The sequence below is a fragment of the Pantoea sp. Morm genome (assembly GCF_016643525.1).
In the GTDB taxonomy this organism is placed as follows: Bacteria; Pseudomonadota; Gammaproteobacteria; order Enterobacterales; family Enterobacteriaceae; genus Pantoea; species Pantoea dispersa.
Window position 1 is genome coordinate 57,672 of the sequence record NZ_VOQX01000002.1, and the last position, 55,996, is coordinate 113,667.

At 57.8% G+C, this 55,996-nt stretch carries 58 protein-coding genes (2 of these 58 only partly in view); 26 read left to right on the forward strand and 32 right to left on the reverse strand.

What is annotated here, in order from left to right:
• Window positions 1–1,602, forward strand: the 3' portion of a protein-coding gene (gene poxB / locus FT726_RS01060; protein WP_021508366.1) for a ubiquinone-dependent pyruvate dehydrogenase. 120 nt of this gene lie to the left of the window's left edge; the window shows 1,602 of its 1,722 coding nt (coding positions 121–1,722); its start codon lies beyond the left edge, outside the window; the stop codon is at window positions 1,600–1,602.
• Between the two features lie 69 nt (window positions 1,603–1,671).
• Complete coding sequence (gene ltaE, locus FT726_RS01065) at window positions 1,672–2,673, forward strand: low-specificity L-threonine aldolase (RefSeq protein WP_021508367.1); 1,002 nt, start codon at window positions 1,672–1,674, stop codon at window positions 2,671–2,673.
• Window positions 2,674–2,688: 15 nt separating this feature from the next.
• On the opposite strand, the gene FT726_RS01070 is transcribed toward ltaE, so the two are convergent.
• Together FT726_RS01070 and FT726_RS01075 are read right to left on the reverse strand one after the other, a co-directional pair.
• Entirely contained in the window at window positions 2,689–3,513 is an 825-nt protein-coding gene (locus tag FT726_RS01070) for an N-acetylmuramoyl-L-alanine amidase (protein ID WP_346302321.1), read from the reverse strand.
• Complete coding sequence (locus FT726_RS01075) at window positions 3,513–3,833, reverse strand: heavy metal-binding domain-containing protein (protein ID WP_058757780.1); 321 nt, start codon at window positions 3,831–3,833, stop codon at window positions 3,513–3,515. The genes FT726_RS01070 and FT726_RS01075 overlap by 1 nt, the downstream gene beginning before the upstream one ends.
• Before the next feature lie 108 nt (window positions 3,834–3,941).
• Here FT726_RS01075 and FT726_RS01080 point away from each other — a divergent pair, with 108 nt between their 5' ends.
• The 6 genes from FT726_RS01080 to FT726_RS01105 all read left to right on the forward strand — a co-directional run bounded on the left by FT726_RS01080 (window position 3,942) and on the right by FT726_RS01105 (window position 8,473).
• Complete coding sequence (locus tag FT726_RS01080) at window positions 3,942–4,481, forward strand: lipoprotein (RefSeq protein ID WP_288422728.1); 540 nt, start codon at window positions 3,942–3,944, stop codon at window positions 4,479–4,481.
• A 239-nt stretch (window positions 4,482–4,720) separates the two neighbouring features.
• Window positions 4,721–5,449: an arginine ABC transporter ATP-binding protein ArtP gene (gene artP, locus FT726_RS01085; protein ID WP_288422729.1), complete on the forward strand. Its 729-nt coding sequence runs from the start codon at window positions 4,721–4,723 to the stop codon at window positions 5,447–5,449.
• A gap of 15 nt (window positions 5,450–5,464) precedes the next feature.
• Window positions 5,465–6,196 carry an arginine ABC transporter substrate-binding protein gene (gene artJ, locus FT726_RS01090; RefSeq protein WP_021508372.1) on the forward strand — a complete coding sequence of 244 codons (732 nt, stop codon included), beginning with the start codon at window positions 5,465–5,467 and terminating at the stop codon, window positions 6,194–6,196.
• A gap of 6 nt (window positions 6,197–6,202) precedes the next feature.
• Window positions 6,203–6,916, forward strand: a complete 714-nt coding sequence (gene artQ / locus FT726_RS01095) for an arginine ABC transporter permease ArtQ (protein WP_346302322.1) — start codon at window positions 6,203–6,205, stop codon at window positions 6,914–6,916.
• Window positions 6,917–6,919: 3 nt separating this feature from the next.
• Window positions 6,920–7,588 (forward strand): arginine ABC transporter permease ArtM, encoded by a 669-nt coding sequence (gene artM, locus FT726_RS01100; RefSeq protein ID WP_021508374.1) that lies wholly within the window; start codon window positions 6,920–6,922, stop codon window positions 7,586–7,588.
• A 153-nt stretch (window positions 7,589–7,741) separates the two neighbouring features.
• Window positions 7,742–8,473, forward strand: a complete 732-nt coding sequence (locus FT726_RS01105) for an arginine ABC transporter substrate-binding protein (RefSeq protein ID WP_104092759.1) — start codon at window positions 7,742–7,744, stop codon at window positions 8,471–8,473.
• 63 nt (window positions 8,474–8,536) lie between these two features.
• Here the strand turns inward: FT726_RS01105 and rlmC are convergent, their stop codons facing one another.
• The 10 genes from rlmC to FT726_RS01155 form a co-directional block, all read right to left on the reverse strand.
• On the reverse strand, window positions 8,537–9,673 hold the full coding sequence (gene rlmC, locus FT726_RS01110) for a 23S rRNA (uracil(747)-C(5))-methyltransferase RlmC (protein WP_288422731.1): 1,137 nt from the start codon (window positions 9,671–9,673) through the stop codon (window positions 8,537–8,539).
• Window positions 9,674–9,721: 48 nt separating this feature from the next.
• Complete coding sequence (locus FT726_RS01115) at window positions 9,722–10,186, reverse strand: YbjO family protein (protein ID WP_346302323.1); 465 nt, start codon at window positions 10,184–10,186, stop codon at window positions 9,722–9,724.
• Window positions 10,187–10,252: 66 nt separating this feature from the next.
• Entirely contained in the window at window positions 10,253–11,098 is an 846-nt protein-coding gene (gene potI / locus FT726_RS01120; protein ID WP_058757786.1) for a putrescine ABC transporter permease PotI, read from the reverse strand.
• Window positions 11,095–12,051 (reverse strand): putrescine ABC transporter permease PotH, encoded by a 957-nt coding sequence (gene potH / locus FT726_RS01125; protein WP_021508379.1) that lies wholly within the window; start codon window positions 12,049–12,051, stop codon window positions 11,095–11,097. The genes potI and potH overlap by 4 nt, the downstream gene beginning before the upstream one ends.
• Before the next feature lie 9 nt (window positions 12,052–12,060).
• Complete coding sequence (gene potG, locus FT726_RS01130; RefSeq protein ID WP_021508380.1) at window positions 12,061–13,194, reverse strand: putrescine ABC transporter ATP-binding subunit PotG; 1,134 nt, start codon at window positions 13,192–13,194, stop codon at window positions 12,061–12,063.
• Between the two features lie 119 nt (window positions 13,195–13,313).
• Entirely contained in the window at window positions 13,314–14,423 is a 1,110-nt protein-coding gene (gene potF / locus FT726_RS01135) for a spermidine/putrescine ABC transporter substrate-binding protein PotF (protein WP_021508381.1), read from the reverse strand.
• 372 nt (window positions 14,424–14,795) lie between these two features.
• Window positions 14,796–15,275 (reverse strand): YbjN domain-containing protein, encoded by a 480-nt coding sequence (locus tag FT726_RS01140; RefSeq protein WP_021508382.1) that lies wholly within the window; start codon window positions 15,273–15,275, stop codon window positions 14,796–14,798.
• Between the two features lie 87 nt (window positions 15,276–15,362).
• Complete coding sequence (gene rimK, locus FT726_RS01145) at window positions 15,363–16,265, reverse strand: 30S ribosomal protein S6--L-glutamate ligase (RefSeq protein WP_021508383.1); 903 nt, start codon at window positions 16,263–16,265, stop codon at window positions 15,363–15,365.
• 17 nt (window positions 16,266–16,282) lie between these two features.
• On the reverse strand, window positions 16,283–17,005 hold the full coding sequence (gene nfsA / locus FT726_RS01150; RefSeq protein WP_058757789.1) for an oxygen-insensitive NADPH nitroreductase: 723 nt from the start codon (window positions 17,003–17,005) through the stop codon (window positions 16,283–16,285).
• Window positions 17,006–17,017: 12 nt separating this feature from the next.
• Entirely contained in the window at window positions 17,018–17,269 is a 252-nt protein-coding gene (locus FT726_RS01155; protein ID WP_059008991.1) for a DUF1418 family protein, read from the reverse strand.
• A 208-nt stretch (window positions 17,270–17,477) separates the two neighbouring features.
• Between FT726_RS01155 and FT726_RS01160 the strand changes: the two genes are divergently transcribed.
• On the forward strand, window positions 17,478–17,741 hold the full coding sequence (locus FT726_RS01160) for a GrxA family glutaredoxin (RefSeq protein ID WP_010618314.1): 264 nt from the start codon (window positions 17,478–17,480) through the stop codon (window positions 17,739–17,741).
• Between the two features lie 33 nt (window positions 17,742–17,774).
• On the opposite strand, the gene ybjM is transcribed toward FT726_RS01160, so the two are convergent.
• Complete coding sequence (gene ybjM / locus FT726_RS01165) at window positions 17,775–18,146, reverse strand: inner membrane protein YbjM (RefSeq protein WP_021508386.1); 372 nt, start codon at window positions 18,144–18,146, stop codon at window positions 17,775–17,777.
• 260 nt (window positions 18,147–18,406) lie between these two features.
• Between ybjM and FT726_RS01170 the strand changes: the two genes are divergently transcribed.
• The 3 genes from FT726_RS01170 to ybjG all read left to right on the forward strand — a co-directional run bounded on the left by FT726_RS01170 (window position 18,407) and on the right by ybjG (window position 21,644).
• On the forward strand, window positions 18,407–20,095 hold the full coding sequence (locus tag FT726_RS01170; RefSeq protein WP_021508387.1) for an aspartate:alanine antiporter: 1,689 nt from the start codon (window positions 18,407–18,409) through the stop codon (window positions 20,093–20,095).
• 201 nt (window positions 20,096–20,296) lie between these two features.
• Window positions 20,297–21,052, forward strand: a complete 756-nt coding sequence (locus tag FT726_RS01175; protein ID WP_288422732.1) for a phosphatase PAP2 family protein — start codon at window positions 20,297–20,299, stop codon at window positions 21,050–21,052.
• The gene (gene ybjG, locus FT726_RS01180) at window positions 21,039–21,644 is read left to right on the forward strand and encodes an undecaprenyl-diphosphate phosphatase (protein WP_021508389.1); all 606 of its coding nucleotides are present in this window, start codon (window positions 21,039–21,041) and stop codon (window positions 21,642–21,644) included. Before FT726_RS01175 ends, ybjG begins: the two co-directional genes overlap by 14 nt.
• Window positions 21,645–21,692: 48 nt before the next feature.
• Here the strand turns inward: ybjG and FT726_RS01185 are convergent, their stop codons facing one another.
• The gene (locus FT726_RS01185) at window positions 21,693–22,898 is read right to left on the reverse strand and encodes a serine hydrolase (RefSeq protein ID WP_346302324.1); all 1,206 of its coding nucleotides are present in this window, start codon (window positions 22,896–22,898) and stop codon (window positions 21,693–21,695) included.
• Window positions 22,899–23,172: 274 nt separating this feature from the next.
• On the opposite strand from FT726_RS01185, the gene FT726_RS01190 reads away from it, so the two are divergent.
• A complete protein-coding gene (locus FT726_RS01190; protein WP_021508391.1) occupies window positions 23,173–23,829 on the forward strand; it encodes an HAD family phosphatase in 657 nt (218 codons plus the stop codon).
• Here the strand turns inward: FT726_RS01190 and FT726_RS01195 are convergent, their stop codons facing one another.
• Both FT726_RS01195 and FT726_RS01200 read right to left on the reverse strand, forming a co-directional pair.
• Window positions 23,830–24,963 carry a PQQ-dependent sugar dehydrogenase gene (locus FT726_RS01195; RefSeq protein ID WP_288422734.1) on the reverse strand — a complete coding sequence of 378 codons (1,134 nt, stop codon included), beginning with the start codon at window positions 24,961–24,963 and terminating at the stop codon, window positions 23,830–23,832.
• Window positions 24,964–25,076: 113 nt separating this feature from the next.
• Window positions 25,077–25,712: a carbonic anhydrase gene (locus tag FT726_RS01200; RefSeq protein WP_021508393.1), complete on the reverse strand. Its 636-nt coding sequence runs from the start codon at window positions 25,710–25,712 to the stop codon at window positions 25,077–25,079.
• A gap of 307 nt (window positions 25,713–26,019) precedes the next feature.
• On the opposite strand from FT726_RS01200, the gene rimO reads away from it, so the two are divergent.
• Window positions 26,020–27,345 carry a 30S ribosomal protein S12 methylthiotransferase RimO gene (gene rimO, locus FT726_RS01205; protein ID WP_104187018.1) on the forward strand — a complete coding sequence of 442 codons (1,326 nt, stop codon included), beginning with the start codon at window positions 26,020–26,022 and terminating at the stop codon, window positions 27,343–27,345.
• Here rimO and FT726_RS01210 read toward each other — a convergent pair.
• Window positions 27,342–27,791, reverse strand: coding sequence for a DUF4385 domain-containing protein (locus tag FT726_RS01210; RefSeq protein ID WP_058775349.1), 450 nt, complete (start codon window positions 27,789–27,791; stop codon window positions 27,342–27,344). The genes rimO and FT726_RS01210 overlap by 4 nt on opposite strands.
• Window positions 27,792–27,907: 116 nt before the next feature.
• On the opposite strand from FT726_RS01210, the gene FT726_RS01215 reads away from it, so the two are divergent.
• Entirely contained in the window at window positions 27,908–29,575 is a 1,668-nt protein-coding gene (locus FT726_RS01215) for a methyl-accepting chemotaxis protein (protein WP_346302325.1), read from the forward strand.
• Between the two features lie 245 nt (window positions 29,576–29,820).
• On the opposite strand, the gene gsiD is transcribed toward FT726_RS01215, so the two are convergent.
• The 5 genes from gsiD to FT726_RS01240 form a co-directional block, all read right to left on the reverse strand.
• Window positions 29,821–30,726, reverse strand: a complete 906-nt coding sequence (gsiD, locus tag FT726_RS01220; RefSeq protein ID WP_058757796.1) for a glutathione ABC transporter permease GsiD — start codon at window positions 30,724–30,726, stop codon at window positions 29,821–29,823.
• 10 nt (window positions 30,727–30,736) lie between these two features.
• A complete protein-coding gene (gene gsiC, locus FT726_RS01225) occupies window positions 30,737–31,657 on the reverse strand; it encodes a glutathione ABC transporter permease GsiC (RefSeq protein WP_021508400.1) in 921 nt (306 codons plus the stop codon).
• 49 nt (window positions 31,658–31,706) lie between these two features.
• A complete protein-coding gene (gene gsiB / locus FT726_RS01230) occupies window positions 31,707–33,242 on the reverse strand; it encodes a glutathione ABC transporter substrate-binding protein GsiB (protein WP_058757797.1) in 1,536 nt (511 codons plus the stop codon).
• Window positions 33,243–33,306: 64 nt separating this feature from the next.
• Window positions 33,307–35,163, reverse strand: a complete 1,857-nt coding sequence (gene gsiA / locus FT726_RS01235) for a glutathione ABC transporter ATP-binding protein GsiA (protein WP_275025570.1) — start codon at window positions 35,161–35,163, stop codon at window positions 33,307–33,309.
• Window positions 35,164–35,172: 9 nt separating this feature from the next.
• Complete coding sequence (locus FT726_RS01240) at window positions 35,173–36,132, reverse strand: isoaspartyl peptidase/L-asparaginase family protein (protein ID WP_125308430.1); 960 nt, start codon at window positions 36,130–36,132, stop codon at window positions 35,173–35,175.
• Between the two features lie 283 nt (window positions 36,133–36,415).
• Between FT726_RS01240 and FT726_RS01245 the strand changes: the two genes are divergently transcribed.
• From FT726_RS01245 to moeB, 5 genes are all read left to right on the forward strand, one after another.
• Complete coding sequence (locus FT726_RS01245) at window positions 36,416–36,919, forward strand: RNase A-like domain-containing protein (RefSeq protein WP_288422737.1); 504 nt, start codon at window positions 36,416–36,418, stop codon at window positions 36,917–36,919.
• Complete coding sequence (locus FT726_RS01250; RefSeq protein WP_288422738.1) at window positions 36,910–37,065, forward strand: RNase A-like domain-containing protein; 156 nt, start codon at window positions 36,910–36,912, stop codon at window positions 37,063–37,065. Before FT726_RS01245 ends, FT726_RS01250 begins: the two co-directional genes overlap by 10 nt.
• Window positions 37,065–37,370, forward strand: a complete 306-nt coding sequence (locus FT726_RS01255; RefSeq protein ID WP_288423001.1) for a contact-dependent growth inhibition system immunity protein — start codon at window positions 37,065–37,067, stop codon at window positions 37,368–37,370. Before FT726_RS01250 ends, FT726_RS01255 begins: the two co-directional genes overlap by 1 nt.
• Window positions 37,371–37,539: 169 nt before the next feature.
• Window positions 37,540–38,775, forward strand: coding sequence for a molybdopterin molybdotransferase MoeA (gene moeA, locus FT726_RS01260; RefSeq protein WP_288422739.1), 1,236 nt, complete (start codon window positions 37,540–37,542; stop codon window positions 38,773–38,775).
• Window positions 38,775–39,536 (forward strand): molybdopterin-synthase adenylyltransferase MoeB, encoded by a 762-nt coding sequence (gene moeB, locus FT726_RS01265; RefSeq protein ID WP_346302326.1) that lies wholly within the window; start codon window positions 38,775–38,777, stop codon window positions 39,534–39,536. The genes moeA and moeB overlap by 1 nt, the downstream gene beginning before the upstream one ends.
• Before the next feature lie 100 nt (window positions 39,537–39,636).
• Here moeB and FT726_RS01270 read toward each other — a convergent pair whose 3' ends face one another.
• The 8 genes from FT726_RS01270 to mntR form a co-directional block, all read right to left on the reverse strand.
• Entirely contained in the window at window positions 39,637–41,229 is a 1,593-nt protein-coding gene (locus FT726_RS01270; RefSeq protein ID WP_031279866.1) for an ABC-F family ATPase, read from the reverse strand.
• A 258-nt stretch (window positions 41,230–41,487) separates the two neighbouring features.
• Window positions 41,488–41,889, reverse strand: a complete 402-nt coding sequence (locus FT726_RS01275) for an H-NS family nucleoid-associated regulatory protein (protein ID WP_021508409.1) — start codon at window positions 41,887–41,889, stop codon at window positions 41,488–41,490.
• 429 nt (window positions 41,890–42,318) lie between these two features.
• Window positions 42,319–43,797, reverse strand: coding sequence for a sugar porter family MFS transporter (locus FT726_RS01280; RefSeq protein ID WP_058769513.1), 1,479 nt, complete (start codon window positions 43,795–43,797; stop codon window positions 42,319–42,321).
• Between the two features lie 243 nt (window positions 43,798–44,040).
• Window positions 44,041–45,570: an efflux transporter outer membrane subunit gene (locus tag FT726_RS01285; RefSeq protein WP_021508411.1), complete on the reverse strand. Its 1,530-nt coding sequence runs from the start codon at window positions 45,568–45,570 to the stop codon at window positions 44,041–44,043.
• A gap of 1 nt (window position 45,571) precedes the next feature.
• Window positions 45,572–47,140: a DHA2 family efflux MFS transporter permease subunit gene (locus FT726_RS01290; protein ID WP_058775341.1), complete on the reverse strand. Its 1,569-nt coding sequence runs from the start codon at window positions 47,138–47,140 to the stop codon at window positions 45,572–45,574.
• Window positions 47,137–48,264, reverse strand: coding sequence for an HlyD family secretion protein (locus tag FT726_RS01295; protein WP_346302327.1), 1,128 nt, complete (start codon window positions 48,262–48,264; stop codon window positions 47,137–47,139). Before FT726_RS01295 ends, FT726_RS01290 begins: the two co-directional genes overlap by 4 nt.
• A 182-nt stretch (window positions 48,265–48,446) precedes the next feature.
• Complete coding sequence (locus FT726_RS01300; RefSeq protein WP_058757804.1) at window positions 48,447–49,556, reverse strand: SLC13 family permease; 1,110 nt, start codon at window positions 49,554–49,556, stop codon at window positions 48,447–48,449.
• 21 nt (window positions 49,557–49,577) lie between these two features.
• On the reverse strand, window positions 49,578–50,036 hold the full coding sequence (gene mntR, locus FT726_RS01305) for a manganese-binding transcriptional regulator MntR (RefSeq protein WP_288422743.1): 459 nt from the start codon (window positions 50,034–50,036) through the stop codon (window positions 49,578–49,580).
• A gap of 264 nt (window positions 50,037–50,300) precedes the next feature.
• On the opposite strand from mntR, the gene FT726_RS01310 reads away from it, so the two are divergent.
• Entirely contained in the window at window positions 50,301–50,495 is a 195-nt protein-coding gene (locus FT726_RS01310; RefSeq protein WP_021508417.1) for a hypothetical protein, read from the forward strand.
• A gap of 146 nt (window positions 50,496–50,641) precedes the next feature.
• Here the strand turns inward: FT726_RS01310 and ompX are convergent, their stop codons facing one another.
• Window positions 50,642–51,154: an outer membrane protein OmpX gene (gene ompX / locus FT726_RS01315; protein WP_031279869.1), complete on the reverse strand. Its 513-nt coding sequence runs from the start codon at window positions 51,152–51,154 to the stop codon at window positions 50,642–50,644.
• Between the two features lie 502 nt (window positions 51,155–51,656).
• On the opposite strand from ompX, the gene rhtA reads away from it, so the two are divergent.
• The 5 genes from rhtA (at window position 51,657) to glnQ (ending at window position 55,886) form a co-directional block, all read left to right on the forward strand.
• Entirely contained in the window at window positions 51,657–52,565 is a 909-nt protein-coding gene (gene rhtA, locus FT726_RS01320) for a threonine/homoserine exporter RhtA (RefSeq protein ID WP_031279870.1), read from the forward strand.
• 294 nt (window positions 52,566–52,859) lie between these two features.
• Window positions 52,860–53,363, forward strand: a complete 504-nt coding sequence (gene dps / locus FT726_RS01325; RefSeq protein ID WP_021508421.1) for a DNA starvation/stationary phase protection protein Dps — start codon at window positions 52,860–52,862, stop codon at window positions 53,361–53,363.
• A gap of 311 nt (window positions 53,364–53,674) precedes the next feature.
• Window positions 53,675–54,421 (forward strand): glutamine ABC transporter substrate-binding protein GlnH, encoded by a 747-nt coding sequence (gene glnH / locus FT726_RS01330; RefSeq protein ID WP_021508422.1) that lies wholly within the window; start codon window positions 53,675–53,677, stop codon window positions 54,419–54,421.
• A gap of 86 nt (window positions 54,422–54,507) precedes the next feature.
• Window positions 54,508–55,167, forward strand: a complete 660-nt coding sequence (glnP, locus tag FT726_RS01335) for a glutamine ABC transporter permease GlnP (RefSeq protein WP_021508423.1) — start codon at window positions 54,508–54,510, stop codon at window positions 55,165–55,167.
• Window positions 55,164–55,886, forward strand: coding sequence for a glutamine ABC transporter ATP-binding protein GlnQ (glnQ, locus tag FT726_RS01340; RefSeq protein ID WP_021508424.1), 723 nt, complete (start codon window positions 55,164–55,166; stop codon window positions 55,884–55,886). The genes glnP and glnQ overlap by 4 nt, the downstream gene beginning before the upstream one ends.
• A 66-nt stretch (window positions 55,887–55,952) precedes the next feature.
• On the opposite strand, the gene rlmF is transcribed toward glnQ, so the two are convergent.
• On the reverse strand, window positions 55,953–55,996 hold the final stretch of the coding sequence (gene rlmF, locus FT726_RS01345) for a 23S rRNA (adenine(1618)-N(6))-methyltransferase RlmF (RefSeq protein ID WP_288422744.1). The gene runs 883 nt beyond the window's last position; 44 of the gene's 927 nt are visible here — the last part of the coding sequence; its start codon lies beyond the right edge, outside the window; its stop codon occupies window positions 55,953–55,955.

The window sequence follows — 55,996 nt, forward strand, 5'->3', positions numbered from 1 at the left end:
ACCATTGAATGGATGCCAACGCGCCATGAAGAAGTGGCCGCTTTTGCCGCCGGGGCGGAAGCACAAATCAGCGGTGAGCTGGCGGTGTGCGCCGGCTCCTGCGGCCCCGGCAACCTGCATCTGATCAACGGCCTGTTTGACTGCCATCGCAACCATGTTCCGGTGCTGGCAATTGCCGCGCACATTCCTTCCAGTGAAATCGGCAGCGGCTATTTTCAGGAAACCCATCCGCAGGAGTTATTCCGCGAGTGCAGCCATTACTGCGAGCTGGTCTCCAATCCGGAACAGCTGCCGCAGGTGCTCGGCATTGCGATGCGTAAAGCCATCCTCAATCGCGGCGTGTCGGTGATTGTGTTGCCGGGTGACGTGGCGCTGCAGGCGGCGCCGGAGAACGCGCGCAGCGAATGGTATCCGCCGCAGCTGCCGCAGGTGGTGCCGTCGGTCAGTGAACTGACGCGCCTCGCAGAGACGCTCAATGAAGCGAAAAATATCACCCTGATGTGCGGCAGCGGTTGCGCCGGTGCCCATGCGGAAGTGGTAAAGCTGGCCGAAACGCTGAAAGCACCGGTGGTGCACGCCATGCGCGGCAAAGAACACCTTGAGTACGACAATCCGTACGACGTCGGCATGACCGGGCTGATCGGCTTCTCATCCGGCTATCACGCCATGATGAACGCCGACACGCTGGTACTGCTCGGCACCCAGTTCCCTTATCGCCCGTTCTACCCGGCGGACGCGCGCATTATTCAGATTGATATCAATCCGGCCAGCCTCGGCGCGCACAGTCACGTTGACATGGCGCTGGTGGGCGACATCAAAGCCACGCTGCAGGCGCTGCAGCCGCAGCTCACCAGCCACAGCGACCGTCATCACCTCGATCGCGCACTGGAGCACTACGCGGATGCGCGCAAAGGGCTGGACGATCTGGCGACCGCCAACGATAAGCAGGCGATTCACCCGCAGTATCTGGCCCAGCAGATCAGCCACTATGCGGCTGATGACGCCATCTTTACCTGTGATGTCGGCACGCCAACGGTGTGGGCAGCGCGCTATCTGAAAATGAACGGCAAGCGCCGTCTGCTCGGCTCGTTTAACCACGGTTCGATGGCCAACGCCATGCCGCAGGCGCTTGGCGCACAGGCCATTGATAAACAGCGTCAGGTGGTTGCGCTGTGCGGCGATGGCGGCTTCAGCATGCTGATGGGCGATTTCATCTCGCTGGCGCAGCTTAAGCTGCCGGTGAAGCTGGTGATCTTCAATAACAGCGTGCTGGGCTTTGTGGCAATGGAGATGAAAGCCGGTGGCTATCTCACCGACGGCACCGATCTGGAGAACCCGGACTTCGCCGCCATCGCCACCGCCTGCGGCATCAAAGGGATCCGCGTGGAAAAAGCCTCGGAGCTCGATGGCGCGCTGCAACAGGCGTTCGCCCATGACGGTCCGGTGCTGGTGGACGTGATCACCGCCAAGGAAGAACTGTCGATGCCACCGCAAATCAAAGCCGAGCAGGCTAAAGGTTTCAGCCTGTATATGCTGCGCGCGATCCTGAATGGCCGCGGTGATGAAATCGTCGAGCTGGCGAAAACCAACTGGCTGCGGTAAAACGAAGAGACTTGCCGGATTAATCATCATGCGGGCGCTTAGCCCGCTTTTTTATGTCAGGAGAACAACGTGATCGATTTACGCAGTGATACCGTGACCCGCCCGAGTGCCGCGATGCTGGATGCGATGATGGCGGCCGAAACCGGCGATGATGTCTATCGCGATGATCCCACCGTCAATGCGCTGGAGGCTGAAGCGGCGCGCCTGAGCGGTAAAGCGGCTGCGCTGTTCTTCCCTACCGGCACCCAGGCCAATCTGGTGGCGCTGCTGTGCCACTGCCAGCGCGGCGATGAGTACATCGTCGGCCAGCAGGCGCACAACTACAAATATGAGGCTGGCGGTGCCGCGGTGCTCGGCAGCATCCAGCCGCAGCCGATCCTCGCGGCTGCCGACGGCACGCTGCCGCTGCACGACGTGGCGGCCGCCATCAAGCCGGACGACATGCATTTTGCCCGCACCCGCCTGCTGAGCCTGGAAAATACCCATCACGGCAAAGTACTGCCGCTAAGCTACCTTGAACAGGCGTGGCAATTTACCCGCGAGCGCCAGCTGGCGCTGCACATTGACGGCGCGCGCATCTTTAATGCCGTGGTGGCGCAGGGTGTGCAGCTGATCGATATCGCCCGCTACTGCGATAGCCTGACCATCTGCCTGTCGAAAGGACTGGGCACGCCGGTTGGCTCCCTGCTGTGTGGTGATGAAGCTTATATCGAGCAGGCGCGGCGCTGGCGCAAAATGACCGGCGGCGGCATGCGCCAGGCCGGCATTCTGGCGGCTGCCGGTCTCTACGCGCTGCAGCACAACGTGGCGCGTCTGCAGGAGGATCATGACAACGCCGCGTGGCTCGGTGCGCAGCTCAGCGCTATTGGTGTGGAAGTGGTGAGCCAGCACACTAACATGCTGTTCGTGAAAGTGCCGGCGGAGCAGGTCGCACCGCTACAGCGCTGGATGCAGGCGGGCGACGTGCTGCTCAGCGTAGGACCGCAGACCCGCATCGTTACCCATCTGGATGTCAGCCGCCAGCAATTACAGCAGCTGGTGGCGCGCTGGCAGGCCTTTCTGCAGCCGTAACGCCGCAACGCGCGGCTACGGTGCCGCGCCGTATTTCGCCAGCAGCGCACGGGCGATGGCCAGCGTCTCGGCATCGGCTTCGCCACGGTAATCACGCGGGCGGAAATGCATCTGGAACGCCGCAATCAGTTTGCGCTGCATCTGCGGCGTTTGCTCAGCGGCAACGTCATAACCATAGCGCTGCAGCGCAGTCAGCAGCGCTGCGCACTCCACCGGCGCATCCGGCGGCTGGTTAGCCAGATAGCGCTGTACCGTGGCGGCATCCGGCCACGCTCCCAGCCCCTGCCGGGCCAGCTGTTGCCACGGAAACAGCGGACCGGGATCCTGCTTGCGCTGCGGCGCGATATCACTGTGCCCGACAATATTTTCCGGACTGATGCCGTAACGCTGGCTGATATCGCGCACCAGCGCGGTCAGGGCCGTGATTTGCGCGGCGGTGAACGGCTGCCACTGCCGGCCGGTCAGCGTGCGGCGATAGCCGTCATTGACGATTTCGATGCCAATTGAGGTGTCATTAATGCGCGTTGCACCGCGCCAGAAGCTCGGTCCGGCATGCCACGCCAGCTGGTTTTCAGGCACCAGCTGCCAGATCACCCCGGCGCCGTTTTTCTGCGGCGGCTGCTGCGGAATCAGATAGTGCGCGCTGACGTTGCGGTCCGTCAGGGTCGCCAGCGACGAGGGGAAGTCCTCCGCCGTGTAGTGGATTACCACCACTTTGATGCGCGGTCGGGCCCCCTGCGCCGGGTGCGCGCTATCGACCCAATAGCCGTTGCGCGCTTCCAGCGTCGACTGGCAGGCGCTGAGCAGCAGCGCCATCGCCAGCAGTAACACCGCTCGCATTAGCGCACGATCACCGCAGTACCGGTAACGCTCACCATCAGCATGCTGCTGTCTTTGCCCACGGTTTCGTAGTCAATATCAATGCCAACCACCGCATTGGCGCCCAGCGCTTTTGCCTGTTCTTCCAGCTCTTCGAAGGCGATCTGCCGCGCTTTACGCAGCTCTTTCTCATAGGCACCGGAGCGGCCGCCGACGATATCGCGGATGCCGGCAAAGAAGTCGCGGAAAATGTTGGCACCGAGAATCGCTTCGCCGGTCACAACGCCGCAATATTCAGTGATGCTGTGCCCTTCCAGGGTTGGCGTAGTCGAAAATTTCATCGTTCTCTCCTGTGGTGATTCATGAGGCGATAGCTCGTACGGCGTAAAAGCACGGCTATACTCTATGCTAAAAATGGCGCTTTGCCAGTGAACAATAAGGAAATCGAGATGAGAAACAAAGCCTTTGCGCTGCTTGTTCCCGCTGCATTGCTGCTGAGTGCCTGTACCACCGTTGAGCCGGTGATCAAGGACAACGGGCCGCGTACCGCACCCTGCGTTGACGGCGGTCCGGACAGCGTGGCGCAGCAGTTCTACGATTTACGTGTCAGCCAGCCAACTCAGGGATTGCCGGACAGCACCACGCTGGCAAAATATCGCCCATACCTGAGCGACAACCTGTATCAGAAACTGCTGCATGCCAGCAGCCAGAGCAACCTACCGGCAGCGTGGCGGCAGGGCGATCTGTTCTCCAGCCTGGCACAGGGACCCACCGCCGCTGACGTGGCCAGCGCCTCCAGCATTCCTAACCGCGACGCGCGTAACATCCCGCTGCGCGTGACGCTGAGCCGCGGTGATAAAAGCTGGCGCGATGAAGTGCTGATGATCCACGAAGGCACCTGCTGGGTGGTGGATGATGTGCGCTACGTCGGCGACTGGCCACACGCCGGTGGCGGCTCGCTCAGCCAGCTGCTGGAAGAGAAAAAATAGTCGCGCATTTTTTCCGCACTCAGCCGCAACCATTAGCGCGCCGCACCATTGCGGCGCCGCTAAGCTTCCGCGCAACAGCCGACGCTTACCCGTCAGCCCCTTTCCCCGCTGCCCTGCCCGATTTTGTGCTACGCTTTTGCTGTTTAATTGCTCTTTAATAAATTTTAACCCACCTCAATTGCATAACTATTCTGGTGACGTTAAGATTTGCGACACTAATTGCTATTCATTTTTTGCGCATGAGTATTCAACTAAACGCCATCAACTGTTTTTACGGCGCCCATCAGGCGCTGTTCGATATCAACCTGGCCTGCCCGCAGGGCGAAACGCTGGTGTTGCTCGGCCCGAGTGGCGCGGGTAAAAGTTCACTCCTGCGCGTGCTCAACCTGCTGGAGCTGCCGCGTTCCGGTAGCCTGCAGATTGCCGGCAACTACTTCGATTTCAGCCAGACGCCGTCCGACAACGCGATTCGCGAACTGCGCCAGAATGTCGGCATGGTGTTCCAGCAGTACAATCTGTGGCCGCACCTCAGCGTGATGCAGAACCTGATTGAAGCACCCTGTCGTGTGCTCGGACTCAGCAAAGATGCGGCACGCGCGCGCGCCGATAAACTACTGGAACGCCTGCGCCTGACGCCGTACGCCGATCGCTTTCCCCTGCACCTTTCCGGTGGCCAGCAGCAGCGCGTGGCAATTGCGCGCGCGCTGATGATGGAGCCGCAGGTGTTGCTGTTTGATGAACCGACCGCGGCGCTTGACCCGGAGATCACGGCGCAGATCGTCAGCATCATTCGTGAGCTGGCGCAGACGCAGATCACGCAGGTGATTGTCACCCACGAAGTTGAGGTGGCGCGCAAAACCGCCAGCCGCGTGGTATACATGGAGAACGGTCGCATCATTGAACAGGGCGATGCCAGCCACTTTACACAGCCGCAAACCGAGGCGTTTGCTCATTATCTTTCGCACTAAGTCAGGATGCTTCTAATGAAAAAAGTTGTACTTGCTGCACTGCTTGCCAGCCTGAGCCTGAGCGCTTCTGCCGCGCAAACCCTGCGTTTCGCGACCGAGGCGTCTTATCCGCCGTTTGAATTTGTCGACTCCGACAACAAAATCCAGGGCTTTGACGTCGATCTGGCCAATGCGCTGTGCAAAGAGATCGATGCGACCTGCACCTTTACCAACCAGGCCTTCGACAGCCTGATCCCCAGCCTGAAATTCCGCCGTTTTGACGCGGTGATGGCCGGCATGGATATCACGCCAGAGCGTGAAAAGCAGGTGCTGTTCACCAAACCTTACTACGACAACTCTGCGACCTTCATCGCGCAGAAAGGCAAGCTGGCGGACGTTGCGGCGCTGAAAGGCAAGCGTGTGGGCGTACAGAACGGCACCACGCACCAGAAATACCTCTCTGACAAGCACAGCGACATCACCATCGTGCCTTACGACAGCTACCAGAATGCGGTGCTCGACCTGAAGAATGGCCGTATTGATGCAGTGTTCGGGGATACCGCCGTGGTTAACGAGTGGCTGAAGCAGAACGCCAACCTCGCCGCGCTGGGTGAGAAAGTGACCGACAAAGCCTACTTCGGCACCGGCCTCGGCATCGCCGTGCGTCAGGGCAACAGCGAACTGCAGCAGAAGTTCAACGGCGCGCTGGATAAGATCAAAGCCGACGGCACCTACAAAACCATCTACAACAAATGGTTTCAGCAGTAATTTCTGATGAATGAAATGATTCCACTCACAAGCGCCGCCGGCATGACCGTCGGCCTTGCCGTTTGTGCCCTGATCGCCGGCCTCGCGCTGGCGATGATTTTTGCTGGCTGGGAATCGCTGCGCTGGAAACCGCTGGCGTGGATCGGTACCGGGCTGGTGACGCTGATTCGCGGCCTGCCGGAAATTCTGGTGGTGCTGTTTATCTATTTCGGTGCCTCGCAGCTGCTGCTGACGCTGTCGGACGGCTTCCAGCTCAATCTGGGCCTGTTCATCCTGCCGGTGCAGATGCAGATTGAGAACTTTGATGTCAGCCCGTTCCTGTGTGGCGTGATTGCGCTGGCGATGCTCTATTCGGCTTACGCCTCTCAGACGCTGCGCGGTGCGCTGAAAGCGGTGCCGTCCGGCCAGTGGGAATCAGGCCAGGCGCTGGGCATGAAAAAGTCAGCGATATTCTTCCGCCTGATTATGCCGCAGATGTGGCGCCATGCGCTGCCCGGACTCGGCAATCAGTGGCTGGTGCTGCTCAAGGATACGGCGCTGGTGTCGCTGATTAGCGTCAACGATCTCATGCTGCAGACCAAAAGCATTGCGACGCGCACCCAGGAGCCGTTTACCTGGTATCTGGTGGCCGCCGCGATCTATTTAGTGATTACGCTATTCAGTCAGGCGGTGCTGCGCCGTATTGAATCACGTACCACGCGTTTTGAGCGGGGGGCCTGACGCATGCTGGCGTATTTACCTGAGCTACTGAAAGGCCTGCATACCAGCCTGACGCTAACGGCCGCCTCGCTGGTCGCCGCGCTGCTGCTGGCGCTGCTGTGCACCATTGTGCTGGCGCTGAAGCTGCCGCTGCTCAACTGGCTGGTCAAAGGCTATATCACCCTGTTTACCGGCACGCCGCTGCTGGTGCAGATTTTCCTGATCTATTACGGTCCCGGCCAGTTCCCCAGCATTCAGAACGTGCCGTGGCTCTGGCATTTACTGTCGCAGCCGTGGCTGTGTGCCATGCTGGCGCTGTCGCTTAATAGCGCAGCCTACACCACACAGCTGTTCTACGGCGCGGTGCGCGCCATTCCGGCCGGACAGTGGCAGTCCTGCGCCGCGCTGGGCATGCGCCGCCGCGATACGCTGCGTATTCTGCTGCCGTACGCGTTTAAGCGCGCCCTCTCCTCTTACTCCAACGAAGTGGTGCTGGTGTTCAAGAGTACTTCGCTGGCCTATACCATTACGCTGATGGAAGTGATGGGCCATGGCCAACTGCTGTATGGCCGCACCTACGACGTCACCGTGTATGCTGCCGCCGGTCTGATTTATCTGGTGGTTAACGGCCTGCTGACGCTGCTGATGCGCCTGGTCGAGAAGCGCGCGCTGGCGTTTGAGCGCCGCAACTGATCGTCTGACGCGGTGCGAAGAAAAGCGCCGCGCCCTTTTTCGCTATATTTGATCCATCGAAATAAATTTTTAATCATATTTATTGCATACAAATGCATTAACTGGCATCGTGTAAATCGTTTCGCCTCTGGCATGGTTTACAGGAGCCTTATAATGAAAAAATGGATTGTTGCGGCAGTGATGGCAACGCTGGCAATGAATGCTTATGCGGCAGAGAAAATTCGCTTTGCTGCCTCAGCCACCTATCCCCCGTTCGAATCACTCGATCAGAATAACCAGATTGTCGGTTTTGATATCGACCTCGCTAAAGCGCTGTGTCAGCAGATGCAGGCCGAGTGCACTTTCACCAATAACGCCTTTGATAGCCTGATTCCTTCGCTGAAATTCCGTCGCTATGACGCGGTCATTTCCGGCATGGATATCACCGCCGAGCGCAGTAAGCAGGTCGATTTTACTCAGCCCTACTACGCCAATTCGGCGATTGTCATCGCCCACAAAGGTGAATATAGCGACTTTAGCCAGCTGAAAGGCAAACGCATCGGCGTGGAAAACGGCACCACCCATCAGAAATACCTGCTGGAGAAGCATCCGGAAGTAATTGCGGTGGCCTACGACAGCTACCAGAACGCGATCCTCGATCTGAAAAATGGCCGGCTCAACGGCGTATTTGGTGACAGCGCAGTCGTCAATCAGTGGCTGAAGGCCAATGCGGATTTGAGCGCGGTCGGCGAGCATATTACCGACAGCGACTACTTCGGCACCGGGCTCGGCATTGCGGTGCGCAAGGGCAACAGCGCGCTGCTGCAACAGCTGAACAGCGCGCTGGCGGCGCTGAAAGCCAACGGTCGCTGGCAGCAGATCAATCAGAAGTGGTTCCCGGAATAAGCATTATGGAGTTGCGTGGCGCCGGGCCTGCCAGGTTCTGCACGTCCTCAGCGCAGCCGGGCGCTACGCGATTCCACCCTTACGACGCAGTAACGTCAGCACCTCGAAATGTGCGGTGTGCGGGAACATATCGAACAGCTGAACGCGGCTGATGTCATAGTCGGCCAGGCGGGCAATGTCCTGCGCCATGCTGGCGGGATTGCAGCTGGAATACAGGATGTAGTCCGGCGCCATGCGGCTTAGCCAGGCGCACAGTTCTGCACCAATACCGCGACGTGGCGGATTGACCAGCACCAGCTGCGGCACGCTCGTATGCCCGGTGGCAAACTGCGTGGAATCCAGCGCGGCAAAACTCACCTGCTCTAACCCCAGCTGCTGCGCCGACTGCTGCGCGCAGGCGATGGCTTCCGCACTGATTTCGATGCCGGTCAGCTGCATCTGCGGCGTGGCGCAGTGCAGGCCAAAGCCGCCAACGCCACAGAACAGATCCCACATGCTGTGCACTGGCAGTTCCGCCACCCAGTCGCGTGCCGTTGCGTACAGCGCAGCCGCCACCTGCGGGTTAGTCTGGAAGAAACTTTGCGGACGGATATACAGCGGCACGTCGTTAAAGCGTTCCGGCAGCGCCTGCTCAGGCGTCAGCGCCATCTCCTCCTCGCCCTCCAGTATCGCCATGTGCACCGGCTGAATATTGGCGGAGATCACCTGCAGCTGCGGCAGCTGCTGTTGCAGCCACGGCAGCGCGGCGCGCAGCTGCGCCAGTTTGCTGTGCGAGCGCAGGACAAAACGCAGCATCATGCCGCCCTGGGTACTCTCCGTCAGCAGCAAAAACTTCAGCTCGCCGCGTTTGCGCGCCACGTTGTACGGCGTCAGACCGGCACGGGCGATAAAGGGTTTCAGCACGTCGAATACCGCCACGAAGCTGGCGGGATAGAGCGGACAGGCGCAGAGATCCACCGGCTCGCCGTCACGCGCCACCATGCCGAACAGCGGTTTTTCCACACTGCCGCTCACCACCATCTTGGCTTTATTGCGAAACCCCTGCTGCGCCGAGGTGAACGGCGGCCGCCAGTCGGCGACCGGCATGCCGTCCAGCAGCTGCGTCAGCTGTGTCTGCTTGTCGCTCAGCTGTTGCGGATAGGGTTTTTCCAGCCACTGACATGAGCGACAGCGACCGGCCTGATAAAGCGCGCAATGCATGGAAAGGCCTGTATTGAGAATCGGGAGCAAAAACGGGGGCCGATTGTATCACCGGCTGCGGAAAAATGCGCGACTGCTGGCCGGCACAAACAGCAGCAGCAGCACCAGCACATCCGGCAGTTTCTGCAGCAGCGTGTGGTGAATAATCTGCGCGTTGTTCTCGCCGGGAATGCTGAAAATCTCCGGATAGATCCAGCCCACGGACGCCATCAGCATGTACAGCAGCAACACGATCTGTGTGGCCACGTAGCCCCAGCGCCCGGCATTACTGCCGCGCATCAGGGTAAAGGCACAGCGCAGTTCAAACAGGAAAATCAGCTGGCTGGCGATAAAAATCAGCGTGGAGTCCCACGCCTGCGCGCTACGGTGCACGAAATTGGCGATTTCGTCATAGCCCAGCTCATTGGCCAGCATCAGCACGCTGATACAGCGCGTGGCGATAATGGCGCTGCCGGCAATGGTCACCGGCACGGGCGTGGAGGTTAACACCAGGTTTTTCAACGTTTCCGACATTGCGCGCGCTCCATAAGAAAAGGCTGACAGAGTCAGCCTTGCTTATATTGGCAAATGTTGCGTGACTCAGCCACGTTTTGCTTTCTGAATATCGCGCAATCGCTGTTTTTCTTCGTGCGCCATAAAGCGCCAGGCGATAAAGCCGACCAGCCCAACCACAAACAGAATCAGCGAGGCCAGCGCGTTGATCTCCGGATTGACGCCGCGCCGCACCGTGGCAAAGATCGCCATCGGCAGCGTGGTAGCGCCCGGCCCGGTGACGAAGCTGGCGATCACCAGGTCGTCCAGCGACAGAGTAAACGCCAGCAGCCAGCCGGTAATGATCGCCGGGGCAATCATCGGCACGGTAATCACGAAGAACACCTTCAGCGGCGTAGCGCCGAGGTCCATCGCCGCTTCTTCAATTGATCGATCCAGCTCGCGCAGCCGCGAGTTGATCACCACCGCCACGTAGGCGGTACAGAACGTGACGTGCGCCAGCCAGATGGTCAGCATGCCGCGATCGCCCGGCCAGCCAAAGGTGTTGCCCATCGCCACGAACAGCAGCAGCAACGACAGACCGGTGATCACGTCGGGCATCACCAGCGGCGCGGTGAGCATGAAAGCAAAGCCGCTGTGGCCGCGAAAACGCCCGAAGCGCACGATAATCACCGCCGCCATGGTGCCGAGCACCACTGCCATGGTGGCCGACAGCGCCGCGATGGTCAGGCTCAGGCCAACCGCATCCAGCATCGCATCATCCTGGAACAGCACGCGATACCAGTGAAACGAGAAGCTCTCCCATACCGTCACCAGCTGCGAGCTGTTGAAGGAGTAAACCACCAGCAGCAGCATCGGCGCGTACAGGAACAGGAAGCACAGCGCCAGAATCGCGGTGCGCCACGGAGAGCGGATTACCGGTAGCTGATTCATCCCTTCTCCCCCATTTCACGGTTTTGATGTTTGTGGAACCAGACGATCGGCAGAATCAGGATTAGCAGGATGATCACCGCCAGCGCCGAGGCCACCGGCCAGTCGCGGTTGTTGAAGAACTCCTGCCACAAAATGCGCCCAATCATGATGCTGTCCGGTCCGCCGAGCAGTTCCGGGATCACGTACTCGCCCACCGCCGGAATAAATACCAGCATTGAGCCAGCAATAATGCCGCCTTTGGTCAGCGGCACGATGACGCTGAAGAAGGTTTTCAGCGGCCGCGCGCCGAGGTCCAGCGACGCTTCCACCAGCGAATAATCAATGCGCGTCAGCGCGGTGTAGATCGGCAGCACCATAAATGGCAGGTAGCAGTAAACGATACCGATATACACCGCCGTGTTGGTATACAGGATGATCAGCGGATGATCGATCACGCCAAGCCACATCAGGAAGCGGTTGAGGATCCCGTTGTTGTTCAGCAGTCCCATCCACGCATAGACGCGCACCAGGAACGAGGTCCACGACGGCAGGATCACCAGCAGCAGCAGGATGGTGCGCATGGAGGGCTTGCTGTGCGCCACCGCCCACGCCAGCGGATAACCGATCAGCAGACAGATCACCGTTGAGATCGCCGCCACCTTCAGCGAGGTGAGATACGCTTCGGCGTACAGCGGGTCGTCGGTCAGCGTCAGGTAGTTGCCCAGATTGAGCACCAGGTTGAGCTGGTCGTCCGCCCAGGTCACCAAATCGGTGTACGGCGGAATGGCGCGCGCAATATCGGCGAAACTGATCTTCAGCACGATGAGGAACGGCAGCATAAACAGCAGGATTAGCCACAGATAAGGCAGCGCGATCACCAGCTTGCGACCGTGCTGCATTTTCATGCGCGTGCCCCAGCGCTGCAGCGGTGTGCCCGCCACCTCCGGCTCGCTGCGTTGAGAAATCTGGCTCATAGCGCCTCCTTAAACCGTCAGGACCACACAGCTGTCGGCATCCCAGCACAGGCGCACTTCATCGCCCCAGGTGGGCGCGCCTTTCCGGTAGCGATGCGCATTCTGCAGCTGGGCGCTGATCATCTGACCGCTGCGCAGCCGTACGTGGTAAATCGACAGATCGCCGAGATAAGCGATGTGCACCACTTCGCCGACGGCAAAGTTGCAGCCGTCGGCCGGCACCTCGTCGCACAGCATGACTTTTTCCGGCCGCAGCGCCACGTGCACCGGCACGTTGTCGACAATCGACACATCGGTCTGCACCTTGAGCGGATGCATCAGCCCCGGACTGTCGATCACCACGCCCTCGTCGCGGCGTTCGCGCAGCAGGCCATCAAACACATTCACCGAGCCGATGAATTCGGCGCTGTAGCGGCTGGTCGGGTGCTCGTAAATCTCTTCCGGCTCGCCGATCTGCACAAATTTACCGCGGTTCATGATGGCGATGCGGCCCGCCATGGTCATGGCTTCTTCCTGATCGTGGGTCACCATCACGCAGGTAGCGCCTACACGCTCCAGAATATCCACCACTTCGTGCTGCATGCGGTCACGCAGTTTTTTATCCAGCGCGCCCATCGGTTCGTCGAGCAGCAGCAGCTTGGGACGTTTCGCCAGGCTACGCGCCAGCGCCACGCGCTGACGCTGGCCGCCAGAAAGCTGGTGCGGCTTACGTTTGGCGTACTCTTCCATATGCACCAGCGCCAGCATCTCTGCCACCCGGCTGCTGATTTCGCCTTTCGGCAGTTTGTCCTGCTTCAGGCCAAAAGCGATGTTCTGTTCCACCGTCATGTGCGGAAACAGCGCGTACGACTGGAACATCATGTTAATGGGCCGCTGATACGGCGGCACATGGGACAGATCCTGACCATCCAGCACAATCTGACCGCTGCTGGGAATTTCAAAGCCGGCCAGCATCCGCAGCAGCGTGGACTTGCCACAGCCGGAAGCGCCCAGCAGTGCGAAAATTTCGCCTTTGTAAATGGTCAGGCTGACATCATCCACGGCGTGCTGGCCGTCAAACGATTTCGTCAGGTTGCGGATTTCCAGCAGCGGCGTTAACGCCTTAGCCGTTTTATTTTGGGGGCGGGGAATCGCGTCGTTCACTCACATGTCTCCGGCGCTAAGCGGGATAGCGCGGCACAGCCAGCCGCTAAATGACACAACAGAGGCCAGCACCGCGCCTCTGTTGTCGTTTACCGATAAGGGAATTCGTTCAGAACGAATTACTTACCACTTTTTACTTTAGTCCATGCACGGGTACGCGCACGATCCAGTTTCGGATCCTGGACCTTGAGCACAAACAGTTTGGCCATCGCTTCCGGCGTCGGGAAGATACCCGGATTGTTGCGCACATCCGCATTGATCAGCGGCAGCGACGCTTTGTTGCCGTTGGCGTAGTTCATCTTGTTGGAGACGTCGGCAATCACTTTCGGATCCATGATGTAGTTCAGCCACTGATAAGCCGCATCCAGATTTTTCGCGTCTTTTGGAATGGCCATCATGTCGAAGAATGCCAGCGCGCCCTCTTTCGGTACGCTGTAACCGAGATGGACACCGTTGTTGGCTTTCACCGCGCGATCTTTCGCCTGCAGAATATCGCCAGACCAGCCGATGGCAACGCAAATGTTGCCGTTGGCGAGGTCATTGATGTACTGCGAAGAGTGGAAGTAGCGGATATTCGGCCGCAGCTTCAGCAGCAGGTCGGTCGCCGCACCGGTGTAATCTTTCGCGTCAGAGCTGTTCGGATCTTTGCCGAGGTAGTTCAGCACGGTGGCAAAAATCTCTTCTGGCGCATCGAGGAACGAAACGCCGCAGCTCTTCAGTTTTTCCAGGTTTTCCGGCTTCAGCACCAGATCCCAGCTGTTCACCGGCGCATCGGCGCCCAGTGCCGCTTTGACTTTATCGATGTTATAGCCAATACCGGTGGTGCCCCACAGGTAAGGAATGGCGTATTTGTTACCCGGATCGTGCTGGGCCACTTTCGCCATCAGATCGGGATCGAGATTTTTATAGTTAGGCAGCTTGCTCTTATCCAGCTCCTGGAACACACCAGACTGCAGCTGACGTGCGAGGAAGCTCGACGACGGTACCACCACGTCATAGCCGGTACTGCCAGCCATCAGTTTGCCTTCCAGCACTTCGTTGGAGTCAAACACGTCGTAGACCACTTTGATGCCGGTCTGCTTTTCAAAATTGGGCACGGTGTCGGCCGAAATATAATCGGACCAGTTATAAACGTGCAGCGTTTTATCCTCTGCCTGAGCGCCCACGGCCGCAGCCATCAGCACACCTGCAACCACACCTGGCAACCATTTTTTTGACTGGTTGATCATGTTTTTCTTCCTCCTGAGCGGGTCATCACAACGCTGCATACACGCGATCCGGTCGTTGCGTTGTCTGTTAAATTACAGCCACACAATGAATCAATATTCAGCGGGAGTTTAATAGCAAAAACCTATAGCTGCGCCGTAGTTGCACGTATCAGACAGCCCCGCAAGAATAGCCCCCCTGATTCCTGCGTGCCAGATCCCAGCTTAAAAAACGCCTTTTTGCGATAAGTTATGCATGTTTCTGCTATGCACTCTGGCACTAGCGGCATAAAGCACGACTAATATCTGGCAATAAAGGGCAAAATGCAGAATAAAAAGTGGTGGGCCTGAAATGAAAACTGCCGCAAAAAGCGGCAGTTAGCAGGAGGGAAAAAATCAGTGCAGCATGCTGTGGCTGCTGACACTCGGCGGACGCTCCTCGTCTTCGCCCATCATCAGCAGATGATTGGCGAACGCTTCCATGATCACCATCGAAATCCCCTCTTCGCTCTGCTTCATGAAGTGGGTGAACTGACCAAAGGTGATGCCGGCGCTTACGCTGATTGACTGGCAGACAATCAGCTTCGGCAGGTTGTCATCCTGTATATCGATAAAGGCTTTCACCGTGAGCGAACTGGCATTGATTTGCGACAGTTCACCAACCAGCGGGATCAGCGCGGTGGGCTTTACTTCTGCCAGCGCCGAGAAGAGGATAACGTTATCCACCAGGTCGATTTTCGCGTCAAACACCCCGTCAAAATTCTGCATATGCGGCAGATGCAAAGCCTGACAGGCGTCGCATTCGAACCAGGTGATATTTTGTTGATCCAGCCAGCGACGCAGCATGTCGATGTCAGGAACGACCAGTGAATCCATCGTTGTATCCTGTGGGGTGAATAAATAAGCGCCTTAGCTTACGGAAAAATAGTCGCAGATGCCACGAAAACCGCGCAAAAGCGCGGTTCAGCCCCCGGTTTTCGGACGATAACCGGGACAGGCGTGCTGCTCTATCCAGCGGATCATCATGGCGGCAATGTCTAAACCGGTGCTGCCTTCGATGCCCTCCAGCCCTGGAGAAGCATTGACCTCCATCACCAGCGGACCCCGGTTGGCGCGCAGAATATCCACGCCCGCCACGGCTAATCCCAGCGTCGTGGCCGCTTTGACCGCGATCTCGCGCTCCTGATCGGTAATGGTGACGGCGCGGGCGCTGCCGCCGCGGTGCAAATTAGAGCGGAAATCGCCCTCTTTCGCTTCCCGCTCAATCGCCGCCACCACTTCGTCGCCAATCACCAGGCAGCGGATGTCGCGCCCGCGCGCCTCTTTAATGAACTCCTGCACCAGAATATGCGCATTGAGACCGCGAAACGCATCGATCACGCTCTCTGCCGCCTGGCGGGTTTCCGCCAGCACCACGCCGATCCCCTGCGTCCCCTCCACCAGTTTCACCACCAGCGGCGCGCCGCCGACCATGGCGATAACATCCTGCGTATCATCCGGCGACGAGGCAAAGCCGGTAACCGGCATGTCGATGCCCTCGCGCGCCAGCAACTGCAGCGAGCGCAGCTTGTCGCGTGCACGGGTAATGGCCACCGACTCGTTGAGCGGATAGCTGCCGAGCATCTCAAACTGGCGCAGCACCGCCGTACCGTAAAAGGTGGTGGCGGTGCCAATGCGCGGGATCACCGCGTCAAAATGGCCGAGCGCCTCACCGCGATAGTGCACCGCCGGCGAGTCGGAGTTGATATTCATGTAGCAGGAGAGCGGATCGATCATCTGCACCTGATGGCCACGCGCTTCCGCGGCTTCACGCAGGCGTTTACAGGAATAGAGCGCGCCGTCACGGGTGAGAATGGCCATCTTCATTGCAGCAGTCCCTGTACTTAGCGCGTTGCCCAGCCCTGCTGATGCAGGTAGTCCAGCATGAACGGTCGCGTTTCTTTAATGATCAAACGCTGAATCAGTTCGCTCCAGGTTTCCGAGCGCTGATTGCTGTCGCGCTGCTGATAGTAAGCGGTGATCTGCTGGTCATATTGCGCCAGCACTGCTTTATCCAGCGGCTGGTAGCGGTTTTCATGCACCAGCATCGCCTGCGGCATGCGCGGCTTGACGTCCGGTGACGCGTCGGGATGGCCGATGCAGAAGCCAAACAGCGGCAGCACAAACTTCGGCAGCCCCAGCAGCTCCGTCACCTGCGCGATGCTGTTGCGAATGCCGCCAATAAACACGCCGCCTAAACCGAGCGATTCCGCAGCGACCATGGCGTTCTGCGCCATCAGCGCGGTATCGACACAACCCAGCAGCAGCTGTTCGGCTCGGCCCAGCTGAGCCTCAGGGCAGATTTGCTGGTGGCGGTTGAAGTCGGCGCAGAACACCCAAAACTCCGCTGCGGCGCTGACCCATGGCTGGCCGCCTGTGAGCTGCACCAGCTGCTCGCGCAGGGCGCGGTCGGTGATACGCACAATGGAGGAACATTGTAAAAAACTGGAGGTCGAGGCCGCCTGCGCCGCAGCGATAATCGCGCTGCGCTGGGCGTCATCAATCCCCTGCTCAGTAAAGGCGCGAATGGAACGGTGGCTGCAAAGCAAATCAATAGTCGGCGTCATAATCCTCTCCGGTTACTTCTTTTTGTCGGTGTGATTGAACAACTGCGGTGCCATCGCCTTTGCGGTGCGCCACATCATCAGCCACGCTGCCGGCAGCATCAGCGCAATGCCGAGGAAAAACAGCAGCGTTGCCAGCGGTTTTTTCGCCATGAATGCCGGCGCCGCCAGCCAGTCGTTGACCAGCAGCAGCGCGCCAATCACTGCCAGCACGCCCAGCGCTTCCAGCAGTAGCACGGGTTTAGGCAACGTCGCCAGATTACGCATGGTTCAGGGCTCCTCAGTGTTCATCTGTTTCTGCTGCAGGTGATACCCGAATACTGTAGTACGGCATTGTGACCGGGTATAGACAGCGCGCATTAGAGTAACAGGCAATTTCTGCTTTTCTTAAGCAGGATGGGCGGGCATGATGTGACGCATTATTCACGCTGTGATGTGAGACAAGTCACAAAACAGCAGCGGAAGGAGAGAAGCAATGATTGCAGTGATTTTTGGCCGTTCCAGCTGCCCTTACTGCGTACGAGCAAAAGAGTTAGCCACGAAGTTAACCAGCGAGCGCGACGATTTTAATTATCAGTACGTCGATATCCAGGCGACCGGCATCACTAAAGCCGACCTGGAAGCGCGTGCCGGCAAACCGGTTTCTACCGTGCCGCAGATCTTCCTCGACGACCAGCACATCGGTGGTTACACCGAATTTGCGGCGTGGACCAAAGAAAACCTCGGCATCGAAGCCTGACCTGACGGGCCTGCGGGCCCGCCTTCGCTTCACTCAACTGGTGCGCATCGCCAGCATAATGCGCAACAGGCGCACCAGCAGCGCACCGCACCCCGCCCAGAATAGAGCACTCAGGCTCCACGCCGTCACCAGCAGCAAGCTGTGCGTCATCGGCATCACCAGCCACACCCACATCATGCCCAGCAGCGTCCCGCCCAGCGCGATCCACAGGGTGCCGATCAGCGGACTGTCCGGCTGCAGCAGCGCCATCACGATGCCCGGCAGCAGAAACAGCAGCAGTTCCGGCTGTCCACGCACCGCCTGCGTCGCGGCGGCGGACCAAAAATGATGTGCAAAAATAAACACCAGCGTATAAAGCATCACGCCCAGAACCGATGCTGGCCAGCGATTATTGCGCTGCAACATACCTCTCCTCAACTTTGACGTTAACAATTTTGAAACTTTTAACTGCCCTGATGCGCTTACGTGGAAATAAAAAGAAACAGCTGAAGGCAGAAGGAATGAAAACTGCTGATAGCTGAGGGTGTTAATTATGATTAGAATGGCGCCGCTTTATGTGGGTCACAGATTAAGAACATTCGGTGACCGGGCCGTGCGCTGCCGTCACAAGATAGCGAAAAAATCCCCTCCCATCAACCCGTTACAGGTAAATAAGAAGTTAAACCGTGAATATTAACGTCGCAGAATTGTTAAGCGGAAATGACGTTCTGTTATTATTTGTCGTATTAGCCCTCGGCCTGTGCCTGGGTAAATTACGCCTTGGCTCCGTACAACTCGGTAATTCTATTGGTGTGCTGGTGGTTTCGCTGATTCTGGGTCAGCAACACTTCGCGATAAATACTGACGCCTTAAGTCTGGGCTTTATGCTGTTTATTTTTTGTGTCGGGGTGGAAGCCGGTCCCAACTTTTTCTCCATCTTTTTCCGCGACGGTAAGAACTATTTCTTTCTGGCAATCGTCATGGTGGTCAGCGCTCTGCTGATTGCGCTGACGCTCGGCAAACTGTTTGGCTGGGATATCGGCCTCACCGCCGGCATGCTGGCCGGCTCGATGACCTCAACGCCGGTGCTGGTGGGCGCAGGCGATACGCTGCGGCAAAGCATCAGCGACACGCAGCTGCTGGGTCGCATGCAGGATAACCTCAGCCTGGGTTACGCCCTCACCTATCTGATTGGGCTGGTCAGCCTGATTTTCGGCGCACGCTACCTGCCGCGCCTGCAGCATCAGGATTTGCCGACCTGCGCCCAGCAAATCGCGCGCGAGCGCGGTCTGGATGCGGACAGCCAGCGTAAAGTGTTCCTGCCGGTAATTCGTGCTTATCGCGTTGGTCCGGAGCTGGTTGAGTGGAGCGGCGGCAAAAACCTGCGCGAGCTGGGGATTCACCGTCAGACCGGCTGCTACATTGAGCGCCTGCGGCGTAACGGCATTCTCGCCAGCCCGGACGGTGATGCCGTGCTGCAGCTCGGCGACGAGATTTCCCTGGTGGGCTATCCGGATGCGCATGCGCGTCTCGACGCCAGTTTCCGTAATGGTAAAGAGGTGTTCGATCGCGATCTGCTCGACATGCGCATCGTCACCGAAGAGATCGTGGTGAAAAACCACAACGCGGTGAATAAACGCCTGAGCCATTTAAAACTGACCGATCACGGCTGCTTCCTTAACCGGGTAATTCGCAGCCAGATTGAGATGCCGATCGACGACAGCATTATGCTTAACAAAGGTGATGTGCTGCAGGTGAGCGGCGAAGCGCGCCGGGTGAAAAGCCTGGCCGATCGCATCGGCTTCATTGCTATTCACAGCCAGATGACCGATCTGCTGGCGTTCTGCGCCTTCTTTATCATCGGCCTGATGATCGGCATGATCACCTTCCAGTTCAGTAACTTCAGCTTTGGCCTGGGCAACGCCGCCGGGCTGCTGTTTGCCGGCATCATGCTCGGCTTCCTGCGCGCCAACCACCCGACGTTCGGCTACATCCCGCAGGGCGCACTGACCATGGTGAAAGAGTTTGGCCTGATGGTGTTTATGGCCGGGGTTGGTCTGAGCGCCGGCAGCGGGCTGCAGCACGGTCTCGGCAGTGCGGGCGCGCTGATGCTGCTGAGCGGCCTGCTGGTGAGTCTGTTACCGGTGGTGATTTGCTATCTGTTCGGCGCTTATGTGCTGCGCATGAACCGCGCGCTGCTGTTTGGTGCCATCATGGGCGCGCGCACCTGCGCACCGGCCATGGAGATCATCAGCGATACCGCGCGCAGCAGCATTCCGGCGCTCGGCTATGCCGGCACCTACGCCATTGCCAACGTCTTGCTGACGCTGGCGGGGACGCTGATCGTCATCATCTGGCCGCTTTTGCCTGTTTAAAAATATTTTTACACGCGTCAGAACTAATCGGACGCGATGCAGTCTGAATAAGTGCCACTGCTTTTCTTTGAAATCCCCAAATTGAGGAGCCCGTTAGCCTTCTGCTAGCGGGTTTTTTTATGCCTGCCGCGCGCGCCCTTAAGGTTTCCCTAAGCGTGATTTGCCACCCTGTGACTCTGGTTTCGCTATTTGCAAATATTCATGCAACTTTCATCAAAGTTAAACACTCCAACAACCCGCAGTGAGATTCGGAGCGCGGCTATTTATTCTCTGTCCGCGCGCTTCTACGCTATCAACCTTATTTTGCTGGCAATTCTGGCGCTGGCGTTTCTGTGGTGGTCGCGCCACGAAAGCCTCGACATCGCCATCAGCCAGCGCTGGTTTGATCCGCTCACCCGGCGTTTTCCGTGGCAGCACAACCGCTGGCTGGATCTGATTAACCATCGGCTGATGAAGGATGTGATTATCACTGGCGCGGTACTGCTGTTACTGCGCGGCCTGCAACAGCGTGACGCCCGGCGCGTGCTGGTGGCCCTGCTGTTTGGCATGGGGCCGCTGGTGGTGGGCATGCTGAAGGCGCACAGCGCGCACTCCTGTCCGTGGGATCTGACGCTGTTCGGCGGCAATGCCGCGAGCTTTCCGCTGCTGGCGGCGGTACCGGCCAACAGTGGCCCCGGCCAGTGCTTTCCGGGCGGCCATGCTTCCAGCGGCTTTGCGCTGATGGCGCTGTTTTTTTTGTGGTGGCCGGAGCGTCCACGCCGCGCGCTGCTGGCGCTGGCAGTAGGAATCGCCTGTGGCCTGCTAATGGGCTATGGCCAGGTGATGCGTGGTGCGCACTTTTTCTCCCACAATTTGTGGGCGGGCTGGTGGGTGTGGCTCAGCCAGCTGCTGATTTTTGCCGCAATTTCTTTTTGGATAAACAAGACGAGGACGAGGAAACGTGATGGAAGCTCTTAACCACACCCTCTTTTTATGGATTAACGCCACGCCGGATTCACCCGCGTGGCTGCTCAGCCTGGCGACCTTTATCGCCAAAGATGTGATTGCTATTGTACCGTTGCTGATTGTCGCCCTGTGGCTGTGGGGACCGCGCGATCAGCTGCAGTCGCAGCGCGCGCTGGTGCTGAAAACCGGCATGGCGCTGATTTATGCGCTGAGCATCTCCTGGTGCGTGGGCCAGCTGCTGCCACACCCGCGCCCGTTCGCCATTGGCTTCGGTCATCAGTTCCTGTCACACGCCGCTGATGACTCCTATCCCAGCGATCACGGCACCACGATTTTTACCTTCGCGCTGGCGTTTATTTTCTGGCACCGTCTGTGGTCCGGGGTGGTTTTGCTGGCGATTGGCAGCGCCATTGCCTGGTCACGCGTGTATCTCGGCGTGCACTGGCCGCTGGATATGCTGGGCGGTTTTCTGGTGGGGTTGCTTGGCTGTCTGGCTTCGCATCTGGCGTGGCAGCTGTACGGTCAGCGCATGCTGGCGCTGACGCATCAACTCTACCGCGCCCTGTTCGCGATGCCGATTAAAAAAGGCTGGGTGCGCGGATAAACTGCGCCGGCAGGCGGGTTAGCCACGGGCTGACCCGCCGCCCTGAGATTAACTGAACCACTTACCGAACCAGCCGTTGAATTTCATCATAATGAAATCCCAGATACGGCCAATAAAGCCGGCTTCCGGTACATCCTCCATCGCCACCAGCGGACGCTGTTCAATGGTTTTGCCATCCAGCTGGAAATCGATAGTACCCACTACCTGATTCTTTTTCAGCGGCGCTTCCAGCTGCGGTGTGTTGAGGGTAAAGCTGGCCTTGAGATTTTTCATCTGCCCTTTCGGGATAGTGATCGCCGCATCCTTCGCCACGCCGAGGCTGACCTGGCTGTTTTCGCCAAACCACACGCGCTGCTGGGCAAACGGTTTATCCGCTTTAATCGGCGTAACGGTTTCATAGAAACGGAAGCCCCACGTCAGCAGCTTCTCACTCTCGCGGAAGCGGATTGCATCGGTCTGCGCGCCCAGTACCACCGAAATCAGACGCATATCGCCGTCCACCGCTGAAGCCACCAGATTGTTGCCCGCCCCCGAGGTATGCCCGGTTTTGATGCCGTCAACCTTGAGGTTGCTGCTCCACAGCAGCCGGTTGCGGTTCATCTGTTTGATATTATTAAAGGTAAATTCTTTTTCGCTGTTCAGCGCATACTCTTCCGGCACATCACCAATCAGGCGCTGGCCGATGATCGCCATGTCGCGTGCGGTGCTGTACTGGCCTTCGGCGTCCAGACCGTGCACCGTCATGAAGTGGGTGTTTTGCAGGCCAAAGGCTTTAACGTAATTGTTCATCAGGCCAATAAAGGCATCCTGACTGCCGGCGACATAGTCCGCCAGCGCAATACAGGCATCATTCCCCGACTGGATCACCACGCCCTTATTCAGTTCCGAGACCGGGATGCGATCGCCCGGCTTGAGGAACATCAGCGACGACCCGCGCAGTTTCGGATTGCCGGTGGCCCAGGCATCCTGGCCGATGGTCACCATGTCGTTACTGGTGATTTTGCCGGATTTCAGCGCCTGGCCGACCACGTAGCTGGTCATCATTTTGGTCAGACTGGCGGGATCAAGACGCTGGTCGGCATTGGACTCTGCCAGCACTTTGCCGCTGCTGTAGTCCATCAGAATCCACGCTTTGGCCTCAATCTGCGGTGGCGGAGGTGCCTGCTCGGCCTGAGTGGTGACGGGAACGAAAAGCAATAATAATGAACTGGCCGCCAGTGGCCGCCAGAATGAAGTCAGGGATGTTTTTCTCATGAGCGTGACCCAATTGTCCTTGTAAAATCACGGATTTGTGCAGATAAGACATGTCTTACCAAACGCTAACGGTTCACGCCGGTGAAAAAAACCGCCAAACCGTAAAGTTTTTTAGAGTTTGTTAGAGTAACCCTGGCATTAAGGCCGCTGCGCTGCCAGTGCGCGGGCGTCAGGGCAGAGGAAAAATTGCGAGAAATTCCGAATTTTCGCAGAACAGTTAAGCCAGTCACAAAATTCCGCTAACCTGATGCCAGTCAGCCCGAGGAGAATCATGATGGACTTAGCCGTTTTCGATCTGGATGAAACCCTGATTTGTGAAGACAGCACCAGCCTCTGGCTGCGCTGGCTGGTTTCGCAGGGGTTTGCACCGGAAGAGATCATTCGTCAGGAGCAGGCGCTGATGGCGCAATACCACGCCGGCAGCCTGTCGATTGAAGAGTACATGCGCACTACGCTCTCACCGCTCACCGGCATGGCGACGCTCACCGTCGCAGGCTGGGTGCGGCGCTTTATTCATCGCGATATCCTGCCGCGCGTCTTTCCCGCCGCGCGCGAACGCATTCAGTGGCATCAGCAGCGTGGCGACACGGTAATGATTATTACCGCCAGCGGCGATCACCTCGCCGTGCCGATTGCGGAACGGCTGGGCGTACACGGCGCGCTGGCGATTGGCGTGGAAGTGGTCGATGAACGCTACAGCGGTGAAATTTACGGCACCGCCACTTACCGTGAAGGCAAAGTTTCACGACTCAGCGACTGGCGAGCGCTGCAGCAGGATCGACGCTTTGAGCGCACCTGGGCGTACAGCGATTCGATGAACGATCTGCCGCTGCTGTCGCATGCCGATCATGCATGGGTGATTAACCCGGACGCGCTGCTGCAGCAGGAAGCGCAGCAGCGCGGCTGGCAGGTGTGTAACTGGGTGCGCTGATTAACCGCGCGCGGCGCTGGCGGCCTCCGCCAGCCCGACTTTCAGCAGCTTGCCATTGGCCTCATCGGTCAGCACATACAGATAACCATCCGGCCCCTGACGGACATCGCGGATGCGTTCGCCACGGTCGCTCAGCAGCCGCTGCGCCTCTTCGACCTTCTCGCCGTTAACGCGCAGACGGATCAGAGATTTATCTTTCAGCGCACCGATAAACAGCGAGTTTTTCCACTGGGGAAAGCGCGCGCTATTGTAAAACGCCATGCCGCTGATAGCCGGCGATTGCTGCCAGTAAAACAGCGGCTGCTCAGTGCCGGCAACGGCGCTGCCCTGCGCTTCCGGCACTTTCTGCCCGCTGTAATCAATGCCGTATGTCGCCAGCGGCCAGCCATAATTTTTGCCCTTCGCCGCCAGATTCACCTCATCGCCGCCGCGCGGGCCGTGTTCACTCTCCCACATCTGCTGCGTCCATGGATTGAGCGCCAGCCCCTGCGGGTTGCGTACGCCGTAAGACCAGATCTCCGCGCGTGCGCCCTGACGATGGTTAAACGGATTATCCGCCGGCACCTTGCCGTCCTGCGTCAGACGGACAATCTTGCCCGACAGTTTGTCCAGCTGCTGCGCGCTGCGGCTGGCAAAGTTATCGCCGAACGCGATGTACAGATAACCCTGGCGATCAAACGCCAGCCGCGTGCCGATGTTGGCACCGCCGGAGAGTTTCGGCGTTTGCTCCAGCACCACCTTAAAATCCTGCAGCTGACGGAGATCTGCGCTGAGCGTGCCGTAACCCACTACGCCGCCCGCGCGGCCGGTGTCATCGGCGGTGGTATAACTGAGCCACACCCGACGGCTTTGCGCGAAGTCCGGCGCCAGCACCACATCCAGCAGACCGCCCTGGCGGTTGGCCCACACGTCGGGTACGCCACTAATCGGCTGCGATAGCCCCCGGCCCGGCTGCCAGCTGCGCAGCTGTCCGGAACGTTCGGTAATCAGCAGGGTTTGCTGGTCGGGCAGAAACGCCACCGACCACGGATGATCGAGCTTGTCCTGTAACACCTGCACCTGGACATCAGCCGCCAGCGCGGTAAAGGAACCGCTGAGCGCGCCAGCCAGCAGCGCAACACGCCATAAACGCATAGGATTCTCCTTTTCACAGTCTGCCGTTAAGGGTAGTCAGCCGGTAAGAAAGGATGTGCAGGATTTACAAAACATTAAGCCCGGCGCAGTAGCCGGGCGGATAGCAGGCAGGATTATTCGAAGCAGGTTTCCGGGTTTTCCGACAGTGAAATGAAGGATTCACCGCCTTTGGTCAGGGCAATAATGCCGCCGCTTTCAATATCATAAACCCAGCCGTGCAGGCGCAGCTTACCTTTGCGCAGCGCGACCGAAACGGAAGGATGCGTTTTGATATTGTTGAGCTGGGCAATCACGTTCTCTTTCACCATTTCGTTGAGGCGTTTCTCAACCGATTCGTAGTTGCGCTCTTCCACCACCGCTTTTGCCGCATTGGCGTAGTGCAGCCAGTGGTCAACCGCCGGCATGCTCTCGAGATCGGCGTTGGACGCAATCGCGTTCATCGCACCGCAGTTGGAGTGACCACAAATGATAATTTCGGTTACGCCCAGCGCGACCACCGCATACTCGATGGTTGCTGACACGCCACCCGGCTCCGGACCAAACGGTGGGACGATATTACCGGCGTTACGGATCACAAACAGCTGGCCCGGCTCCGACTGTGTCACCAGTTCTGGCACCAGACGGCTATCCGAACAGGAGATGAATAAAGCTTTAGGATTCTGGTTGGACGCCAGACTCTTGAAAAGATCCTTCCTTTCAGGAAACACATTCTGTTGAAAATTCAGAAAACCTTTGACGATCTCTTGCATTTGTCTGCTCTCACATTATCCACTTCAGCCCCGGCAGAGAAAAACTCACCGCTGGCGCGCTTTAAAATTCTGTAATGTCGATAATAACTTACAATTATCAACCCGATATTTAAGCAAAATCGACCCGCTTGCACAACCCGGATGTCCGCCACCCAGTGGCTATTGAGCGTGGGTTACCCTCAGCAAGCATAGCGTTAACATCAATTTTTGCCGCCAATCAGATTCTCACGCAGCCTATACATTTTCCCCGTCAACCTCTGTACAATCGCGCTCCTGTCCACCTTAATTATGATGAATTTTTATCCTTATGAGCCATGTCAAAAATCCGCCGCGTGTAGGCTTCGTCTCTCTCGGCTGCCCAAAAAACCTCGTCGACTCTGAACGCATCCTGACGGAGCTGCGGACAGAAGGCTACGACGTGGTGCCACGCTACGATGATGCGGAGATCGTCATCGTTAACACCTGTGGATTTATTGACAGTGCCGTACAGGAATCACTGGAAGCGATTGGTGAAGCGCTGAACGAGAACGGCAAAGTGATCGTCACCGGCTGCCTCGGCGCCAAAGTGGATCAGATTCGCGAAGTGCATCCGAAAGTACTGGAGATCACCGGCCCGCACAGCTACGAGCAGGTCCTGTCGCACGTGCACACTTACGTGCCAAAACCCGAGCACAACCCGTTCCTCAGCCTGGTGCCGGAACAGGGCGTGAAGCTGACGCCGCGCCACTACGCTTACCTGAAAATTTCCGAAGGCTGTAACCATCGCTGCACTTTCTGCATCATTCCGTCAATGCGTGGCGATCTGGACAGCCGTCCGATTGGCGCGGTACTTGATGAAGCTAAACGTCTGGTGGAAGCCGGCGTAAAAGAGCTGCTGGTGATCTCGCAGGACACCTCCGCGTACGGCGTCGATGTTAAACACCGCACCGGTTTCTGGAACGGTTCGCCGGTGAAAACCAGCATGGTCAGCCTGTGTGAGCAGCTGGCGAAACTCGGCGTCTGGGTGCGTCTGCACTACGTTTATCCGTATCCGCACGTGGATGATGTGATCCCGCTGATGGCCGAAGGCAAAATCCTGCCTTACCTCGATATTCCACTGCAGCACGCCAGTCCGCGTATCCTGAAGCTGATGAAGCGTCCGGGCGCGGTTGAGCGCACGCTGGAGCGCATCAAACGCTGGCGTGAAATCTGTCCGGAGCTGACGCTGCGTTCCACCTTCATCGTGGGTTTCCCGGGCGAAACCGAAGAAGATTTCCAGATGCTGCTCGACTTCCTGCGTGAAGCGCGCCTCGATCGCGTTGGCTGCTTCCAGTACAGCCCGGTTGAAGGCGCCACGGCTAACCAGCTGCCGGATCAGGTTCCGGACGACGTCAAGCAGGCGCGTTTTGACCGCTTCATGCAGCTGCAGCAGCAGATCTCCGCAGAGCGTCTGCAGGAGAAAATCGGTCGCGAGATTCTGGTGATCATCGATGAAGTGGATGAAGAAGGCGCGGTCGGCCGTAGCATGGCCGACGCCCCGGAAATCGACGGTGCGGTGTACCTGAATGGCGATCGCCAGGTGAAGGTCGGCGAGGTGGTGCGGGTCAAAGTCGAACACGCCGACGAATACGACCTGTGGGGCTCGCGCGTTTAACCGTACTTTTGCTGGTGCGCTTTTTTGCGCGCCAGATAATCGTTATCGGCGCGCAGCCGGTCCCAGCACGCTTTGAACACGGCCGCCGCAGCGGCCTTTTCTTTTTCTACCGTACGCGGCAGCTCTTTGCCGTCGGCATCGTATTTCCGTCCGCCCTGATGATTGCTGTAGCGGCGCGCGCGGGTGTAGCCCATCTGAATAAATTTGCGCGCCATATCCATACCGACAAAATCATCCTGCGCGCGATACGCCTCGAACAGCTGCATGATTTTTTCTGATGACTGCTGCGCCAGCTCGACGGTGCGAAAGCGCCAGTGCGGCAGAATTTCGCTTTTATAAGGTTCCACCATCAGCACCCCCTGCTCGCCGCGCCCGACCTGATACAGCTCCGGATGCTGACGGAAGTCGAGCTGTTTAAAATCCTGCTGGTAATTGAAGGGTTTCATCCCCTGGCCTCCTGTCCGTAACCATTACTGCGGTGAATTATTTCGCTGCCGCACTTTAGTGATGCTTTTTTCCACCGATAACATAACTACCGGCTCATTTGCTAAGAGATGCTCACATGTTCAACAAGATGAAAATTGTGACCGCCATTGTGGTTATTCTGGTGGTATTCACAGCCATGCAGGCCATATCCGGCTCGCTCTTTTTCTCCTCGCTGCGCGCGGGACAACATAATTTCACCGCCAGCAATCAGTTGTCTCATCAGCAGCGCGAGCTGGGCGACGGCTGGCAAACGCTGGTGAAAACCCGCGTCACCATCAACCGCGTGGCGATCCGTATTCTGAAAAATCAGACCGACGAGCAGTCGCTGGCGGCGATCAACAAGCTGCTACTGGCAGCCGGTGCCTCGCTGGAAGCGGCGCAGCAGCACTTCAATCAGTATAGAAGCTATCCGCGCATCGACGGCCAGAGTGCGTCGACCGCCGATCTGATCGACAATAAATTCAAAGCGTTTGCCGCGCTGCTGCAGCAGTCCGCCGTGTTTCTGAAAGCCAATAACTACGCGGCCTACGGCAACCTCGATGCGCAGCAGGCGCAGGATGAACTGGAACAGGCTTATCAGCAGTGGCGCGATGAAAACATGCAGCTGATTAATCAGCGCAGCCTGCAAAATGACAGCAACTATCAGCAGGTGCTGATCATGATTGCCGTCATCGCGCTGGTGGTGGTGCTGATGGTGGCGGCGGTATGGACGCTGGTACGCCGCGTGCTGCTGGCACCGATGCAGCAGGTGCAGCAGCAGATCGAGCGCTTTGCCGAAGGCGATTTGTCAGCCAGCCTGCAGGTGGCAGGCCGCAGTGAAATGGCGGCCATTGCCGCCAGCCTGAATCATATGCAGCAGGCGCTGCTTGGTACCATTAATAACGTGCGCGACAGCGCGGATGCCATTTTTGGCAGCGCCAGTGCCATCGCCAACGGTAATAACGATCTCTCGGCGCGCACCGAACAGCAGGCTGCCTCACTGGAAGAGACCGCCGCCAGCATGGAACAGCTGACCGCGACCGTGAAGCAGAATGCTGACAACGCGCGTCAGGCCACGAAGCTGGCGAAAACCGCGTCGGACACCGCCGATAAAGGCGGTAACGTGGTGGAAGGCGTGGTGAAAACCATGCGTGACATTGCGGACAGCTCGAAGAAAATCGCCGACATTACCAGCGTCATTGACGGTATCGCTTTCCAGACCAACATTCTGGCGCTTAACGCCGCGGTAGAAGCGGCGCGTGCCGGTGAGCAGGGGCGCGGCTTTGCGGTGGTAGCGGGCGAAGTGCGCAACCTGGCCCAGCGCAGCGCGCAGGCGGCGAAAGAGATCAAACTGCTGATTGAAAACTCCGTGCAGCGCGTGGATCTCGGTTCGCAGCAGGTCAGCAGCGCTGGCGATACCATGCAGGAGATTGTCAGCGCGGTGACGCGCGTCACCGACATTATGGGTGAGATTGCCTCGGCTTCCGATGAGCAAAGCCGCGGTATCGACCAGATTGGCCAGGCGGTAAATGAGATGGATCGCGTGACGCAGCAGAACGCCACGCTGGTGCAGGAATCGGCCAGCGCCTCGGCATCGCTGGAGCAGCAGGCCAGCCGATTGTCATCGGCGGTGGCGCGTTTCAACACCGGCGCACGCCCGGCCGCTGCGGTAACCGAGCGGGTGGTGAAACCGGTGCTGCCCGCCCCGACCCGCGCCCTGCCCGCGGCGGTGAGCCACGGTAACGACAACTGGGAAACGTTTTGATGCGCTGAGGCGTAAAAGGATACCGGTGCGCATGAATGCGCACCCTACAACAAGCAATGCCGCTGGACATTAATGTGCGAGCGGTAAAAAACGCGCAATGCCCTCATATCTCAATGTGCAGCCGACAATATGTTGCGCAATGACCTTGTAGGGTCGCCATTCATGGTGACCCAAATACTGCACTGACAAATATTTCCCCTGAATAGCGGCACCGTGGCTCCGGTTCATGCCTGCCAGCTCGAAAATCAGCTCTTCAGTTTCGGGTCCAGCGCATCGCGCAGGCCGTCGCCCAGCAGATTGAACGCCAGCACGGTGAGAAAAATCGCCAGGCTGGGGAAGATCGCCACGTGCGGTGCAATCACCATATCGGCGCGCGCTTCGTTGAGCATCGCGCCCCACTCCGGCGTCGGCGGCTGCGCGCCCAGGCCGAGAAAGGACAGGCTGGCAGCGGTGATGATCGAGGTGCCGATACGCATGGTGAAATAGACCACAATCGACGACACCGTACCGGGCAAAATGTGACGCATGATAATGGTCCAGTCGGAGGCACCAATACTGCGCGCCGACTCGATATAGGTCTGATGTTTCAGCACCAGCGTATTGCCACGCACCAGACGGGCAAATGCCGGAATACTGAAAATCGCCACCGCCACAATCACGTTGCTCATGCCGCTGCCCATTATCGCCACCACCGCGATCGCCAGCAGGATGCCGGGAAACGCAAACAACACGTCGCAGATGCGCATGGTGATACGATCCCACCAGCCTTCATAATAGCCCGCCAGCAGCCCCAGCACGGTGCCGATCACCGTGCCAATCGCCACCGAGAAGAAGCCGGCGATCAGCGAAATGCGCGTCCCGACCAGCACCCGGCTGAAGATATCGCGTCCAAGTGAATCGACGCCAAACAGATGCATCCACGACGGACCTTCGTTGAGCCGGTCGTAGTCAAAATAGTTTTCGGCATCAAACGGGGCGATCCACGGGGCGATAAACGCCACCACAATCAGCAGCAACACAAACGCGCCCGCCAGCAGCGCCACATGCTGACGGCGAAAGCGCCGCCAGAATTCACGCCACGGCGTGCGAACCCGGTTTTCCGTCATCAGCGGCAGGGATTTCAATGCCGCCTCGCGTCGCCAGTTCTTCAATTGCGACTCCTTACCTGTAGCGAATAGCCGGGTTGATCGCCGCGTAAAGCATATCGACGATCAGGTTAATCAGAATGAACTCCAGCGAGAACAGCAGCACCTCGGCCTGAATCACCGGGTAATCGCGCATCTCCACCGAATCCACCAGCAGACGACCCAGTCCGGGCCAGTTAAACACCACTTCCACCACAATCGAGCCGCCGAGCAGAAAGCCGAACTGCAGCCCCATCATGGTGACCACCGGAATCATGGCATTGCGCAGCCCGTGTTTGACCACCACCAGCGATTCGCGCACCCCTTTGGCACGCGCGGTGCGCATATAATCTTCCTGCATCACCTCAACGAACGAAGCGCGGGTAAAGCGCGCCATCACCGCGGCCACGGCGGCACCGAGCGTAATTGACGGCAGAATGTAGTGCTGCCAGCTGTCGGCGCCCACCGTTGGCAACCAGCCGAGCTCGACCGAAAAGACCTGCATCAGCAGCATGCCCAGCGCAAACGCCGGAAAGGAGATGCCGGAAACCGCCAGCGTCATGCCGATGCGGTCCGGCCAGCGATTGCGCCATACCGCCGAAACGATGCCGATCGCCATGCCAAACACCACCGCCCACACCATGCTGCTCAGCGTCAGCCACAGAGTAGGAAAAAAGCGCGCGGCAATTTCGGCAGAGACCGGCCGCTTTGACACCATCGACTGACCAAAATCACCCTGCAAAGCATTGAGGATAAAGTGCCAGAACTGCTGAATCAGCGGCTGATCGAGTCCCAGCTCCTGACGCACCAGCGCCACCACTGAGGCATCCGCTTCCGGTCCGGCAATCAGGCGCGCCGGGTCGCCCGGCAGCAGATGTACGAACAGGAACACCAGCACTGCGACAATCAGCAGCGTGGGAATCAGCCCGAGCAGGCGTTTAAGAAAATAGTTGAGCATGCGAAATCCCGCGCAGCATCGGCCAGCCCCGTAAGGCTGGCCGCGTCTGTTACTTCAGATCCGCCTCATCAAAATTGAATGAGGTATCGGGCATGACGTAAAAACCGGTCAGGTTTTTATTGTTCGCAGACAGCAGCTGCTCCACCACCAGCGGAATCCACGGGTGATCGTTCCAGATGCGGTCCTGCGCATCTTTATACAGTCTGGCTTTCTGGTCGCGATCGGTGGTCTTCAGCGCATCCGCCAGGTCTTTATCCACCTGCGGGTTGCTATAGAACGCGGTGTTGAAGATCGCCGGTGGCCACGAGCTGGTAGCGAACAGCGGCGTCAGCGCCCAGTCGGCTTCGCCGGTGGAGGCTGACCAGCCGGTGTAAAACATGCGCACCCCGCTCTCTTTCTGCCCTTTACTCTCTACTTCCGCCGCGCGCTGGCCGGCATCCATCGCCGTGACTTTTACCTTCACGCCTACCTGCGCCAGTTGCTGCTGGGTAAACTGCAGCACTTTCTGCGCGGTGCTGTGGTTATGCGATGACCACAGCGTGGTTTCGAAACCGTTCGGGTAGCCCGCTTCCTTCAGCAACTCGCGCGCTTTGGCCGGATCGTATTTGATGGCCGGATAGCTCTGGGCAAAATCAATGCGCGGCGGCACGATGCCGGTGGCTGGCGTGGCGTAACCGGCAAAGGCCACTTTCGCCAGCGCCTGGCGATTGATGGCGTACTCCAGCGCTTCGCGCACTTTCGGGTTATCGAACGGCTTTTGTGTCACGTTGAGGCTGATGTAACGCTGCATGATCGATGGTGTGGTCACCACATCCAGCTTGCTATTGCCCTGCAACAGTTTGGCCTGCTCTAACGGCACCGGGAAGGCAAAGCTGGCCTCACCGGTTTGCAGCATGGCCGCGCGGGTGTTGTTATCCACCACCGGACGCCAGGTAATGCTGTCGAGTTTTGGATAGCCCGGCTTCCAGTAGCCCGACCACTTTTTCACTTTGACAAAGTCGGTCTGGTTCCAGGTGTCAAAGGTATAAGGTCCGGTGCCTACCGGATGGAAACCGATGTCCTTGCCATATTTTTTCAGCGCGGTTGGCGAGATCATCACCGCAGCAGGGTGCGCCAGATTGTTGATAAACGCTGAGAACGGCTGCTTCAGGGTAATTTTCACCGTGGACGGATCGACCACTTCGGTGGTGGCGATATATTTAAACAGGTTATAGCGCTTGAGATGGTTGTCCGGATTGCTGGCGCGGTCGAGGTTGACCTTCACCGCTTCGGCATTGAAATCCGTGCCATCCTGGAATTTCACGCCCGGACGCAGTTTGATGGTGTAAGTCAGCCCATCGCTGCTGGCCTGATAGCTTTCGGCCAGTACGTTGACCAGCTTCATGTCTTTATCGAAGCCGAACAGGCCCTGATAGAAAGACTTGGCCACCGCCTGCGACAGCGTGTCGTTGGCGTCGTACGGATCCAGCGTGGTGAAGGTCGACGCCACGGCAATCACCGCATCTTTGGCCGCCCAGGCGGGCAGCGCCAGCGCCGAACTCAACAACCCGGCAGTGATAACCCCTTTTCGCATGATATGGTGCATCGTTATCGTTCTCCTGTAGTCCCTGTCTTGCGCGCCCTGCACAGAGGGCGCGGTTGGTTGCTGCTCAGGCGCCGCTAATGGCATGGCGGGCGACAAAATGGCCCGGCGCCACTTCCAGTAACGGTGCCACTTCCGGCTCATCACCCAGCGGGCGAATCGGGCTGGGGATCTCATCGACCATCAGCGCCCGCTCGCGGTGCCGATGCGCCGGATCGGCCACCGGCACCGCGGCCATCAGTTTTTTGGTATAAGGATGGCGCGGCTGTTCGAATACCGCCTGACGCGGTCCCATCTCCACAATCTGTCCGAGATACATCACCGCAACGCGATGGCTGATGCGCTCCACCACCGCCATGTCGTGCGAAATAAACAGGAAGGCGATGCCAAATTCACGCTGTAAATCCAGCATCAGATTGATGATCTGCGCCTGGATCGACACATCCAGCGCGGAGACGGATTCGTCGGCGATCACCACTTTAGGATTGAGTGCCAGCGCGCGTGCGATGCAGATACGCTGGCGCTGACCGCCAGAAAACTCGTGCGGGTAGCGCTGCGCGTGTTCGGGTAGCAGACCGACGCGTTCCAGCAGCCAGGCGACGCGTTTCTCTGCCTGCGTGCGCCCCATGCTGCGATGCACCAGCAGCGGCTCCATAATTGAAAAGCCGACGGTAAGGCGCGGATCGAGCGACGCATACGGATCCTGAAAGATAAACTGAATATCGCGGCGCAGCGTGGCCAGCGCCCTGCCCTGCAGTGCATCAATGCGCTGGCCGTCAAAGGTGATGCTGCCGCCCTGGCTGGCGACCAGCCGCAGCAGCGAGCGTCCGGTGGTGGATTTGCCGCAGCCGGACTCGCCCACCAGCGCGAGGGTTTCGCCTGCATAAAGATCGAAACTGACTTTTTCCACCGCGTGGACGCGGCGCTTCACCCGATTGAGCAGCCCGCCACGAATATCAAAGCGCGTCACCAGATCGCGCACCTGTAAAATCGGCGGACGATCGTGACGCACGGTATCCTGCGGCGTGCTGGCCTCTTCGCGGCCGTTGGTATGCAGCAGCGGAAACTTCGCCGGCAGCGGCTGGCCGCTCATCGCCCCGAGCTTTGGCACGGCCGCCAGCAGCGCGCGGGTATACGGCTGCTGCGGCGCGTCGAACAACTGCTGCACCGGCGCGCGCTCAACCACATCGCCGCGATACATCACCTGCACGCGATCGGCCATCTCCGCCACCACGCCCATATCATGGGTAATAAAGATGACGCCCATCTGCATCTCTTTTTGCAGCACACGAATCAGCTGCAGAATCTGCGCCTGGATGGTGACGTCCAGCGCGGTGGTCGGCTCATCGGCAATCAGCAGCGCCGGCTTGCACGACAGCGCCATGGCGATCATCACGCGCTGGCGCATACCGCCGGAGAGCTGATGCGGATAGCGCGACAGCACATTGTGCGCTTCCGGAATGCGCACCAGATCCAGCATGCGTCGCGCTTCGGCCTGCGCCTGCTGGTGACTTTTACCCTGATGCAAACGAATAGATTCGGCGATCTGTTCACCGACGGTGAACACCGGGTTGAGCGACGTCATCGGCTCCTGAAAGATCATCGCCATGTCCGCACCGCGCACCCGGCGCATCTGGCTGGCGGACGCCCGCATCACATCCAGCACCTCGCCGTTGCGCCGCCGCAGCAGAATTTCACCGCTGACCGCGCCGCCGGCCTGTGCAATCAGACGCATCAGCGCCAGCGACGTCACCGATTTACCCGAGCCCGATTCGCCCACCAGCGCCAGCGTTTCTCCGCGATGCAGATCGAGTGAAAGCTGCCGCACGGCGTCCGTCACGCGCCCTTCATGCTCAAAGCGCACGCAGAGATCGCGTACCGCCAGCACCTGCTGCGGCGCAAACTGCTGCTGTAGATCCGTCATGCCTGCTCCTTAGCTGTCGCGGTAAATCGCCACCTCAACCTCGCCGCCCACATAAGCGAATCCGCGGTACATGCCTTCGCTGTTAAACGGCAGCGCCACGTTGCCGTGGGCATCAACGGCAATCAGCCCGCCGCTACCCTCCAGCTCCTGCACTTTGTCATGAATCACGCTGGCGGTGGCCTGTTGTAGCGAACGACCGCCATATTCCATCTGCGCTGAGACATCGTAAGCCGCCAGCGTACGAATAAACACTTCGCCGGTACCGGTACAGGAGACCGCCACGGTGGCGTTGTTGGCATAGCAGCCGGCGCCCGCCAGCGGTGAATCGCCGACGCGGCCCGCCTGCTTGTTGGTCATGCCGCCGGTGGAGGTGGCAGCCGCCAGATTACCCTGCAAATCGAGCGCCACCGCGCCCACGGTACCAAATTTGCGATCCGGGTCCAGCGGATCGCTCCCCTGCACCGCGCCATCATGATCCAGCAGCATTTGTTCGCTGCCCAGCGCGCGCTGCAGTTGCTCCCAGCGTTCTGGCGTCGAGAAGAAATCAGGCTCGACCGGCGTCAGCCCCTGTTGCGCGGCAAAGGCTTCCGCCCCACTGCCAATGAAGAGCACGTGCGGACTGGCTTCCAGCACTTTACGCGCGGCAAGAATCGGATTGCGGATCCGGCTGACGCCAGCGACGGCGCCGATATCCAGCGTACGGCCATCCATCAGGCTGGCATCCAGTTCATGGGTGCCCTGATGGGTGAACACGGCCCCTCTGCCGGCATTGAACAGCGGACACTCTTCCAGCAGCCGCACCGCTTCGGTCACGGCATCCAGCGCGCTACCGCCGCTGGCCAGAATCTGCTGGCCGGCGCTGACAATCGCGGCCAGTTGCTGACGATAGTGCTGCTCTTTTTCGGCGCTCATTGCCGCACGCGTAATCGCGCCGGCGCCGCCGTGAATTGCGATAACTGCTTTAGCCATAACCGTTACCCTGTCAAGGAATCAGAGCCAAAAACACTGATTTAGAATGGTTTTCATCTTTTTTTGGCAATTTTCGACTATAGGAAGCCCCTCCCTGCTTGTAAAGCAGAAAGTGTATCAGCGGTCATAACCTTTTAATGTGGATTATGCTTTTTTGTGAATTAAGGGAGAGAACGCACCAGCTTTAATATTATGGCTGGCGCGCTTACGTCTGGCACCGGCAAGGCAGTGAATAACCTATTTCCCCTTACTTTCTGTGTGTCTTCAGTGCCGGTTAAAAATCGTGCTGACCAAAGCTGGCTGCGTCTTTGTCGGCACTCACAGTCTCGACACGCTTCAGGCCAGCCTGCGCCAGGTATGGACTGGCAAACAGGTCGCTACCGACACGTTTAATTCGGCCGTGGCACTCGCAGAATCGCTCGGCGCTGACCGTCAGACCGCCATGAATGTCGGCCTGACGGTAGATATCGCCATTCCAATGGCATTTGCCTTTGCAGCCGGAGCAGAGCGCGTCATCGCGGTGCGTGCCGGGCGGGTCAAAATCGCCGAGCATGAGTCGCTTTCAGGGCGAACACCCGGTGGGCACACGATTGAGCGACATATCGGCAAAACGCCGGATGAGCTGCGGGAGAGGCTTCGTAATCGGCCTCGTCTCGATGAAGCCAGTAGCTTTAAGTCTCTGAGCGAGGCGGAAGCACTGATCAGTAAGGTGCTGGCAGATAACAAGCATCAAATTCAGATGTGGGTGAAAATATCCCTCCAGGCTTGCAAGCCCGCATGCGCCTGAGTCGGCGTTTTTCACATCCGGTTGGTATAGTCGTGAGTAAAGGGCGTGAAGAGGTTGAGACCTGCTACGCCGTTCGCGTCATACTGGATTTTAAGCCCTACAACGGCAAACCTTACTTTATCATTACCGCTTTCCCGGAGTTATGATGGACCGTATCAGTATCAATGAACTGGATAATTTTATTGGCATCTGGTTTGGGCAGGATTATGACCTGTTTGAACCGGGTGATGAGATCGAGCCCAAAATCGAGGCGTATATCAGAGAAGCGCATAAAGGAAACCTGCACGCCATGCTGGCAGACATCGAGCTGTTTCTGGCAGAGTGCGATGACGTCGAATCTGATTTCCGCGACCGCTATAAAAGAGAGTTTGTTCCGGCCAACTGGGATACCACTGCGGGCGCGTTTCTGTCACTGGTGCATAAGAAAGTATCTGCCGCACTCACATCATAACGTCAGCACGGTTGTTAACATGACTCTCACTTTCAGTCTGAACAAAGCATGTTCGCCGGCGGATTCGTCACCGCGCACTAATTTCCATTCCCTTTAATCTCGCATGTGACTCAGCCGACAACAGCCACCATAATAGGCAGCATTCGCCTTTAACCCGACAGAGATGGACATGGAACCTTTTACCGCCGGACTGATTTCCCTTGAAGACGCGCAGCAGAAAATGCTGCAGCAGCTGCAACCGATTAGCGATTGCCTGAGCGTCGCGCTGGCCGATGCCGCCGGGCGCATTACCGCGAAGCCGGTGATTTCGCCGCTGGACGTGCCGCCGTTCGATAACTCTGCGATGGACGGCTACGCGCTGCGCCTGAGCGACCTGTCCGCTGACCGCGTGCTGCCGGTAGCGGGCAAAGCGTTTGCCGGCGCCCCGTTTAATGGCGAGTGGCCAGTCGGCAGCGTGATTCGCATTATGACCGGCGCACCCGTCCCCGCCGGCTGCGACGCCGTGGTAATGCAGGAGCAAACCGAATCGCGTGACGGCGGCATTGTTATCACCGCGCCAGTGCGTGCCGGGCAAAATATTCGCCGCATCGGGGAGGATATTCAGGCCGGTAAGCAGGTACTGGATGCCGGCGTGCGGCTCGGTGCCGCGGAGCTGCCGCTGCTGGCGTCGCTGGGTATTGTGGAGGTCAGCGTGCTGCGTAAGCTGCGCGTGGCCATTTTCTCCACCGGTGACGAACTGCAGGCGGTCGGCCAGCCGCTGGCCGAGGGCCAGATTTATGACACCAACCGCTTCACCGTGGCGCTGATGCTGCGCAAACTTGGCTGCGAGGTGATCGACCTCGGCGTGATCGCTGACGATCCTGCGAAGCTGCGCCAGGCCTTCAGCGAAGCCGATCGCCAGGCCGATGTGGTGATCAGCACCGGCGGCGTGTCAGTGGGCGAGGCGGATTTCACCAAAGCGATGCTCGAAGAGCTGGGCGCGATTACCTTCTGGAAACTGGCGATCAAACCCGGCAAGCCGTTTGCCTTTGGCCGTCTGGCCAACAGCTGGTTCTGCGGGTTGCCTGGCAATCCGGTGTCGGCGGCCGTGACCTTCTATCAGCTGGTGCAGCCGCTGCTGGCCACGCTGACCGGCCAGACCACGCGCATCATGCCGCTGCGCCAGCGCGCGCGCGCAACGCAGCGTCTGAAGAAAGCGCCGGGCCGACTCGATTTTCAGCGCGGCATCCTCAGTCGCGGCGATGATGGCGTACTGGAAGTGCGCAGCACCGGTGCGCAGGGCTCGCACGTGTTCAGTTCCTTTGCGCTGGCCGACTGCTTTATTGTGCTGGAGCGCGATCGCGGTGACGTTGAGCCAGGCGAATGGGTTGATGTCGAGGCCTTCAACAGCCTGCTGGAGGGCTAATGCACACAGAGCTGAGCGATGAAGAGATGCTGCGCTACAACCGGCAGATTGTGCTGCGCGGCTTCGATTTCGACGGCCAGGAACGGCTAAAAGCCTCACGGGTGCTTATCGTTGGCCTGGGCGGACTGGGCTGTGCTGCCGCGCCCTATCTTGCCGCCGCCGGCGTCGGCCATCTGACGCTGCTGGATTTCGATCGCGTCAGCCTGAGTAATCTGCAGCGCCAGATTCTGCACAGCGATGCGCGCATCGGCATGGCTAAAGTCGCCTCGGCCCGTCAGCAGCTGGCGGCGCTCAATCCGCACTGCACGCTGGAGGCGATCGATGCGCAGCTGGATGAAGCCGCGCTCGGCGAACTGATTGCGCGTCACGATGCGGTGCTGGACTGCAGCGACAATGTCACCACGCGCGAACAGGTGAACCGCGGATGTTTTCAGCATCGGGTGCCGCTGATCTCCGGCGCCGCCATTCGTATGGAAGGCCAGCTCAGCGTATTTACCTGGCAGCCCGGCGAGCCCTGCTATCGCTGCATCAGCCGCCTGTTCGGCGAGCAGACGCTGAGCTGTGTCGAAGCCGGCGTGATGGCTCCGCTGGTCGGCGTGGTGGGTGCGATGCAGGCGATGGAAACGCTGAAGGTGCTGAGCGCCTTTGGCCAGCCGGCCAGCACGCGACTGCTGATGTACGATGCGATGAGCGCCGAGTTTCGCAGCCTGAAAGTGGCGCAGGATGCGCAATGTGAAGTGTGTGGCAAGCGTGAGGAATAACGCCGGGGCGTGACATAAGCGTCAGGTATTGCTGAGCGGCGCAAATTATCAGGCGATAAATTGCGCCGCTGATGATGGCGGCTGCTAAACGGCTACGCCATTAGACGATGCCCTGGCTGCGCAGGTAATCTTCGTAGTTGCCGGTGAAGTCAACGATGCGATCGCCTTTCATCTCGATCACGCGCGTCGCCAGCGAGCTGACGAACTCACGGTCGTGCGAGACGAAAATCAGCGTGCCTTCGTACATCTCCAGCGCCATGTTCAGTGACTCGATCGACTCCATATCCAGGTGGTTGGTCGGTTCGTCCATCACCAGGATGTTTGGCTTCTGCATCATCAGCTTGCCAAACAGCATGCGGCCCTTCTCACCACCGGACAGCACTTTCGCTGGCTTCTTAATGTCGTCGTGGCTGAACAGCAGACGACCCAGAATACTGCGCACCGCCTGCTCGTCGTCACCTTCCTGCTTCCACTGACTCATCCAGTCGAACACGCTCAGGTCGTCAGCAAAATCTTCGGCGTGATCCTGCGCGTAATAACCAATGCGCGCATTCTCCGACCATTTCACCGTGCCGCTATCCGGCTGCAGTTCACCGACCAGCGTTTTCAGCAGCGTGGATTTACCAATACCGTTGGCGCCGAGGATGGCCAGTTTCTCACCCACTTCCAGCAGCAGGTTAAGATTTTTAAACAGCGGACCGTTATCAAATCCTTTGGTCAGCGCTTCCACTTCCAGCGCATTACGGAACAGCTTTTTATCCTGCTCGAAACGAATATACGGGTTCTGACGGCTGGAGGCTTTTACCTCATCCAGTTTGATTTTATCAATCTGCTTCGCGCGCGAAGTGGCCTGACGCGATTTTGAGGCGTTGGCGCTAAAGCGGCTAACGAAGGATTGCAGATCGGCAATTTGCGCTTTCTTCTTGGCGTTATCCGCTAATAAACGCTCGCGCGCCTGGGTCGCCGCCGTCATATATTCGTCATAATTGCCGGGATAAACGCGCAGCTCACCGTAATCCAGATCCGCCATATGCGTACACACCATATTCAGGAAGTGACGGTCATGCGAAATGATGATCATGGTACTGTCACGTTCGTTCAGCACCTGCTCCAGCCAGCGAATGGTGTCAATATCCAGGTTGTTGGTCGGTTCGTCGAGTAACAAAATATCCGGGTTAGCAAATAATGCCTGCGCCAGCAGCACACGCAATTTCCAGCCTGGGGCAATTTCACTCATCGGACCGTAATGCTGCTCCACCGGAATGCCCACGCCGAGTAATAATTCTCCGGCGCGTGATTCGGCACTGTAACCGTCCATTTCACCGTAGGCGACCTCAAGGTCGGCGACTTTATAGCCTTCCTCTTCGCTCATTTCCGGCAATGCATATATGCGATCGCGCTCCTGCTTCACCGCCCACAATTCCTGGTGACCCATAATCACGGTATCCAGCACGCTATATTGCTCGAAAGCAAACTGATCCTGGCGAAGCTTACCGATGCGCTCATTGGGGTCGAGGGAAACATTTCCGTTAGTCGGAACCAGGTCGCCGCCCAGTATTTTCATGAAGGTCGATTTACCGCTGCCGTTCGCACCGATTAAACCGTAACGATTACCGCCGCCAAATTTAACGGAGATATTCTCAAACAGTGGCTTACTGCCGAACTGCATAGTGATATTGCTGGAAACTAACACGGCATTGACCTTTGTTACGCAGTGGAGGAAAAAACAGCGGGCATTATGCCAGAAGCGGCCTGGATGAGCCACCTCTGCACCCGGATACGCAGAGGCAAGGCGGAGAACACCTTGTTGCCAGAGGTAAAATAATTGCGACCGTGCCGGACAGGTTATCCACGGCGCGGGAAGTGAACCGCCGCCCGTGCCCGGAGCGAGGCCAATAAAAAAGCCGGAGACGCTGACGCCTCCGGCTCCCGCTTACAAGGATTGTGCAGATTATTTGATCAGGAAGCTGTCGAGGCTTTTACCTGCATCCAGCGCTTTTTTAATCGCAGCTGGGGTACGGCCCTGACCGGTCCATGATTTCTCTTCACCGTTTTCGTCGGTGTAAGAATATTTCGCCGGACGCGGCGCACGCTTGGCGCGTTTTTTACCGGTTTCCAGTGCACCCAGTAATTCGTTCGGGTCGATACCGTCTGCCAGCAGCATTTCACGATATTTAGACAGCTTCTCTTCTTTTTCGCGGTTCTGCGCTTCTTCCGCTTCAACTTCGTCGCGGCGCTCAGTCACCACGACGGTTAATTTTTCCAGAATTTCTTCCAGATCGCTCAGTGGCAGTTCACGAGCCTGTGCACGTAATGTGCGAATGTTGTTCAGAACTTTAAATGCGTCACTCATCACAATGTCCTTGCTTAAGGGGGTTAAATAAACTGTAGTGGCAAGATTACCCAATTCAAATAAAAAAATAAATTAATTTTGCAGACCGGATTAATCCGAATGGATTAGCATATTCCTGGCAGGCGCGTTTAAACCCAATGTGCGGCGTGAATTAACGGTGAATTAACATCAGCGGTTCAGTACCACCGGCTGGAACTGGAATCGATTTCATTGCTTATTCACGCGTAGGAAACAAGCGTTTAGCGCTTATTGTGCGCTGAGGCAGAAGTCAGCATAAAGGTAAAAAAACATTAATAGTGTAAGTAAAATCCGTTTTTAACGCGGATGGCATTAGCGTCACAGATGCGAGCAATATCTCATTTTGCCATTAAATAAATAAAAAAAGGCCGGTTGTTCACCGGCCATCATGCAAAAATCGTATGTCTGTGGTTATCCGCTTTTCTTCACTGCCGGTCGCAATACCTGGGGTGCCGGCGCATCAGACAGCCGGTCGTGCAAATAATGTTCAATCTGCTCCAGCGAACGATGGCGTGTTTCCGGTACCCAGCGAATAACAAAAATCGCGCCGCCTATGCCAATCAGCGCGAAAATAAAGAACGCGCCGGATAAGCCAACCGACGCCAGCAGCACCGGGAACAGCAGAGAAATAAGAAAATTAGCGATCCACAACGCAAATACCGCGCCGCCCATAAAAATACCGCGTAACCGTGTGGGAAAAATTTCTGACAGCAGCAGCCAGGTAACCGGCGATAACGCGCCCTGCTGGAAACTCAGAAACATCAGCATACCCAGCAGCACCATATAACTGCGCAAGATATCCGGCTGACCGTTAACTGTTTCCGGCATCAGGTAACTGACGGTGCCAATAAACACCAGACAGGCGGTACAACCAAACTGACCTATCATCGTCATGGTGCGGCGACCGATGCGCCCCAGCAGCCAGATCCCCACAAAGGTCATTAATACCGAGACCGCGCCATTGGCAATGGTGGCAAACAGCGCAGCGTCATTGCTCATCCCCACCGCTTTCAGCATGGTCGGCGCGTAGTACATGATGGTATTCACGCCGGTCAGTTGCTGGATGGCGGCAATACCGATACCGATCAGGAACAGTTTGATCAGCCATGGCTGGCGCAGTTCCCGCAGACGCGGACGCTGCTGTTGCTCGTCCGACAGCGTCTCTTCGATCTCCATCATCTCCCACTCAACATCTTCGCGCGCGCGGGTGCGTTCCAGAACCTTGCGCGCCTCAGCGAGACGGCCTTTCATGGCATACCAGCGCGGCGTGTCCGGCATAAACATCATCCCGAACCACAGCAGCACCGCCGGCAGCGTGGCGACCGCCAGCATCCAGCGCCAGGTCGTGTCGCCCCCCCAGGCCGCGTTGAAGCCGGCGTTCGACATATAGGCCAGCATCTGGCCGGAAACGATCATCAGCTCCTGCATGGTCACCAGCTGACCCCGTTTGTTGGCCGGTGCCATTTCGGCGATATACACCGGTACGGTGGCGGACGCACCGCCCACGGCCACGCCAAGGACCAGGCGGAAGAAAATCATCCAGCTGACATCAGGTGCCAGTGCGGTACCCAGCGCGCCGAGTGCAAAAATAATCGCCAGTACCAGAATAATTTTTCTCCGCCCGACCGCGGCGGCAAAGTGACCGGAAGCCAGTGCGCCAAACGCCGCGCCGAACAGCAGACTGCTGGTCACCAGCCCGGTGGTAAATGGGGTGAGATGCAGATCGTCGCCCATGAATAACAGTGCGCCGGAGATCACGCCGGTATCGTAGCCAAACAGCAAACCACCGAGGGTGGCAATCAGCGCAATGACTTTCACAAAAGGCTCGGTGCGCGTGCTACTGTTTGGCCCTGATGCCGGATTGGGCGTCATCCAGGTTTCGCGGGACATAACCAACTCCTTTCCTGAGATAAGAAGCCTTAAAATAGATTATTTCCACCACAATGAATAAATATGAAATTTAAATTTTGCGCCACGGGTCATTATCTTTGCCTTTAATTGAGATAATGATCACACAACCTGATTCAGGGCGCAGAGAAGTCAGTGCAAATTTTGCACAACAAACAGAAGGGAGAATATTTATTTCAAGGAAGGCGCTGACCGCACGCCGTGAATGCGGTCAGCGATGGCAGATTAATTGACTGCGGTGGCCGGACCAAAGACGTCATAGTCCGGCAGCGTCACCTGCTGATACGGCTCCCAGCCGCCGCCCAGCGCTTTATACAGCGCTACCAGGTCCAGTGCGCTTTGCATGCGCGCCTGGGTGGATTGCGCCTGCGACTGCGCCAGCTGGCGCTGGGCATCCAGCACCTCAAGGAAGGTGGAGATGCCCTGTTTGTAACTGTCACTGGCGAGGTCAAAGGCGCGCTGCAGTGCGCCGGTAGTCTCATCCAGCGCGGTAACCTGTTGCTGATCGGCGCGGTAGCTGACCAGCGCATTTTCCACATCCTGCAGCGCCGTCAGTACCGTCTGGCGATAATCGAGCGCCGCGCTCGCCTGCTGCGCGCGCGCCAGTTTCACGCTGGAAACCAGACGTCCGCCCTGAAAAATCGGGATCGACAGCGCCGGGCCGACGCTGAAGAAGTGGCTGCTCCAGTCGTCAAGGTAGCTGGCATCGGTGTTGCGCACCCCCAGCTGCCCGGTGAGCGACAGGCTGGGGAACAGGTTCGCGACCGATACGCCGATATTGGCGGTCTGTGCATGCAGATTCGCTTCAGCCTGGCGGATATCCGGACGACGACGCGCCAGCGTCGATGGAATGCCCACCGCCACCAGCTTCGGCAACGCCGGCAGCGCTTTGCTGCTCATCAGTTCGTTATCCAGTGCGCCCGGCGTTTTGCCCAGCAGCACTGCCAGGCCGTTCATCGCCTGACGCTCCTGGGCCTGATACTGCGGCAGCTGCGCGTTAAGGGAGGCCAGCTGCGCACGGGCATTCTCAACATCGGTGAGCGGCGCCAGACCGTTACGCTGCTGGCTCTGCGTCAGCTCCCAGGTTTGCTGCGCCACGTTGATTTGCTGTTGCAGCGTTGCCAGCACCGCCTGCGCGCCGCGCAGCTGCAGATACGCGCGCGCGACCTCGGCTTCCAGCGACACCAGCGCATCGTTACGCTGCTCAATCGCCGCCTGCTGCTGCGCGTCCGCCATCTCCATCTGGCGTCGTACTTTGCCCCATAAATCCAGTTCCCAGCTGGCGTCAAAGCTGCCCTGATACAGCGTGACCGAATGGGTCAGACCGTTGAGCTGATCTGCCACGTCATCATCCACCTGATCGTACACCCCGTTGGATTTCAGCATGCCTTTCAGGCCGAGCTGCTGACGCGTCACTTTGGCGGAGCCGTTAAGCGACGGGAACAGCCCGCCACGTGCCTGCGCCAGCTGTTCGCGCGCACCGGCGATGCGCAGCACCGACTGTTGCAGCGTCAGGTTGCCGGCGATGGCGCGCTCAATCAGGCTATCGAGCTGAGGGTCGTTAAAGCTTTTCCACCACGAAGGATTGGTCGCGGACGCCAGCGGTTTTGAGGCTTCCTGAGAGGGCAAATCACGGTAGCTACCGGGCGTGTGCGCCTGCGGCGGCTGATAATCGGGCCCGACGGCACAACCCGCCAGCAGCATGGACAGCGCCAGCAGCGTCAGCGACGGCGTAACGCGCGAAGAGGTGATCATGTTAATGTGCTCCTGCACTGCCTTCGCTCTTGATCGGCGAAAGCAACCAACAAAAAGGAATCAATAGCACGGCGACAATGCTCAGGCCCATGAACACGTCGATGTAAGCCAGAATACGCGCCTGGGCAATCATCTCCTGATAGAGCTGACCGCTGGCCAGCGTCAGCGGATCGCCCACCGCACTGGTAAAGTCACGAATCGCCTGCGCCCAGTGCTGCAGCGTGAGGTTGAACTGCTCATTGAGCGGCGACATGTTGTGCACCATGTGGGCCGATCGCACCTGTTCACGTTCGGTGATGCCGGCAGTGGCCAGCGAGATGCCGATCGAACCGGCCACGTTACGAAACATGGTGAACAGCGCGGAGGCATCCGCATTCAGGCGCTGCGGCACGGTGATAAAGGCAATGGTGGTGAGCGGCACAAACAGGAAGCCGAGGCCAATCGACTGCGCGCTGCGCATCAGCACCAGCGTGGTGAAATCCACGTTGGGCGTCAGGGTGCTGGAATAGAAGAAGGCCAGCGCCAGACAGGTAAAGCCAAAGGCGATGATGTAGCGTGTCTGCACAATCGGCATCAGCTTCAGCACCAGCGGGATGGTGAGCACGATCAGGACCGCGCCGGGCGACAGCACCAGCCCGGACCAGGTGGCGGTATAACCGAGATCCTGCTGTGCCAGCTGCGGTAACACCACCGAGCTGCCATAAAGAATCATCGCCATGCCCGCCATCAGCAGACCGGCCACCCAGAAGTTACGATCCTTCATCACCGTGATATCCACCACCGGCTTGCGTGCATACAGCAGCCAGTAAACCGCACCGACGATGCCGACGGCCGCCAGCATGGCAAACAGGCGAATGAAGTGTGAAGCGAACCAGTCTTCGTCTTCACCGCGATCGAGAAACACCTGCAAACAGCCGAGACCCAGGGTAATCAGGCTGATGCCGATATAGTCGATTTTCAGCCGGCCCTTCTCCCACTTGCGCTCCCACGGCGGATCTTCCAGTAGCTGATAGATCGCCAGCACCGTGAGGATCCCCACCGGAATATTAATAAAGAACACCCAGCGCCAGCTGTAGTTGTCGGTGATCCAGCCACCGAGCGTCGGGCCAATGACCGGCGCGACGATAATGGCAATCGATGACAGGCCAAAAGCCTTGCCGCGATCTTCCGGCTTGAAGTAATCCAGCAGCACCGACTGCTGCACCGGTTGCAGCCCGCCGCCGAAGAAGCCCTGCAGTACGCGGAACAGAATGATTTGCCACAGCTCGGTGGCAATGCCGCACAGGAAGGAGCAGATGGTAAACATCACGATGCAGATCAGGAAGAACTGCTTGCGCCCAAACAGGCGGCTGAAAAAGGCCGAGATCGGCAGCACAATGCCATTGGCGACCAGATAGGAGGTCAGTACCCAGGTGGATTCATCGTAGCTGGATGACAGCGACCCGGCGATGTGCGGCAGCGCGACGTTAACGATGGTGGTGTCCAGAATCTCCATGAACACCGCTAGCGTTACCGTGATGGCAACCAGCCAGGGATTGCTGGCCGGACGCCAGCTTTCGCTCGCACTCATTCCACCGTCACCTTCGGTTCAACCGACAGGCCAAGCGGCAGCGGGTGATTCGGGTCGAGTCCTTTATCAATCACAATTTTCACCGGTACGCGTTGCACGATCTTCACGTAGTTACCGGTGGCGTTTTCGGCCGGGAAGGTAGAGAAGCGCGAGCCGGAGCCCATCTGCACGCTGTCGACGTGCCCTTCCAGCTTCATGTCCGGCCAGGCATCAACGCCAATCTCCACTTTATCGCCCGAATTCATGCGCGCCAGCTGCGACTCTTTGAAGTTGGCGGTGATCCAGATATCCGGCGATACCAGCGAAAACAGCGCGCTGCCGGCCTGCACCAGCGTACCGGGCTGCACGTTGCGTTTGGTAACGAAACCGTCATACGGCGCCCGCACTTCGGTGTAAGAGAGGTTAAGCTCGGCAGTGTTGAGCTGAGCCCGGGCTTGTTCGACCTGCTGCTGCCGCGCTTCGACATTGGTTTCCTGCTGGCGAATCTGCAACTGCACCTGCGAGGCCACTTCGACCTGCGCTTTGGCGCTCTGCAGCTGCGCTTCAGCCGAGCGTAACTGCGCAGCGGCGGTATCAATGTTGCGCTGCGAGGTTGCGCGCGGGTCAACACCGCGCTGACGACGGTAATCCGCCTGCGCATTGAGTAAATTGGCCTGCGCCCGCGCCTGGTCGGCCAGCGCCTGATCGCGCTGCGCCGGATATTGCACCCGCGCCAGCGCCAGCTGCGCCTGAGCCTGATGCAGCTGCGCCTGCGCCAGACCGAGCTGTGCTTTGGCCTGATCGCGCTGTGCGGCGTTGTCACGCGGATCGATCAGCACCAGCAGATCGCCCTTCTTCACCCGCTGGTTATCTTTTACCAGCAGCTGCACCACGTAGCCCGACGCTTTGGGCGCGATGGTCACGGCATCGCCTTCGGTGAACGCATCGTCGGTGGTTTCAATGTTGCGCGTGCTAAACCAGAACCAGAATCCCACCAGCAGCATAATCACCACCACAATCGCCAGAATGATCAGCGGCTTTTTGCCGGGGCGTTTACGGGGTGATTGCTCGTTATCCTGACTGGAATCTGACGTGTTGTTGTCTTTTTGCTCATCGGCGGATGGCGGATTGTGGTTTTCACTCATAATTTGTCATCACTGGCTGGTAATCCCGATCCCCGGGCGAAACGGTCAACTTAACCTTAGATGGGAAATTGACAAATGCCAGTGTAACTTTACATAAGCTAACATCCGACGCATTTTCTGCCACATCACTTAACGCGCTGATAAATCAGCGCGTCTTGCAAAGGCGGACAGGTGGGTCAGGGTTAACGCAGCAGCTGTAACAACAGCCAGCCGCACAGCATCGACCAGGCAAGCATCGGCAGGGAAAACAGATGGAAACGCCACCACACTTTGGCGTCCTGTGCCATGCGCAGCGCAATCAGGTTGGCCAGCGATCCCGGCAGCAGGCCAAAGCCGCCGATATTCACCGCCCAGGCCAGCACTTCGGAAGGCGGGACTTTTTGTAACAGCAGAATAGTGGCCGGCACGTTGCTGATCACCTGTGACAGGCCAATCGCCAGCAGATAGATACCGCCCTCGCCCAGCTGACCGATGGCGGCAAAATGCGGCTGCAGAACTGGCAGGTGCATCAGTAAAAAGACATCAATGAACATCGCCACGAATACCAGCAGCAGGCTCCAGTCGATGGTCGCCAGCACCTGACGCGCCATCAGCAGAAAACAGCCCGCCACCAGCAGCAGCGCCCAGCCGGTGAGTTTCAGCTCCAGCGCGACGATAAACACCACGTACAGCAGCACGCTGACGATAAACAGCGGTTTCTGCCACTGCTGATTGCCTGGCGCATCATGCTTCTCAATGCTGCGCGCCGGGAAGCTAAACCACGTCAGCACCACCAGCGTCAGCATCAGCATCGCCGCCAGCGGTGCCATCTGACCGATGAAACCGGCCACGCTGAGCGTGCCGTGGCTCCACAGCAGGATATTTTGCGGGTTGCCGACCGGCGTCAGCAACGAGCCGGCGTTGACCGCCAGCGCTTCAAAGATGATCAGCCGGGAGATAGGCAGGCGCGAGAACTTGCGCAGCGTCAGCGTGAGCGGCACCAGGATAAACAGCGCTACATCATTGGTCAGGAAGGTCGAGAGCAGCGCCGCCGCGCACACCATAAACAGCGCCAGCGTGCGTTCGTGCTGGAAGCCCTGCGCCAGCCGCGCACCGAGCACATCAAAATAGCCGCTGTTTTCCAGCCCTTTTGTCAGCATCAGCAAACCGGTGAGCGTCATGATGGTGTGCCAGTCAACGGCGGCGGGCAGCTGCGGCCAGCGGTAATCCGCCAGCGGCAACAGAATCACGCCCAACAGCAACAGTAAATGCAAAACGCGGTCACGCATTAAGGAACGAAGCACGATGGGCATGATGGCAGAAGGCCTTGTAGGTTAGCGATTCTCGTAAAATTTCTGGAACACGGCGAGGGTTTCATCACTGACGTGATGCTCGAGCCCTTCGGAATCCCGGCGGGCGGTTTCCGGACTGACGCCCAGCGCCAGCAGAAAGGTTTCAACGATGTGATGGCGCACGCGGCTGGCTTCAGCCAGCTTCTCGCCTTCCGGGGTGAGGAACACGCCGCGATACGGCACCTGCTCAACCAGACCGGTGGTACTGAGACGCTTCAGCATTTTGGCCACGGTCGGCTGCGAAACGCCCAGGCGTGCCGCCATGTCAACCTGGCGCGCCTCGCCAAATTCACGAATTAAATCAGAGATTAACTCAACGTAATCATCAATCAGCTCACGGCGATGCGCTTCGCGTACCTGGCGAAATCCTTCGACATGCTCCTCAATATCTTTCAGCGGCCCCTGGGGCATGTGGGTGACGCTTTTCGCACGACGACTCATTCAGCTTCCTCTTTATTATCTGCCGCACTTTACCTGCGGTGCGGGCTGGCTGCGCTCATTGTAAACCAGGCACAAATAAGCACAAATTTTTCCTGAATAGTGTTGGCTAAAGAGTATAGCCAGTGCTATCTTTGTACATGTTGTAAGCGAATAGCCTACAAAGGAGGCAACGATGAACGAACCCTGGCTGTTGCTGCTCCTTTTCCTGCTGTTTATTGCAGGGCTGTGCTTACTGTTGAGTTACCCGTTTTCCAGGAGGTAAAGATGAGCACGATGAAAAGCTGCCTCGACTGCGGCAAATGCTTCCAGACCGTACAAAGCAAACCGGCTTTCGAGCTGAAGTCGCTGTTGTGTCTGTTTAGCCGCTCGCCTTTTGCCCTGCGCCTGATGCTGCTTGAGAAACTGACCGGCAAAAAAATCGCCGCGCAGCCCTGCCCGAATCTGATCTGGCGCGGCTGAGTTTCCTCAGGGCTTCACAGTCTGACCCGCTGCCTGCAGCGGGTTTTATTTTGCCTGCGAAAAACGCCCTTCACGGCAGCGTTTTCAGGCATAAAAAAACGGCCCGTAAAGGGCCGTTTCTGTGCAACTCTGGTCTAAGCAAAAACTTAGAAGCTGTAACCTACGCCAGCAATCCAGGTGCCCACGTCGACGTTACGGATGCGGCTCTGCTCGTAGCCCACGTCCAGAGCAACGTTCTGGATTGGGTTGAACTGCATACCTGCGCCGTAAGAGAAGCCTACGTCGCTGCTGTCGGTTTTAGACTGACCGGCAGTCTGGTTCTGCTGGTATTTGCCGTAGCCGATACCTACTACGCCGTAGATGCTGGCCCAGTCGTTCAGACGGTAAGCCGGACCACCGGTGATGCCGTAGTACTGACCTTTGTTGTACACGCCATCTTCAGTGCGATCTTTTTCGGTGTAGGTGAAAGAACCGATCCAACCCAGTGGGTTAGAACCGTCTTCGTAGCGGTATTTCAGGTTGAAGCCGTTAGCTTTGTTAGCAACGCCCTGATAGTCGCTCTGCGCGTAGCCGGCAGAAACGGTGCTCTGTGCCATGGCGGAACCAGCGGAAACTGCCAGTACACAAGCCAGTGCTGAAAGACATGCAATTTTTTTCATAACCACCTCAAATGTGAATATACTTCTCTCCTGACAACGCTAAAAATATAACAAAACTTAGCAAGAAACTCTGCCCGCATTTTGTTGTCTAACAGATTGTTTGGTGTAACAGAAAGTTAATGAACTTTCCTATGTCATTCATTTTTCTTATAAAAAGCATCATCTTTCTGCAATAATCCTGCGCACAGAAAATTATCGGTTTAAGTAAATTCCTAAACTAACCTGACATTTCTTTACGGAAATGGCCCTGAAAACGGTGATTTTTCAGCCAGTCGCTGGTGCATTTTTTCCGCCGTCGCGCTTTATTCGCTGAAATTTCGCCCAAAAAGAGGTGTGAATGAGGCGTCACTGACGCCAGATGATGCGAGGCGGCCGCGCCCGATAAAAAAGCGGCGACAGAAACCCCGCATCATTGCCTCAGCCGCCTCCTTATTTCCCGCCGATTGCTTTACACTGGCTGCCCGTTGCCTGGTTATTCATCATCACAGGAATTGATCACAGGATGTCTGCACCTCTTTCCCACCCCAAACTAGCGCCGGTAGTGCTGCCGGTTGCCGTATTACTGATCGCCATGCTGTCGCTGCAGGGCGGCGCATCGCTGGCGAAATCGCTGTTTCCCACCGTCGGTGCGCCTGGCATTACCGCGCTGCGTCTGGGACTGGGCACGCTCATCCTGTGCGCGATTTTCAAACCCTGGCGCCTGCGCTTCAGTGCAAAGCAGCGCAAACCGCTGCTGATGTATGGACTGGCGCTGGGCTGCATGAATTACCTGTTCTATCTCTCGATCCGCACCGTGCCGCTGGGCGTAGCGGTGGGGCTGGAGTTTCTTGGCCCGCTGACGCTGGCGCTGGCCGGCGCACGCCGTCCGCTGGATTTTCTCTGGGTGCTGCTGGCGGTCACCGGCCTGTGGTTCCTGCTGCCGATTGGCCATGGCCTGAGCCATATTGATCCCACCGGCGCGCTGCTGGCCGTGGGTGCCGGCGCCTGCTGGGCGGTGTATATTCTGGCGGGCCAGCGGGCAGGCGCCGAACACGGCCCGGCCACGGTGGCAATGGGCTCGCTGATCGCCTCAGTGATTTTTGTGCCGCTCGGTCTGACCTTTGCCGCGCCCGGTATCTGGCAGTGGGAAATTCTGCCGCTGGCGTTGCTCATCGCCCTGCTCTCCAGCGCCATTCCTTACTCGCTGGAAATGATGGCGCTGACGCGTCTGCCGGCGCGCATTTTCGGCACGCTGATGAGTCTGGAACCGGCGATGGCGGCGCTCTCCGGCATGTTGTTCCTCGGCGAGCTGCTGACGCTGCAGCAATGGCTGGCGCTGCTGGCGATTATCGCGGCGTCTGCCGGCTCGACGCTCACCATGAAACAGAAAGCGGCACATATAAATGAAGTGGATATCAACACGCCGCAATAAGCCGTACCGGTCAGCCGGTTATTTAACCGGCTGTATATAGACACATTCTCATTATCATTTCTTAAATAGCCGCACGGTAAGCAGTTATTATTTTGCAACATGATAGAAAAATAATTAACATATGAAATAAGGTATTGATTTTTATGCATTTTAATAAAACCGTTATTTTCACGACGTAACATTAAGCTTTAGCTATTCCTGTCATTGATTTAATCAATCCTGCAGAGTGAAAAACTGCTGCTATACTTATTCCCGTGCTTGATTAGGACAACCATCAATAAGAGGACATTAATGATGAGTACCGCAAAACTGGTTAAAACAAAATCTTCCGATCTGATTTATACCCGCAATGACGTGGCTGATAGCGAGAAGAAAGCTACCATCGAGGTGCTCAACCGTCTGGTCGTGGAATTTATTGACCTGTCGCTGATCACCAAGCAGGCGCACTGGAACATGCGTGGCGCGAACTTCATTGGCGTACATGAAATGCTGGATGGCTTCCGTACCGCGATTACCGATCACCAGGACACCATTGCAGAACGTGTGGTACAGCTGGGCGGCGTTGCGCTGGGCACCACGCAGGTGGTTAACGACAAGTCTCCGCTGAAAAGCTATCCGCTGAATATTCACAGCGTACAGGATCACCTGAAAGCGCTGGCCGATCGTTACGCCGTCGTCGCTAACGACACGCGTAAAGCCATCAGTGAAGTGAAAGACGAAGATACGGCTGATATCTTTACCGCCGCATCGCGTGACCTTGATAAGTTCCTGTGGTTCATCGAATCCAACATCGAGTAATGCTCAATCAGGCGGGTTATCCCGCCTTTTTTATGCCTGCTACCCGCCCGGCTTTTTTGACGCCGTTAACAATTCCTTAATCCTTTCTTTCCCTTATTATCACTCTGATGCACACTGTGCCTGCACCACCACAGCACAATGCACCATTTTGGTGATTCATTCTGGTGCAAACTTTTCCCGGCGTGCAGAATCGTGTCAGCCTGCCCCGGCAATCTGTTGATTTCCGCGTTTGAGAAAAGTTGGCATAATTTTTTCATATGATGAGCCGTACATCAGGCCACCAGGCCTGACGGGTAATAAGGAAAAAAATGATGAAGTCGTTGATTAAAGTCTCCGTGGCCGCGCTGGCGCTGGCCTTCTCGCTTTCCTCCACTGCAGCAGACAAAAAACTGGTGGTCGCTACCGACACCGCCTTCGTTCCGTTTGAATTCAAACAGGGCGACAAGTACGTCGGCTTCGATATCGACCTGTGGGACGCTATCGCTAAACAGCTGAAGCTGGATTACACCCTGAAGCCGATGGATTTCAGCGGCATCATTCCGGCGCTGCAAACCAAAAACGTTGACCTGGCGCTGGCCGGCATCACCATTACCGAAGAACGTAAAAAAGCCATCGAATTCTCTGATGGCTACTACAAAAGCGGCCTGCTGGTAATGGTGCGTAACAACGAAAATGACATCAAAGGCATCGACGATCTGAACGGTAAAGTGGTCGCAGTGAAAAGCGGCACCGGTTCGGTGGATTACGCCAAAGCGCATATCAAAACTAAAGACCTGCGCCAGTTCCCGAACATCGATAACGCGTACATGGAGTTAGGCACTAACCGTGCTGACGCCGTACTGCACGACACGCCAAACATCCTGTACTTCATCCACACCGCTGGCAAAGGCCGTTTCAAAGCCGTCGGTGACTCCATCGAAGCGCAGCAGTATGGCATCGCTTTCCCGAAAGGCAGCGACGACCTGCGTGAGAAAGTGAATGGCGCGCTGAAAACCCTGCACGACAACGGTACCTACAACACTATCTATAAAAAATGGTTCGGCAGCGAACCTAAATAATTCAGGCCTGAGGCCTTTTTATCAGCAGGGAGCTTTGTTCTCCCTGCTTTTTACATTTCCACTGCAACAGATTCTGGAGTCACACCATGGAGTTTGACTGGAGCGTCATCTGGCCCGCCTTACCGATCCTGATCGAAGGCGCCAAAATGACCCTGCTTATCTCGATCCTCGGCCTGATTGGCGGCCTGGTTATCGGCCTCGTAGCCGGTTTCGCCCGCGCCTATGGCGGCTGGATCACCAACAACATCGCGTTAGTGTTCATTGAACTGATTCGCGGCACGCCGATCGTGGTGCAGGTGATGTTCATCTACTTCGCCCTGCCGATGGCCTTCCCGGACCTGCGCATCGACCCGTTCACCGCCGCCGTCGTGACCATCATGATCAACTCCGGTGCCTACATTGCGGAGATCACCCGCGGTGCGGTGCTATCGATCAACAAAGGTTTCCGTGAAGCCGGCCTGGCGCTTGGCCTGTCGCGCCGCGAAACGCTGCGCTACGTGATCATGCCGCTGGCGCTGCGCCGCATGCTGCCGCCGCTGGGTAACCAGTGGATCGTCAGCATCAAAGACACCTCGCTGTTCATCGTGATTGGCGTGGCGGAACTGACCCGTCAGGGCCAGGAGATCATCGCCGGTAACTTCCGCGCGCTGGAGATCTGGAGCGCCGTTGCCATCATTTACCTGGTTATTACGCTGGTGTTGAGCTTTGTGCTGCGCCGTATTGAGAAAAGGGTGAAAATCCTGTGATTGAATTTAAAAACGTCTCGAAAAACTTCGGCCAGACTCAGGTACTGCACGACATCAACCTGAAAATTAATCAGGGTGAAGTGGTGGTAATCATCGGGCCGTCCGGCTCCGGTAAATCGACCCTGCTGCGCTGCATCAACAAGCTGGAAGAGATCAGCAGCGGCGAACTGATTGTCGATGGCATGAAAGTTAACGATCCGAAAGTGGATGAACGCCTGATTCGTCAGGAAGCCGGCATGGTGTTCCAGCAGTTCCATCTGTTCCCGCAGATGAGCGCGCTGGACAACGTGGCCTTTGGTCCGATCCGCGTGCGCGGGGCAAAGAAAGACGCCGCACACAAACTGGCGCGTGAGCTGCTGGGCAAGGTCGGCCTCGCCGAGCGCGCGCACCACTTCCCTTCTGAGCTGTCCGGCGGCCAGCAGCAGCGCGTGGCGATTGCGCGTGCGCTGGCGGTGAAGCCGAAGATGATGCTATTCGATGAGCCTACCTCGGCACTCGATCCCGAGCTGCGTCACGAAGTGCTGAAAGTGATGCAGGATCTGGCGGAAGAAGGGATGACCATGGTGATCGTGACCCATGAAGTGGGCTTCGCACAGAAAGTGGCGTCGCGCCTGATCTTTATCGACAAAGGTACCATCGCGGAAGATGGCAATCCGGACGATCTGATCACTAACCCGCCGAGCGACCGTCTGCGTGAGTTCCTGCAGCACGTCTCTTAATACGGCGTAAAAACAACAAAGCCGCTGCGGATCCCCGTAGCGGCTTTTTTTTTACCTGAGCAGCGCTTAGCGTGCCAGCCGCTGTGCGCGCGTGGCGGGCGGTAAAAATG

Bases quoted from the DNA above. Each gene is read 5' to 3' on its own strand.
- FT726_RS01210 (WP_058775349.1), bottom strand. From the start codon at position 27,791: ATGAAACCCTTCAATTACCAGCAGGATTTTAAACAGCTCGACTTCCGT.
- moeB (WP_346302326.1), top strand. From the start codon at position 38,775: ATGCACACAGAGCTGAGCGATGAAGAGATGCTGCGCTACAACCGGCAG.
- FT726_RS01285 (WP_021508411.1), bottom strand. From the start codon at position 45,570: ATGATCACCTCTTCGCGCGTTACGCCGTCGCTGACGCTGCTGGCGCTG.
- moeA (WP_288422739.1), top strand. From the start codon at position 37,540: ATGGAACCTTTTACCGCCGGACTGATTTCCCTTGAAGACGCGCAGCAG.
- mntR (WP_288422743.1), bottom strand. From the start codon at position 50,036: ATGAGTCGTCGTGCGAAAAGCGTCACCCACATGCCCCAGGGGCCGCTG.
- gsiB (WP_058757797.1), bottom strand. From the start codon at position 33,242: ATGCACCATATCATGCGAAAAGGGGTTATCACTGCCGGGTTGTTGAGT.
- FT726_RS01195 (WP_288422734.1), bottom strand. From the start codon at position 24,963: ATGCGTTTATGGCGTGTTGCGCTGCTGGCTGGCGCGCTCAGCGGTTCC.
- FT726_RS01250 (WP_288422738.1), top strand. From the start codon at position 36,910: ATGCGCCTGAGTCGGCGTTTTTCACATCCGGTTGGTATAGTCGTGAGT.
- FT726_RS01140 (WP_021508382.1), bottom strand. From the start codon at position 15,275: ATGGATTCACTGGTCGTTCCTGACATCGACATGCTGCGTCGCTGGCTG.
- FT726_RS01240 (WP_125308430.1), bottom strand. From the start codon at position 36,132: ATGGCTAAAGCAGTTATCGCAATTCACGGCGGCGCCGGCGCGATTACG.
- FT726_RS01185 (WP_346302324.1), bottom strand. From the start codon at position 22,898: ATGAGAAAAACATCCCTGACTTCATTCTGGCGGCCACTGGCGGCCAGT.
- FT726_RS01160 (WP_010618314.1), top strand. From the start codon at position 17,478: ATGATTGCAGTGATTTTTGGCCGTTCCAGCTGCCCTTACTGCGTACGA.
- FT726_RS01155 (WP_059008991.1), bottom strand. From the start codon at position 17,269: ATGCGTAATCTGGCGACGTTGCCTAAACCCGTGCTACTGCTGGAAGCG.
- FT726_RS01175 (WP_288422732.1), top strand. From the start codon at position 20,297: ATGCAACTTTCATCAAAGTTAAACACTCCAACAACCCGCAGTGAGATT.
- ybjM (WP_021508386.1), bottom strand. From the start codon at position 18,146: ATGTTGCAGCGCAATAATCGCTGGCCAGCATCGGTTCTGGGCGTGATG.
- rimK (WP_021508383.1), bottom strand. From the start codon at position 16,265: ATGAAGATGGCCATTCTCACCCGTGACGGCGCGCTCTATTCCTGTAAA.
- rlmC (WP_288422731.1), bottom strand. From the start codon at position 9,673: ATGCATTGCGCGCTTTATCAGGCCGGTCGCTGTCGCTCATGTCAGTGG.
- FT726_RS01295 (WP_346302327.1), bottom strand. From the start codon at position 48,264: ATGAGTGAAAACCACAATCCGCCATCCGCCGATGAGCAAAAAGACAAC.
- gsiC (WP_021508400.1), bottom strand. From the start codon at position 31,657: ATGCTCAACTATTTTCTTAAACGCCTGCTCGGGCTGATTCCCACGCTG.
- FT726_RS01310 (WP_021508417.1), top strand. From the start codon at position 50,301: ATGAGCACGATGAAAAGCTGCCTCGACTGCGGCAAATGCTTCCAGACC.
- FT726_RS01275 (WP_021508409.1), bottom strand. From the start codon at position 41,889: ATGAGTGACGCATTTAAAGTTCTGAACAACATTCGCACATTACGTGCA.
- rimO (WP_104187018.1), top strand. From the start codon at position 26,020: ATGAGCCATGTCAAAAATCCGCCGCGTGTAGGCTTCGTCTCTCTCGGC.
- FT726_RS01290 (WP_058775341.1), bottom strand. From the start codon at position 47,140: ATGAGTGCGAGCGAAAGCTGGCGTCCGGCCAGCAATCCCTGGCTGGTT.
- glnP (WP_021508423.1), top strand. From the start codon at position 54,508: ATGGAGTTTGACTGGAGCGTCATCTGGCCCGCCTTACCGATCCTGATC.
- artJ (WP_021508372.1), top strand. From the start codon at position 5,465: ATGAAAAAAGTTGTACTTGCTGCACTGCTTGCCAGCCTGAGCCTGAGC.
- ompX (WP_031279869.1), bottom strand. From the start codon at position 51,154: ATGAAAAAAATTGCATGTCTTTCAGCACTGGCTTGTGTACTGGCAGTT.
- artQ (WP_346302322.1), top strand. From the start codon at position 6,203: ATGAATGAAATGATTCCACTCACAAGCGCCGCCGGCATGACCGTCGGC.
- FT726_RS01115 (WP_346302323.1), bottom strand. From the start codon at position 10,186: ATGTCGGAAACGTTGAAAAACCTGGTGTTAACCTCCACGCCCGTGCCG.
- potI (WP_058757786.1), bottom strand. From the start codon at position 11,098: ATGAATCAGCTACCGGTAATCCGCTCTCCGTGGCGCACCGCGATTCTG.
- artP (WP_288422729.1), top strand. From the start codon at position 4,721: ATGAGTATTCAACTAAACGCCATCAACTGTTTTTACGGCGCCCATCAG.
- rhtA (WP_031279870.1), top strand. From the start codon at position 51,657: ATGTCTGCACCTCTTTCCCACCCCAAACTAGCGCCGGTAGTGCTGCCG.
- ybjG (WP_021508389.1), top strand. From the start codon at position 21,039: ATGGAAGCTCTTAACCACACCCTCTTTTTATGGATTAACGCCACGCCG.
- potH (WP_021508379.1), bottom strand. From the start codon at position 12,051: ATGAGCCAGATTTCTCAACGCAGCGAGCCGGAGGTGGCGGGCACACCG.
- FT726_RS01280 (WP_058769513.1), bottom strand. From the start codon at position 43,797: ATGTCCCGCGAAACCTGGATGACGCCCAATCCGGCATCAGGGCCAAAC.
- FT726_RS01200 (WP_021508393.1), bottom strand. From the start codon at position 25,712: ATGCAAGAGATCGTCAAAGGTTTTCTGAATTTTCAACAGAATGTGTTT.
- FT726_RS01300 (WP_058757804.1), bottom strand. From the start codon at position 49,556: ATGCCCATCGTGCTTCGTTCCTTAATGCGTGACCGCGTTTTGCATTTA.
- FT726_RS01255 (WP_288423001.1), top strand. From the start codon at position 37,065: ATGGACCGTATCAGTATCAATGAACTGGATAATTTTATTGGCATCTGG.
- glnH (WP_021508422.1), top strand. From the start codon at position 53,675: ATGAAGTCGTTGATTAAAGTCTCCGTGGCCGCGCTGGCGCTGGCCTTC.
- FT726_RS01190 (WP_021508391.1), top strand. From the start codon at position 23,173: ATGGACTTAGCCGTTTTCGATCTGGATGAAACCCTGATTTGTGAAGAC.
- FT726_RS01075 (WP_058757780.1), bottom strand. From the start codon at position 3,833: ATGAAATTTTCGACTACGCCAACCCTGGAAGGGCACAGCATCACTGAA.
- dps (WP_021508421.1), top strand. From the start codon at position 52,860: ATGAGTACCGCAAAACTGGTTAAAACAAAATCTTCCGATCTGATTTAT.
- nfsA (WP_058757789.1), bottom strand. From the start codon at position 17,005: ATGACGCCGACTATTGATTTGCTTTGCAGCCACCGTTCCATTCGCGCC.
- FT726_RS01080 (WP_288422728.1), top strand. From the start codon at position 3,942: ATGAGAAACAAAGCCTTTGCGCTGCTTGTTCCCGCTGCATTGCTGCTG.
- artM (WP_021508374.1), top strand. From the start codon at position 6,920: ATGCTGGCGTATTTACCTGAGCTACTGAAAGGCCTGCATACCAGCCTG.
- FT726_RS01215 (WP_346302325.1), top strand. From the start codon at position 27,908: ATGTTCAACAAGATGAAAATTGTGACCGCCATTGTGGTTATTCTGGTG.
- FT726_RS01070 (WP_346302321.1), bottom strand. From the start codon at position 3,513: ATGCGAGCGGTGTTACTGCTGGCGATGGCGCTGCTGCTCAGCGCCTGC.
- FT726_RS01105 (WP_104092759.1), top strand. From the start codon at position 7,742: ATGAAAAAATGGATTGTTGCGGCAGTGATGGCAACGCTGGCAATGAAT.
- potF (WP_021508381.1), bottom strand. From the start codon at position 14,423: ATGATCAACCAGTCAAAAAAATGGTTGCCAGGTGTGGTTGCAGGTGTG.
- gsiA (WP_275025570.1), bottom strand. From the start codon at position 35,163: ATGACGGATCTACAGCAGCAGTTTGCGCCGCAGCAGGTGCTGGCGGTA.